The organism is Shinella sp. WSC3-e, assembly GCF_945994535.1.
Classification (GTDB): Bacteria; Pseudomonadota; Alphaproteobacteria; order Rhizobiales; family Rhizobiaceae; genus Shinella; species Shinella yambaruensis.
In genome coordinates this window covers 2,242,891-2,299,962 of sequence record NZ_OZ000530.1, presented here as the reverse complement: position 1 = coordinate 2,299,962, position 57,072 = coordinate 2,242,891, and the positions used below count along the sequence as shown (strand labels likewise).

The window sequence follows — 57,072 nt, the reverse complement described above, 5'->3', positions numbered from 1 at the left end:
TTTCGTAGTTCGCGCCACTGATCCCGGCATCGACAAAACTGTCGATCAACTGCCATCCTTTGGCTTCGATCATCGCTTTTCCAAGGTCAAGCTGTGTCTCGATGGAAGCAGGGTTCTGTTGATCGGTAGAATATCTCGCATATAGCAAAACGCGCTTCACCATCGATTTTTCCCGCCACCGTCCTTCAAAGCGGGGAGTGCGTACTTATAGATTTTCATTTCGATTTTCGACTTGATCATTCAGGGCGAATACCCACGCAATGATTAATGATGCCATTCAAATCCGAGGGGAAAACTACCTCCATCGTCTGGTCGCGGCAGGAAGCGATGCAGAGCAATAGAGGGTAGTTTCCCCCTGCGATTTTCGCATGTTGGATAACCTCTCCCAACGCATAGTCACGAAGCGGTACGCGCTGCCTTGGCCTCATGAAGACGCCGTTCATATACACATTTTCGGCGATTTTCATGACCAGTATTCTTACCAATACCAGCGCAATAGCTGCTCTGCAGACGCTCAGGTCCGTTTCATCCAGCCTCACCGGGATGCAGAACCAAGTCTCGTCCGGCTTGGGTGTCGCGGCAGCTTCCGACAATGCAGCATACTGGTCGATCTCGACAACTATGCGGTCCGACCAGATGGCTATGAGTGCCGTTCAGGACGCTATCGGCCTTAGAGCCGCCAAGGTGGATACCGCCTACGCCGCCATGGAATCGACCATTGACGTGCTGAAAGAGTTTCAGGCCAAATTGGTGGCCGCCAAGGAAGATGGTGTCGACCGAGCAAAAATTCAGACGGAGCTTGAAGCGCTGAAGGCGCAGACCGTCAGTATCTCCCAATCAGCGAGTTTCAACGGTGTGAATTGGCTGAACACGGCCTTCACGAACATTTACGACACCGCTGAGGCCCGGGAAAAACTGACGACTTCCTTCGTACGATCCAGCAGTGGAGCAGTCCACGTCAAAAGCACTGAAATCGACTTATCGAAAGTTGCACTGTTCAACAGCACCGGTGGCGGGCTACTGCAAGTAGATGATCGAAGCCCCGGCACCGTAGGCGGCATCCGCAACACGATCTACTCCATCGACCCCGTTGGAAGATCGGCGTGGGAGGATTACATCTTCGATGGTCCTCTGACCTTTACCGATAACAGCACAGCGATCACGTTCACACTCAATCTGGACGCTGATGACCCCGCAACGACAACGGGGCCCCAACCAGGAATGACGCAGACTTACACGATTGACCGGGACGCAATTGATGCAGTCAACCCCGGATGGAACGGTATTGTATCCAATCGATCCCAATGGCGCGCAGTGCTAAAATCCGTCATCGGCAGTGCGGTCGAAATTTATCAGGATGTCTCAAACCCGGCAAAATTTTCCATTGAAACCACCGAAACATCCGGCAGAGGCTCTTCATATTATATGAGCGGCGTAACCTCGACGCTACCGACAGGAGAGACTGGTGGCCTCCAAGACAGTGCCGCAATCTCGTACGGTACGCGAGCCTATACTTATAGCATCTGGGACACGGCATTCGAGCTTAAGCCTGATGTAGAGGCCTACATTACGATCATCGAGAACAACACGAACAAAACGCTCACCCTCACGCGCGACACCGTCATGGCAGCCCTTGGGACGACCTCAGGGGAGGTGACATCGATTGGCGACTATATCCAGGTACTCAACTACGCATTCATCGATCAGGGAATGGGGATCGAAGCAAAAGACCTCGGCATGAATCTCATCCGTTACGATCTCATCGAGACAATGCGGCCTGAGGCGGGTCGGAAAACGTCTCTTGGCGTAACGGGTGCAACAGACAACATTGGGAACGCTCCGACGTTCGGACTGCTCGATGTCGATGTGACGTCGAACTACAGCCTTGATGCGTATATTAGCGGTGTCGATGGCATGATGTCGCGAGTCATCAACGGAGCAGCTACCCTCGGGGCCGTCAAGAAACGGCTGGAAATACAGGAGAGCTACAACCAAACGATCATCGACTCCGTTCAGAAAGGCATTGGTCGCCTGGTTGATGCTGACATGAACGAAGCGTCCGTTAGGCTGAAGGCACTTGAAACCCAGCAGCAGCTGTCCATCCAAGCTCTCAGTATAGCAAACGAAAATCCATCGACGCTATTGCAGCTTTTTAGATAAGCGGCTTGGGAGGCGTCTCTCGACAAACCTCGTTTTTAAAGATGTATCGACGAACCGTTCGCGGGTGAACGCGATATTGATCGGCGATGGTGGCCATCGAGAGGCGGTCATTAAAATATGCTTTGTGAATTGCCTCGATCTGATTCAGGGTTAATGCTGGCCGACGGCCCAGATGTCGTCCTTTTGCTCGGGCAGCTGCAACGCCAGCTGCAGTCCGCTCCGAGATCAAGCAGCGCTCGAATTCGGAGATAGCGCCGAAAATATGGAATACCAGATTGCCAGTGGGGGTTCCGGTGTCGATAGCTTCTGTCAGCGACCGAAGTTGCACTCCCCGGTTACGTAAAGACGAAACGGTTTTCATCAGGTGAGCAAGCGATCTGCCGAGGCGATCCAGACGCCATACGACGAGCGTGTCGCCTGTTCTAAGTCGCCGTAAGGCTTTTGATAGTCCGGGGCGGTTAGTGCTAGCCCCGGAAACTCCTTGATCTTCAAAAATGACGTCGCAACCAGCTGCATGTAGAGCGTTCAACTGCAAATCCAGATGCTGGTCGACGGTGGATACCCGCGCATAGCCTATTCTCATGATCGTTCCGAGATTTCCTTGTCATCGGCGCGATTGACAAAACCAACCGATTTTGTCCGGCAAGATTTGCCGTCGTCCGACGAATGTGTTTGTTCAAGGTTCTCAAGGGATTACGCAATCTACGACATCAATCTTGGTGCGATGACAAAATCGGTTGGTTTTGTCCGTTGCGGGTAGAGGAGAAGCATCGCACCACACCAAGGAGTTTTGTCTGTGCACGGCGTGAAATCCTTCTCCGCCTCCGTGCACGACTTGATGGATGCCTGGATAATAAGCAAAGATGGGGCTGATGCTGCCGATATCTATCAGGCTGCTATGCGACCGTTGCAGCCGAATGTGATCCTGGCTGTAATCGATTGCAGATTTTCCAGTGTGGAAGCCTTCTCCGCAGAATTTGTCCGACGATACAGCGTGACAACGAAGGTGTTGGATATTCTTTCGCTACAAGAGCCCTTTGATTTCCGTAGCTTTCCAGACCAGGAATACCTGAAACATACCGCCATTCCTGTTTTGACCGAGGTCCTGACACAGAAGCGACCATCCCTTTCCAAAGGAAGCACCGTCTTGGGAAGTTGCAAGATTTTCTATGAACGTTTGCTCGTTCCCCAAAAATCTGAAACTGGTCGAAGCGAATGGTGCATCGTCTTCTCCAGGATCGACCTCCTGTTACCAGAAGTCTCTGGGTTTAAAACGGACGGTATCGACCTCAGCATTCTCCAGCTGCTGACAGAGGGTGCGGCGCAAAAAGAAATCGGGCTCAGGTTGGAACTGTCGCCTCGGACGATTGAGCATCGGATCGAGCGGCTTAAGGCGAGGATAGGGGCGAAAAATCTCCAGCACCTCGTGGCGCTGTGGATCGCGAGCAGGCTGTAAATCTATCTCGTGAGGAGCAAATGCGGCCACTTCGCAATACCCTTTAGATTCGGCCTACGACCGTAATTGGTGAAATCTGCCATGCCCTCTGCTTAGAGCAATAATTGGCTCTATCTTGACGTTCATCGGCTATGTTGGTTAGCCGTATTGGACATTTTGCGGCATATCTATTCGACATTTCGCGGGAATTCTAATAGGCATTTCGCGGATGATGCAGTAGACATTTCGCGGATGCTCTGATAGCCATTTCGCGGGAACGCTGATATCAATTTTGCGGGGAAAAATGACGCAAGGCCTTTATAATCGTCACCTGAAAACGGAACTCCTGGAGGCCATGGAAAATGCCAGAGTCGTGAACTTAATTGGTCCTCGGCAAACAGGTAAAACGACATTGGTTCGGGATATGCTGGGAACTGGCCGATTTATCACATTTGACGATGAAAGTATTCTCTCAGCGATTGAAGCTGACCCCCAGGGCCAGCTTCAATCGCTGATCGCTTCAGGAAAAGGAGGCCCCATAATTATTGACGAGGTTCAGCGCTCAAAAAAAATAGCGTTAACATTGAAGCGTATTGTCGATGAAAATCGGGACATGGGGCAATTCTTGCTTACCGGTTCATCCAACATATTTATCTCAGCGGAGATTATGGACTCTCTTGCAGGCCGTGTTCAGACTATAAAAATGCTTCCTCTGAGTGTAGCGGAAATCAAAGAAACGGGGCCATGCAACTTACTAGATTGGGCGAAAGCAAGCGGCGAAGCCGGATCACTCCCTGATTGCTCGCCGACAAGTAGGGATGAGCATATTGATCAGATCATGCGTGGCGGGTATCCAGAAATCCGACCTCTGGCTGAGCGTTCGCGTCAGCGACGGTACAGGGAATACATTGATACAATCGTAGACAGAGACGTCGCGGATGTGATGAAAATCCGCAGAACGGACTCTATGCGTAAATTAATCAATCAACTAGCTATTAGGACTGCAAACGAGCTAAATTTGGTGGAACTAGCGGAGAAGGTGCAGCTAAATCGCCAAACTGCATCTGAATACCTTGATATTTTGGAACGTCTTTCACTCGTTTCGAGATTGCCCGCTTGGTCATCAGGGGAAGTCGGGAGGGATATCAGGCATCCCAAGTTGCACCTGATTGATACCGGCATTGCTGCGGCGCTTCGTGGGCTAACAGCAAGCGATTTTAATCTCGGAAAGGATCAAACGCCTCTTGGCGCGTTGTTCGAAACCTACGTCTATACGGAATTACTAAAATCTCTGCCGCTTCAACGAGACGAATGGAGGCTTTTCCACTGGCGTGATCGCGAAGGGAGGGAAATTGATATTGTTGCCGAGAATGGGAACATGCTGGTGGGCTTTGAAATGAAGGCCTCTTCAACGGTTTCGTCGAGCGATTTCAAGAATTTTCACGCTTTTAAAGGAGGCGCGGGAAAAAAATGGGACTTCCTTGGGCTTGTGATTTACATGGGCGAGCGGCCTTTAGTTTTCGGCGATAGACTTTTTGCGCTACCAATATCTATCTTTTCATCCTTTCCCATATGAACCAATGTCAGCAACAAGGGGCCGTCGGTTGCAGCAGGGAACCGATAGCGAGGCATGTCTTCGCATGCCCGTCGCTGATCCGCAGATAGATAAACGGCGCAGTGCCATATCATCTTATTTACATTCAGAGGCGGTCGTCAGCTTTCGGCCAGCTTGGTATCGGCGACTACTGCGGGATAGATCGGAATCAATGTGAATGAACGATCCAGTATTGAAGGCAATCCAGGGCGCAATAGTCAGTATCGACCTCTCTGAACCGGCGACTGGTGCCAGGTTGGGACGGCTGAAGCTGCAGCCGAGTGTGGACATCAGGACCGCTATCTCCAACGGCAACGAGCCATTGTGGCTCCAGCGCAAGACCTCAGAAAGCTTTTGAACGTAGAGGTCAACCTGATCAGGAACGGACAACATTCAGCATGAACCTGACGTACGCAATCGGGGATATCCACGGCAGAGATGATCTCCTTCGTCCGCTCCTCGCAGCGATAAAAGAAGAAGCTACCGGTGGTACACCACGCTTCATATTCCTCGGCGATATCGTTGATCGTGGTCCAGACAGCAAAGAGTGCATGGAAATCGTCAACCAGGCGATACTGCTGCATCCAGAGTCTAAGCTCGTGCTGGGCAATCATGATGAACGCTTCTGGCACGCGATCAGCGGTATTCTGAGGCCAGACGAGCAGGCTGCTTGGCTCGAAGATTTTGGTGGCTGGCAAACCGTCGAGGCCTATTGTGGCGGTCACCGGCCATCAGTCCCTGAGTTTACCGTCCATTTTCAAGAATTTTACGATCATCACCTCGAAATGCTACAATCGGCGGTCGACAAAGTGGAGACCACCAACTTCTGCTTCGTGCATGCCGGTGTTCGACCTGGCATCAAATTTGCGGATCAAAATCCCCACGATCTCCGATGGATCAGGGATGGTTTCATCGAATTCAGCGGCGAGTTTGAGAAGACTGTCGTCCACGGTCACACAATCACCGATAGTGAACTTCCTGAGTTGCACGGGAACCGGATAGCAATAGACACCGGCTCCTACCGCACTGGTCGTATTTCTTCAGCTGTGTTCGTTGACGACGAACTCACAGGCTTCATCTGCGCCGAGAAGATAAACGGCACCCCAGTCATTCGGCGCTTTGACCGAAAGATGGAAACACAACACCACGAAGGTTCCAAGGTGACCGCCGTCTAAGGCTATGTCGCCCCGCTCGCTCACGAGGCTTTCGCGTCATCCGTCCAAAATCTCGCACTGAAATTATTCAGGTATCCGCTTTGATCAGGCACAGCCGTGAATGCTTCTGGAATCTGGTTTCCGTCGCCACCGCTCTCGAAATAGTCCCTCAGCGTGTAAAGGGCAGTTCTCATCAGATGCTGCCAGGTCGATGCCAGTTCATTCTGACGAATTTCCTCCTGCTTCGCCCTGCTCGGCTTTCGCTTGGGCTGTGGCTGCAGATAAGACGGTCGAGGAACGACCTTGTGGTGAAACGTGATGCTGCCAAAGTTCCAGTCGTCTTCGACCGCTTTCCGCCAGCGGTAAGAAATGGTCACTGACAGGTTGTTTGTGAAATGGTGCGGCCAGTGGACTCCGTCGTCGACGTACCAATACGGACGCTGACGTTCCTCTGTTTCCATCCGATGTTTCATTCGGCTGAAGGCAAAGGATAGATCGGAGCCCATACGCCTTGCGTAACTGTGGGTCTCGTCCCTCTTTTTTGCAGACTTCGCATCCCTGTAGGCGTTCAGTGCCTTCTCGAAATAGTGCAGCTTGCTCGCGACGTATTCACCGCAGTCGCGTAGCCTGAGCCGGTAGATGTCTCCAACTCTTTCTGAACGAATAGCTTCATCAATCAGTTTGGATAGCTCACGTTCATCGACGCCCTTGATCGCCTCGATTTCTCGTTGCTCCAAGTTAATTTCACCCATCGGCCACATCTCCTGCAATCGCTGCTGCGGTGGAGCTAATCACGAAAATTGAGCTTGACGCAATCATTTTCGTTCTTTATTTGTTCTCATCATGAAAAAGATCGCTCTGCACACCCTACGACTATCGCTCTGATCCGCCGCCTCTGCGGAGGCTGAGGTTATTTGCGTTTAGGGTTTTGCGTATGAGCAGTCATTTGTCGGCTCCACCGGAGCAGCCGGTGTCATCAGTGACACCATTTTTTCCCCTTCATACAGTTCGTTGCGATGGCCCTGCCGTTTTCCGCAACCAGTTAGCCCGAGACATCGGATGCCTGCTGGATGTGGATGACGATGTCATCTCTTGGACCTGTGGGACCGTCGAATTGGTTATGGACGGTGTCACTCATGTTCCAGACCTGGTTGCCGAAAGCCAAAGCGGGATCGTTCTAATCGATGCGGTCACGAAGGCCGGACCTTCAGCCATGACCACTGAAATGGCGGCGGCAGCCGGATACCAATATCGCCCGTTATCCAGACCGGAACTGCCCGCCATACGATTGCGGAACGCAAAGGATTTGCTGCGGTACGCGCGATATAGTGTGACCCTTGATGACCGTATTCGTGTCCTGGCTGCCCTGGATGAGTGCGGTACAATGACTTTGGCTGAATGCCTATCCGGCTTTCGCACGACGCAGCCCCTACCGGCTTTCGCGTCAATGGTCCTCCAGCGCTTCATCGCCATCGATCTTGATGATGCGCTTATCGGACCCGAATCCACCGTTCGCCGCTTTCGTGGCTAACCACTGGAAATTCGTATTGCGACACCGTCGCCGGAAACAATCCAATGTCGTTTATCAAAAAGAACATCAGTGTCACAAAATCAGTTCGGGACTACGCCCTGTTCTGCACATTCAAGCATGCACTGCGTCGTCATCCTGTCTTCGCATCGGGTCGTGCGGGGCTGGTGTTACTGAATGTGCCCGAGGGATACTCGCCGAAAGACTATGGCAACGCGGTAGTGGCCGAACTCTACCCGGATGATAATTTTCGCCGGGCTGACGCTGGTTTCATGTACATCGGCGTCAAAGACAAGCCCGACAAGGCGAAGGGTGACTATGAGGATGACTGCCAAAACAAAAAAAGGGCAGTTATTATCGTCGAACATGGCGCGTCTGTACCGCAAGAAGTAATTCTGGGTGCGGACGTCATTGTAGACATACTGCCGATCAATTTTCGCGACGTTCGGGCAGCGTGCCACGTCGTGCTGGGTATGAAACTCAGCGAGGAAGAGGCCAAACGCATCCTGGAATTCCCGCTCGACCAAGTTTGGGCAGCACTGCGACGCGGACGTCTGGTTTCCGAGGTGATGCGCCGCCTGTCCGAAGTTGTTGTCCAGCAGGACTTACCTGCACCGAAGAAGCCCGAAAGAGCAGTCCCCCCATTGTCAGAGATGCACGGCTACGGAGATGCCAAAGAATGGGGCATCAGCCTGGCAAGGGACATCAGCGATTGGCGAAATGGCCATATCGCGTGGGATGATATCGACAAAGGCGTCGTCCTGAGCGGGCCTCCGGGCGTCGGCAAGTCCATTTACGCGAAAGCTGTGGCAAAGGAATGTGAGGTTTCCTTGATCGCTACCTCCTTGGGCCAATGGCAGTCCCGAGGGCATTTGGGTGACCTTTTGCGGGCTATGCGTGCAGACTTTGCTGCCGCCAAAGCCGCCGCGCCAGCCATTCTGTTCATCGATGAAATTGACTCCATCGGAAATCGGGAAAAATTCACGCATGACCATAAGGATTATAGTGTTCAGGTGGTCAATGCCTTCCTGGAGTGCTTGGATGGCTTAGACTCTCGCGAGGGCGTCGTTGTCGTCGGTGCGACCAACAACATCACGAGAATTGACCCCGCAGTCCTGCGCGCAGGCCGTTTAGATCAGCACATCGAGATACCTTTGCCAGATGGGGCATCGCGTGTGGCAATCCTGAGCCAGCATATCGACGGCATCATAACGATTGAAGGGCTCCAACCATTGCGTGCTGCGACGATTGGAATGACCGGTGCCGACCTGGCCAAAGTCGCTCGGGACGCTCGACGCTTGGCGCGACGCGAAAAAAGAGCGCTGACTGTTGACGATTTACGGGCCGCATTGCCCGAAGTCATCAAGATCGAAGGTGACTATCGTCGCTCCATCGCTGTGCATGAAGCAGGGCACACCGTAGTCGGAAACGAGTTGAAACACGGAGCTTATCTGGGCAATCAGATTGTAGACCAGGTGGTCATGAATGGCGCAGATCAGAAAGGTGGAGCAGCCTACTTTGATGTGCCCACAGTGTCTCGACGTGACCGTGACTATTACCTCAGTCAGATCGCCATCATGCTCGCTGGACTGGCTGCCGAAGACGTTGTTTTGGGAAGCACAGGAGACGGTGCTGGCGCAGGCCCGAACTCTGATTTGGCACTCGCCACCAGGCTGGCCACACTTCTGGAAACGAAATTCGGCATGGGCGCGAGTTTCCGCCATAGCTCGGCAACCAGTGACGCCGAACTGGAAAAACTCCGCGTTAATGACCGGGAACTGGCGTTCCGTGTCGACTGCAAACTGGCCGCTCAATTCATTCGCGCCAAGGAAATCTTGGAAGGCAACCGGCCGCTGTTGGACGCTGTAGCTGATGCATTGGTGGAAAATGGATCGATCACGCCGAAACAATACGACGAATTGGTCCAGCAGCACCAGATGCTACAGGTGGCTCGGGTTGGTGGAATAAATGCGGTTAAAACAGATGTTTACGAAGTTGAGAAGTCCTTGAGCCAGGATGACCTGAGTGGAGCGGCGTAATCGCCGCCGGTCCAAAAGTTGCTACCAGCCTAAATCCGTCAACCAAAAGAGAACGATCTATGAAAGGAGGCCTTAGCCAAAATTAAGAAATGCAGATGACTCCTCGGTACCACGTCGCTTAGGCTCTCATCACGTTTGAATGGAGAACCAAACCGTGAAATCGGCAGCGCAAACACACCGAGGTCTATGGGCGTCTAGCCTGTAAGTGCGCTGAGTTCTTCTCGGCCGCTCACAGGCCGAACGTCCGCCAAAGCCAACTCTAACAGTGGAACGGTGGATATGAACGTGAAGAGTATGACATCGCCGATTTACCTGTGCTGCCTTGCGACCCTGTCGGGTTCCGAGGCAACGACTTGGCTCGTCCGCAAGCTCCTATCGCACATCGCGAACTGAATTCCGCAAACAGTCCGAAGTGTCCAAGGCTCAACCAGAAGGTTGCGCCAACGATGGAGCATGCCTTGAAGTATCCGGTGTCTCAATTTTTGCGTGGCGTAACGCCAGTCCAACCAACTGAGGTCGTGGCCCTCGGCATTACCCATGAGCTGATCCTGAAAATAGCTGACCTGCAGGCAGCCGCCAGCGCTGCCAAGAAGGGCTTGCCTGTGCCTTCCGGCAAGGGAGGTGCGCAATGAAAACTGGATTTGAACCTGGGAGCGAGCCGGTTTTCGAGCCCCCACGCCGGGTAATGCACAAAACGCTGCCAGGCATCTTTCCGAGCACGAAGGTCAAGGGCGGGTACGTGCGAACGAAATCGCCACTGATGATGGACGGACTTTACCATCTCGACACTAATCCGGATATCGTACGCATTCTGCCTTACCCGATCCGCATCGAATACCCATCCAACGTAAGCATCCGAGGAGCGCCGCCTTGAGCGGTTGAGATGAATCTGTCGTTTTGTCGCTATGGACAGGCATAAGGACAGTTTTCGGACACCGGTGAGCCGGCTTGAAATCATCGACACAAGGCGTCGGCGGCGCTTTACCGCCGAGGCCAAGTTCAAAATTCTCGAGGAAGGCTTTTCTGGCGATGGTCGCCAGGTCTCCGCGACGGCAGAGAAGCACGGGGTTTCGCGCTCACAATTGTACCGTTGGCGTCAGTTGGCGCAGTCCGGCAGCCTTTGCCGCAATCGGATCGAAGGCTTCGTGCCCGCAGTGATCACACCGGACGTGCCAGCTCCCGTTTCGGCCGCATCGGCTTCGGTAGTGGGTAGCGGTCGCATGGAGGTGCTGAGCACGAACGGTCGACGTGTCATTGTCGATCGAGAGGTCGACGTCGATGCGCTGCTGCGCATCCTGCGCGCGCTGGAGACGTTGCGATGATTCCGATCCCGACAGGCGTCCGGGTTTGGCTGGCGACGGGCTATACGGATATGCGATGTGGGTTCCCGTCGCTAGCGTTACGGGTGCAGGAAGTGCTGAAGCACGACCCGCTGGGCGGTCATCTGTTCTGCTTCAGGGGTAAACGCGGTGACCTGATCAAGGTCGTTTGGCACGATGGCCAGGGGGCCTGCCTGTTCACGAAAAAATTGGAACGAGGCAAGTTCATCTGGCCTTCTGCCGACGGTGGCGCGGTGCCGATCTCGACGGCGCAGCTTTCCTATCTGCTGTCAGGAATTGACTGGCGCGCGCCGCAGGAGACCTGGCGCCCCAGCCGGGTCTGACTGCATTCTTGCATTGAAAATGTTGAGAAATCTGATTCAATGTCGCTATGACATTGCCGCCGCTTACCCTGCCATCGGACCTTGCAAGTGCTCATGCGGCGCTGCTGGCCGAACGTGCTGCGCGACTGCAAGCTGAGGCGGAAGCGGCCAACGCAAAGGCCCGGCTATCGAGCATCGAGGCGCTAAACGCACATCTGCAATTGCTGCTTGGCAAACTTGAGCGCGAGAAGCACGGCCCGCGCCGTGAGCGCACGCAGCGGCTGATCGATCAGTTGGAATTGCAGCTCGAAGAGCTCGTGGCGTCGGCCGCCGAGGATGAACTGGGCGCCCAAGAGGCCGCGGCCAAAACGCAGTCCGTACGCGCCTTTGCCCGCAAGCGTCCGGTGCGCAAGCCGTGGCCTGAAGACGTCGAGCGCGAACGCATCGTTGTCGAAGCGCCGACGGCATGCGCCTGCTGTGGCGGCTCGCGGCTGTCGAAGCTGGGCGAGGATGTGACTGAAACGTTGGAGGAGATCCCACGCCGCTTCAAGGTTATCGAGACGGTGCGCGAGAAGTTTACCTGCCGCGATTGCGAGGCGATCAGTCAGGCTCCCGCACCGTTCCATGCCACTCCGCGCGGCTTTATCGGTCCTCAGTTGCTGGCGACGATCGTCTTCGACAAGTTCGGGCAGCACATCCCGCTGAACCGCCAGAGCACGCGGTTCAAATGTGAGGGTATCGATCTGTCGACCCAGACCCTGGCCGATCAGGTCGGTCACGCTACCTTCGCCCTCAAGCCGATATTTGATCTGATCGAGGCACATGTGTTCCAGGCCGAGCGGCTTCACGGTGACGACACGACGATCCCAATCCTGGCCAAGGGCCAATGCACGACCGGGCGAATATGGGTTTACGTGCGCGACGATCAGCCATTCGCCGGCCCTGCGCCGCCGGCGGCGGTCTTCTACGCCTCCTGCAATCGGCGCGGCGAGCACCCGCAAAGGCATCTGGCCGACTTCAGCGGCATTCTTCAGGCGGATTGCTACAACGGCTTCAATCCGCTGTTCGATCTGACGAAGAGGCAGATGCCGGCAACGCCCGCGTTCTGCTTCGCCCATGCGCGGCGGAAGTTCTTCGAACTGGCCGATGTCGCTCGCAATGCTCGGCGCGGCAAAGGTACCAAGCCGATCTCGCCGGTAGCCCTCGAGGCGGTGAAGCGCATCGATGCTCTGTTTGCCATCGAGCGCGACATCAACGGTCTGAGCGCGGCCGAGCGGCTTGCGGTCCGGCAGGAGAAGAGCAAGCCGCTACTTGGCGATATGGAGGAATGGTTACGCACCGAGCGGGCCAGCCTATCACGCTCATCGCCGGCGGCCGGACCGATCGACTATATGCTGTCGCGCTGGGCTGACTTTGCCCGCTATGCCGACGACGGCAGGATCTGCATGACGAACAATTGCGCGGAAAGAGCGTTGCGCGGCGTGGCTTGCGGAAGAAAGGCTTGGCTCTTCGCCGGTTCCGACCGCGGCGCAGATCGCGCTGCCATCATGCTCACCCTGATCATGACCGCACGGCTGAACGACGTAGACCCGAAGGCTTGGCTCGCCGATGTCCTTGCTCGCATCGCCGACCTGCCGGCCTCGCGTTTGCCGGAACTGCTTCCCTGGGAGTGGAAGCGGATACGCCAGGGCAAAAACTCCGCCCTCATGCTGGCAGCTTGACGATGGCCTCTTCTCTCGTCCGTCTGAAGGTCACCCTTGATCATGTCGAACCGACCGTGATGCGGCGCATTGTCGTGCCGTGGCGCATCCGGCTCAGCCGGCTGCATGAGGTATTGCAGGCTGCGATGGGGTGGACCAACACCCACCTCTACGAATTCCAGATCCGTGACGTTGGCTTTGGTTTGCCCGACCAGGAATGGGGGGATGGTCCACTCGATGCCCGCAAGATCTCGCTCCTGTCGGCAATCCAGGACACCGGTGCGAAATCCTTCAAATACCACTATGACTTCGGCGACGGCTGGACGCACAGCATCAAGATCGAGCGCACGTTCCCTGTCGTCGCGCTTGCAGATCCAATGCTGATCGAGGCAACGGGGCGCTGCCCGCCTGAAGACGTTGGCGGTCCGTGGGGATACCAGGAGTTCCGCGAGGCGCTCGCCGACCCCGCTCATGAACGGCACGCCGAACTTGTCGAATGGTCGGGCGCCAAAGACTTCGACCCAAACAATGCAGCCTTCGCTGATCTCAACAGAGCCGTGGAAAACCTGGCTGCGAAATGGGCGCGTCGATCACGCCGGAAAGCCTAACCGCAGCAACCTCATCACTATAGCCCGATTTGCCTAACTCGCGCGTGCTCATGCCGCGTGGCTGCTCGGATGCTTACCATCCAACCAGGATCAGGATGTCTTCTGCATGCGTGACCATACCTTTCAGATGGGTGTGGAACTGCGCAACGGAGAACGCATCTACATCGACTACGAGCCGTTCAATATCCAATTGGAACGACCGTGGATCGCGGATCGCACCGCAAATCTGGTGCACGTGACGCGCAACGAGCTGGGTGCAAGCTATGTCTTGCTCGACGAGCGAACGATCTACATTCAGCCGCGCTTTTCCAACCTGAAAATGATGTGGGCACATCTGCATGTTTCCGACGATGAGGCGCTCATGGCTGTTCGTCGGGCCGTTCAAATCGTTGACCTGCCAACGACCATCTCTGCGGTCCGTCGGCAGGTCAAAGTGTCTGGCATCAAATTCGAGGTCCTGGACTCTCTCGGTCACGTTGTGAGCCAGCGCCCACTCGACGAGGTGGATCGTGTGTTCACCGCCATCATGCAGATGATCAGCAAGGGCGAAATCGACATCGATTATTCAAAGCCTTTCAACGATGCATCCCTGTTGTTTGAACGTCGTTAGGAGCGCCACATGTCGATCCGTGAACATCCTGGTGCATTCCTGAATCCAGAATCCCTGCCGGTCATCATGACCGCAGACGAACTCGACTTGCCGTTGCCTGAGAACGGCAAGTTTCAGCAAAAATATGATGTGGCGGCAGGTACCCGATATAACATCTGGTCGAGAGACCGGATGCGCATCGGATACTACATGGTGCAGTCCTGCTTGAAAGATGACCGTTTTGGCGTCGTGATCACGATGAACAACATCGTCACCCAGAGCACCGTGCATCTGACTACGTCGCAGCTCGTCTTTTTGGAAACCCATCGGCGGCTGCGGCAGGAAAACGGCAAAAGGCTGAACAAAAATGCACCGGGTGCTGCCTTCCGTTACACCGATGCCCAGCTGACAAAGGGCAAATTCTACCTGAGCTACGTAGATGCTATCTTGCGCGCAGCAGAGCGTGAAGGGGTTGAGCCAAAACGAGGTCTCATCGAACGTGTCTCGAAAGCTCATGCATTGGAGCGGGGAGAAGCACGACCACCGTGCTACAATACGCTCAGGGAAAAAGTCGAACAATACTTACACGAGTCGTCCGACATTGTTGGTAAGTTGGCTCCTGGCATAAGCTCTGGAAATCGGCGCGACCATTTTGGCATGCACGTCGAGAACCTGATGGCCGATGCGGTCGAAAAGGCGTGTCGTCTCGACAAGGGCGACTGGCGGGACGTCAAGAAATTCTTTCTGGCATCGTTGCATGAGCGCCCAAACCGCCACCTGCTGGAGAAGCTGTGCAACGAGAAAGGCGTGCTGATCGAACCAAGCGATCACACTCTTCAGCGCCGCTTGGGTGCCATCGATAAGTTTCAGAAGGCGCTGTGGCGACGCGGTGTGGACTACGCTCGCAAGAAGTTCAACATCTATATCACGCAGGCACTGCCCGATCATCCACTCGACATTGTGGACGTCGATTTTACGCCCATCGACATCATCGTGGTCGATGATGAGCGACCGATTATTTATGGGCGTCCCCATCTCATCGCTTTTCGCGACCGAAAGACCGGCTCGTTCCTTGGGTATTCCGTCAGCTTTAAGGGTGCTTCGTTCGAGCATTTCCTGGAAGGTCTGGTGCACGCCATCAGCCCGAAGGATATGTCGCAGTATCCCGGCTTAGAATGGAAGCAGTACGGTACCTTCCGAAGGCTTGGCGTCGATAATGACATGGCGCTGATCAACGACCATGTGCGTGAATCGTTGGCGCAATTGGGAATCCAGCTGATCGAGTACCGACCAGGTCATCCGTGGGAAAAAGGCGCTGTCGAGCGGCTGTTTCAGACCATGAACCAGGACATCATCCACAATCTGCCCAGATCGACCAAAGGGAGTCCGAAAGAACGTGACTCGTTCGCTGACAAGAATGCCGACCTCCCCATGCTCACGCTGTCCGAGCTGAACGATTTCATCATCCGGTACATCTGCAGCGACTATCATGTGAACCCGCATAAGGGTCTTGGAATGCTCAGAACCCTGGACGGGATTCCGAACCAGCTCTGGGATGACGGAATTCGCCATTCCCACGCAAGGCGTCCTATCGATCCTGATGTGATTACCCGAATGATCGGTAACACAAAGGACGTGAGCGTCCGCGACGGCTGTGTGTGGTGGGATAATCTTATCTACTGCCATCCCGACCTGATTGTCGTTCAAGCTGACGCACAAAACAGGACGGCGGTGCCTGGAGTTCAGTCCACCAAGTACAAGGCTTGGCGAAACCCTAGCAATCTGGACCACATTTTCCTGCTCAACCACCACACTGGGCAGATCATAGAGGTGCCGGTGCAGGAGGCTGACGCTTGGTACGCGAAGGGGCTGCGGCTCTACCAGCATCAGAAGGTTATGGACTATCTGAAAGAGCAGAAACGCGACGCTCGCGATTTTAGAAGCGCCTACAACGACTTCACCAACAGGCTGGAAGAGATCAACAAGATCAGAGTGAACTGGCGGTCTAGTAAGCAACTGGCAAAATTCCACGCAAGGGCCACCAACAAGTATCGGCGTACGCGCGTTGTCGAAATCGATCACAACGCCCCTTCGGGTTCGGTGCCAATGAGCCTTTCTGCTGTTGCGACCCATATTCCGGCCGCAAAGCCGGTCTCACCAGCTCCGCGTCCCATGACGTCTCCCGCTCCCGACGTAGTGCCAGCGCGCCAGGAGGACGGGCGCAAATACTCGTTCGACCTGAGCCAGGACGACGACGACATCTCCAATTTGTTCAAGCGTAAGGATGATAAAGCATGATTTATCCGGATTTCCACACTACCGCGTTCGAGACCGACGAAGATCGACGGGCGGCTGCAACTCTGCCTGCGGCCACCCGGCAGGCGATGATCAAGAACGTGCTCTATCCGTATGAGAAATTCGTCGAAATCAGCGACAAGATCATGAAGTTTCATCTTCCCGTAGATGGCGGGGAGCCGGATACGGGATGGATCGCAGGGCTGCTGGGTGAATACCGGTCAGGCAAAACGTTCATCCTGCAGCACTTTGCGCGGCAATTTCCGCCTCGTTTGACCGACAATGGCTTCGAGCACGACGTCGTCTACGTCCAGGCCCGTCAAGACTGGGATTCCCTGGAACTCGGGAAACAGATTTATATGATGACCGGCGTTCCTGCCGTTCCCCGGCTCACCATTGCATCGATGAACTCGAAAGCTGCGAGGCGTCTGATCGAATGCAAGACGAAGCTGCTGATCATTGACGACGCACATTGCCTGTTTGGGGCGGCTGGCAAGCGACGAGCAGTGTATGCCTCACTCATCAAATATCTGGTCGATCAGGCAAACGCCTGCAACGTGCTGTTGGCTGGTCCTGCTAGCATCGAGGGTCCGATGGAAGCCGATCTTCAGATGAAGGGACGCGGTGGATTTCCGCGATACCGCGTGGAGGGCTTCGACCCCAAAACACCCGAGGGGCGTAACAAGTTTCGCATCTTTCTGCATGGTGTGGATCAGCGTCTGCCATTCCGGCAGCTGTCCGACCTTGCCGCTAAACGTTATCTGCCGGACCTCCTGGAGATGACTGACGGCTCATTGGGATTGGCGATGAATATCGTCGTTGCAGCGGGATATGAGGCCATCAACGACGATTCTGCTTGCATCATGCCCCATCACCTCCGTTCTGCGGCCGAAGATCGGTTGCCGAGTGGGAAGACTTTCCAGCCATTTGCGGAGGTCCAGGCCCAATGACGATTGCCTTCGATTTGCGAACCGCACCATTCAGCAGGTGGGATGTCATCAATCAGGTGGCGGAACCTGCTCACGGATACTATGCGCGTTTGGTTTCAGCGGAAGGGCATACGAGCGTGACGTCGTACAGCGATTGGATCGATGTGCGGGCTCGCAATATTAGCCCTGAGCACCTGTTGGACGTTATCGAGAAACTTCCTCTGTCGGCTGACCGTTTGAGCAGGTTACGTCGTGCGACACCAAGGCGTCACGGTGCAAAAGTGATGCTGTGTGATGAGGTATTTCGTTACAGCGATTTTTCCTACACCAGGCGTCGCTGGTGTCCCGGTTGTCTTCACGAGCGGCCTTTTCATCGGATATGGTGGGATATCCAAGCGATCAGACGATGTCCTTTCCACGGGACGGCCTTGGTCGACACGTGCGCCGATGGCAAAACGCTGCATTGGTGGTGGCCAAATTTCGATATCTCACCCGATGGCGAGGTTCTCGGTCGCCCTATGGCTCTGCATGCTTCGGGCGCAACGCTGGAAACCTACCTCCTTGGTCGCCTGGGCTTTGCCGACAGGCTGATTGCACCGCTTATTGATACCTGCGACGCCGGTACAGTCATCGAGGTCTGCGATATCATCGGGAGGTTGCTCTGCAATCCTTGGTCGTCTGAGCTGCCCGAAATGCAGTTAGATGCGACGGAAGTTGGCTTCCAAGCTTTGAGCGGTGACGGCCCTCATCTGGTGGAAACACTGCGAGCCTGGATTCGTGCGCGAGTGCCAGATGCCATGAAGACACGTGGGTGGACCATTGTGTTTGAATGGGTCAGAATTCAGCAAAATGCCTTGGAGGACAGAAAGATCGCCGGGGTCATAAAGACCGCAATTCGTAAGGCTCTCGCGCTCGAAGCTCGTGGAGCCGTGGACCCGATCCCATCCGATGATTTCTTGAAGGAAGAGATCGGGTTGACGGAGTTGGCTGCCAGGATCGGAGTCAACCGGAAAGGTCTGCCTGCCGTGGCTGATGCACTTGGGCTTATGCCAGAGCGGGAATGGTACCGCGCCCCGGTCAAATTCGATCCTGTAGAGGCTGACACCATCGAACATCATGTTCGTCGAATGATGACCCGTGTCGAGGCAGCTACGGCTTTGGGTATGGCTTCACAGGACATTCAGCCACTCGTTGATGCAGGCTTTCTCCGGTCGTTCGGCAATGTTATCGGAGACGGACCGGTCGGCCACCGTTTCCTGGTCCGCGACATTCAGAAGCTCTTGGACTTCACAGGTCGTTTGCCGCAAATGAGGCATGCAAAATCGCGCTCACTGACTACCTTCGCACGGAACGAGGGATTGCGAATGGGCGATGCCGCAGTGAAAGTGATAAGCGGCAAATTAGACTGCATTCGAGGCGACAATGGGAAGGCAGGCTTCCGGGCCCTGCGTGTGATATTGGCCGCCACTTCCAAGCCCTCAACGACTTAATCCCGGTGCCAATGGTCGAGGTTGTGGATACCTCGGTAGAAATCGAACTACCGCTACAACTTCTATGGACAACTGGCGCAGAAGATGGAACAATGTTGCTAATTTGTTCCAGAGAGCCATACTTGCCCAACTCCGTGAAAAAAGCTCAATCCAAGTCGATTGCCACTAAGGAAGCCCGCGCTTCGATTCCCACCAAAGTGCAAAACTTCCTTTGGGCAAGGTCAGGGGGGGCGTTGCGAATACCGTGGGTGCAACGATCTGCTGATTGGCGATTTGGTGTCCAATACTCCAAATGCCAATAAGGGCTACCACGCGCACATTATCGCCGACAGCCCTGGCGGCCCAAGGGGGCACGAAACGCTTTCAAAGAAGCTCGCAAGCGATCCGGATAACATCATGCTCCTTTGCGACGTCCACCATCGGGTGATCGACAGGGAAAAGAAGGCCGAGCATCCCGCTGAACTTCTCCGGGAGATGAAGCGTGAACATGAAGATCGTATTGAAGCAGTAACAGCAATTGCCCGACATCGGGGGACGCACGCCCTACGGTATACTGCTAAAATAGCAACCAACGAGGCTCTCGTTACCGCGTCCGATTTGCAAATCGCCATCGTGGAAGAAGGCCGTTTCCCTGTTCGTGGGGGGAACATTGATCTTGAACTAATCGGGCTGGATTACAGCGAAGACGAGCCAGAATACTGGGCCATTCATCTTAGAAACCTCCGAAGTGGCTTTAAAGAAAAGGTCAGTGGTCGGACAGAACGCGGCGAGCTACAACACCTCACCGTCGCTGCTTTGGCTCCGATACCTTTACTTATCGAGCTTGGCCGCCTTCTGTCCGACATCCGTGCCGTAGATGTCAGGCAACTACTGAGAAATCCAAAGGGCTTGAAGTGGGACAACAATTCACCGCCTTTAACTTTCGATGTCTGTCCAGCTGTTCCTTCCAGGGCGAACATTGTGGCATTGAAGGTCGAGATCAGCTCAGACATCGCAGATGAACGCGTCATACGCATTCTAGGCGATGCTGTTCCAATATGGTCAATAAGATCGTCATTTCGGGGAAACGATGTTCTGCGCCGATCTGATGATCTTGTCGCGTTCGCCCGTGATTTTCGATCCACGTTGGACCAAATCCGACATGCTCACGGTCCCGATGTAGAGGTGCACCTTTTCCCTTCCGTTCCAGCGTCAACGGCTGTCGAAATCGGCCGAGGATGGCAGCCGAAGGCTCATCCCACTCTTCGCGTCTACGATGAGAATCGCCGATTGGGCGGATTTCACTTAGTCCACAGCCTGGATCATACTCAAGCGTGAGATTGCGATTGCATGAAGCACATAGATCAATTCGCTAATTTCCTTAGAGATGAAGTTAATCTCAACAAGACGAGAATTGAGAATCTTGAAAGTAAAGCCGCCGCAATCGAGAATTTTGTCTTGGAGAACTGGAAGGTTCCGGTCGGGGAGTTTGAAAAGCAAGGCTCATGGGCACATCGGACAATTATCAAGCCGCCTGGCAACAAGGGGTTTGACGCTGATCTATTAACCTTTGTTGCTCCCTATGAAAGTTTCGAGCCCACCGAATACATCGATTCATTGTAAGCTATTTTCAAGGCGTCCGGGGTTTATGAGTCGAAGGTTTCTCGTAAGACTAGGTGTGTGACCATTGAGTACGCCAACGACTTCACTTTGGATGTCGTGCCCTGCGTGCAAAAGGCGGGCGGGTACTTCGGACAAGACATCTGTAATCGCAGAGACAACGTATTCGAACCGACCGATGGCAAGGGTTTTGCCAACTGGTGGCATACTCGCTGTTCCTATGCGAACGGCGATAGCTTGCAGGAGGCCACGCGCTTGTTGAAATACATGCGCGATATCAAACTGAATTTCTCTGTGAAGTCAGTTCTGTTGACGACCTTGATAGGCCAGCAAGTCAGCGCTCTCGACCGGGCACTTGATGTCCTCTGTGATGTTCCAACTACGCTTAAGGTCAGAATCGGTAGGCTTGACGACTATTTGCAAAAGCAGACGACGATGCCCACGATTGCAAATCCTGTCTTGCCTGACGAATTTTTGACGCGGAACTGGGACGAAGAGAAATATCAAAACTTCCGGAACAAGATTAACAAATATCGAGGCTGGATTGATGACGCTTACGCCGAACCTGATGAGAAAGAGTCCCTCTTAAAGTGGCGCGACATATTCGGCGACACGTTTGGCGCAGACATCGTTGTCGAGGAGGCGAGACAGGTTAGTGCTCGCTATATGAGCAATATATCTACACGAATCGTCGGAAACGCGTTTCAAGTTGGACGCGCGCTTGCCACTGATCTCCTACGGACCATACCGTCAAACGTACCTTGGATGAGGAGAGCCCGTTGGCCAATGGTACGGGCGTCGACAGTTCTAATACGTGCTGGACTTTACAACAGCCGCAATGGGCCAAGGGACAGCAATCTTGAGAGCGGGCAAGTCGTCCATCGATCTAAGGAAATTCTGTTCGAGGCAGTAAACTCCATGGGTCTCCCGTTCCCGTCGAGCGATTTCAAGGTCATGTGGCGGGTGGTCAATACCGACCCGGATGGGGTTCGTTCCGCCAGCGAGCTTCGCGGTGGCTTTTACAAGTCCGACGCTGGTGATGGAAAGCACTGGGAGACGACCCAATACCGTGGTGTTCATTGGGTGGAAGCATTCCTAATCCGAAAGCGAGATGGAGTATGCTGCGGCCAAAGCGGGCGGTTTTTCGTCGTCATAGAGTAGGAATATTCGTTTTGAAGTTAGTTGAAGCGGAAGTCGATATTGATAGGGCAGCGGAAATAGTTCGAATTTCGGTCGACGAGATCGAAAAACTTATCAATGAAGGTGTGATCATTTGCGATAAGGGAAGCAGATCGCCCCTAAAATTTTCGGAAGTTTGCACACTACTGGCGGTGACGAGTTTTCGGCGAGCCAATCATTCTTCGAATACTTCATCAGCTGATGATGCTGCCGCGATAAGCAGGCTGCCCATGATGGCATTTGCTTCGCATCTCGCAGAAGCCCGGTACGGAACGCAAGGCCTTCTGGTGCGAACTACGCACCCCTCACACGTTCCAGAGCGATACGTAATCATGAGTGAAAGCAATGTTTGTCGTGTGGGCACGCTTGAACACTATGAACGGATACGCTCAGAGGCGGCGGACGAGCAACACGCATCAATTTTCGTTTTCGACACCAAAGCCGCCGCTGAGTATGTGATCAATACAATGAGGATGTGCCCCTTCAGATGGGTTGAATAAAGGGGCCATCGCCTCCTTGCAGGTGTTCGGTGGACTCACAAAAAGACCGGCGATCTGTTGGGGATTCCGGTCAACTGTGAACCAGCTGACCCAAGCAAGTCATTGTCGCTGTGGAACACTGCTTCCGTATGCATCGGTCACCAACTGAAAGATCATGATGGACCCGATCCTCTCTCTAGCTCATTCAATTCAAACGTCTCCTGGCGTGTACGCAGTCCTACTTGGTTCCGGTATCTCTCGAAGTGCGGGAATTCCGACTGGGTGGGAGGTCACCCTTGACCTGGTCGAACGCATTGCTGCTCTGTCAGCCGAAGACACCCTGGGTGATCCGGCACGTTGGTATCAGGATAAATTTGGGAAAGAGCCCGGCTATTCAGAACTGCTGGACGTGCTTGCGAAGACGCCAGCGGAGCGTCGCGCAATTTTGCATGAGTTCTTTGAGCCTACGGACGAAGAACGCGATGATGGCATCAAGATGCCAACAGCAGCACATCGCGCCATTGCTGAGCTGGCGCGCGATGGCTTCATCAAGGTGATCGTCACCACAAATTTTGACCGCCTAATGGAAGTTGCGCTTACGGATGTCGGTATCGTTCCGACCGTCATATCCACGGCTGATGCGACCAAAGGCGCTGCCCCTCTAGTGCACCAGAGGTGCGTAATCGTGAAAATCCATGGTGACTACCTGGATGACCGCATTAAGAACACGGAAGACGAACTTGCATCATACGATCCGGCGATGGATGCTTATCTTGACCGAATTCTAGATGAGTTCGGATTGATCGTGTGCGGCTGGTCCGGGGAATGGGATCAGGCTCTCAGGGCAGCATTTGAACGGTGTTCGTCTCGTCGCTACGCCACTTTTTGGGCAACTCGCGGGAAACTTGGCGCACGAGCTGAGAAGCTGCTCACCCTACGAAGTGGTCATCTGATCGAGATCGATGGTGCGGACAAATTTTTCGTACAGCTACAGGAAATGGTCGAAGGCCTGAAGGAATCCAAAGCGGCTCACCCTCTTTCCATTAATGCTCAGGTTTCAGCCATCAAAAAATTCGTCGCATCTCCCCAATACCGGGTCCGGTTTCACGATCTCCTAATTGACGAAGCAAATCGTGTAAGAGCGTTTCTGGACTCCGCTTACACTGCTGGAGCGAGGCCGGTCGACACGGCGGCTATCAAGGCGCGTTTCGAAGCATATGACGCCTCTACGGATGGGCTACAACATATGTTGTTTGCGGCAGCTCAGTGGGCTGAAGCCTACAATTTTGAATCTATCCGGCAATCCATCACCAAACTGGTTCCGTCCAATCGACGCGACGGTGTGGTTCTATGGCTGGAAATGAACAAATACCCTGGCGCGGTTTGCTTCTACGCTGCATCCTATGGGGCGATGGCGAGAGGCAACTGGCCACTTTTCAAGTACCTCGTTGAGGGACGATTGACGCACAGAGGCAACGAGGAAAGTGTACTTGAGCATCTAGGAGCGATTGCTGTCGTGGATTCTGACACAGCGAATGCCCTACATTCACAAAAGCGCTATACGCCCATTAGCGACCACTTTATGAGTCTCTTCGGCAAGCTTTCCAAAGCAGAGGATATCGAGCGGGATTTCGAGCGCTTGGAGGTTCTTTTAGCCCTCCATTATATTGAGGCATCCAAAACAGGTGGTCGCTACACTTTGCGTGGTCGCTTCGTCTGGAACCATTCCGGCCAGTCCATTCAGAATGTTCTACAGGAGATAGAAAGAGACGGAGATGAGTGGCCCCCGCTCAAAGCTGGCTTGTTCGGAGGCACGAAGGCCAGTGCCGTCTCGTTGATCGAAAATCTCGTTGAGAACGTGAAGAAGATGGCCAATCACTATTGGTGACTGGCCTCGTGTCCAAGAATGCTCCCTGGCATCATACACAGGGTATTGCATGTGTAAGTTGTGGCGCAATGCCTCTTAAATTGTTGCTCAAACGTATGTGGCGACGGCCCCCTGTTTGCTCAGGGGTACGAGGCGACGTGCTCAACTGTTTGTGGCGACGGCTCCTGAAAGTGCAATGAAAACAGGGGAGGGGTGTTCAAACGTATGTGGCGAGCGGCATTCTGCCTTGGCGGTTACATAGGCCTCTTCATCGATTTCAATGACCGTGGGGCACGTACGCCGGATGGCCGATCTCAAAAGCGCTGGCAGCTCGCCAGGACTTCTCAGGCGCTCGGCCTTACAGCCGAAGCCGCGGGCGATGGCCAGGAAATCCGGCGTATAGATGTCGACGCCGATCGGCGCGATGCCGCGTGCTTCCATGTAGGTCTTGATCTCGCCGTAGCCGCTGTTGTTCCACAGCAGCACGATGAGCGGCAGGGCGGCCTCGCGGGCGGCGGCGAGTTCGGGCAGGGTAAACTGGATGCCGCCGTCGCCGGCAAGGCAGACGGTTGGCCGGCCGGTGCCGATCAGCGCTCCCGCGGCGGCGGGCAGTGCATAGCCGAGCGTGCCGTAGCCGGTTGCCGAGCAGAACCACGACCGCGGCCTGTTCGCGGCAAAGTCGATGCAGCCGGCATAGACGGGCTGCGCGGAGTCGCCGACAATAATGACGTCGGGCAGGGCTTCGCGTACGATCTCCATGAGATCGACGCCGGCGCGCAGAACCGGATTGAGCATTTCTCGAACAGCCTCTCTGGCGGCCCTTGCACGTGCAGCCCCGTCGTTCGCCGCGCGCGGCGGGATCCTCGCGGTCAGCGCGTCGAGCGCAAGGGCGCAGTCGGCTACCAGCGCGATATCGGCCGGCCGGCCGCGCATGGCCTGCTCGGGATCGATGTCGATGCGGATCAGTTTCCCGGTGATGCGCGCGCCGCCCGTCTCATAGAAATCGTAGTCGGTCGGCCCAAACTCGGTGCCCGCCGCAATCACCAGGTCGGCCGCCTCGATGAGGTTGGCCGTCGCCGCCATGGCGGGGCTGCACGAAACGCCAAGGGGATGGCCCGGTGGCAGAACGCCGCGGCCATTGACGGTCATGATCACCGGGGCGTCGAGCGTTTCGGCCAGCCGGAGCAAGGGGGACGCGGCATCGGCGGCACCGCCGCCGGCCAGGATGACCGGGCGCACGGCCTGCGAACACAGGGCGGCGGCGGCCGTTATTGCCTGCGCTTCCGGCGCGGGGCGGCTGGGGGGCGGCCGCTTCTGCGGAGAGGGCAGTACGGAGGCATCCAGCGTCAGCAGATCGACAGGCAACTCGATATGCACCGGGCGCGGACGGGCCGAAGCGAAGACGGCAAAGGCGCGGGCGATGACCTGAGGCAGCTCCTCCGCCCGCAGCACGGTGTGGCTGAAGGCGGTGAACTGGCGAGCGAGCTGGCGCTGGTCGGGCAGTTCGTGCAGATGTCCTTCGCCCGACCCCATGCGGCCAGGCGGGTTGACGCTGGTGATGACCAGCATCGGCACGGAATCTCCGTAGGCCTGCGCCATGGCGGTGGCGATGTTGGTGAGGCCGGGGCCGGAAATTACGAAGCACACGCCAGGCCTGCCGGTGGCACGGGCATAGCCGTCGGCCATGAACCCGGCCCCCTGTTCGTGACGCGGGGTCACGTGGCGGATGCCGCTGCCCGGCAGCCCGCGATACATTTCAACCGTATGGACGCCGGGGATGCCGAAAACGGTATCCACCCCATATGCGGCAAGCAGTTCGACCAGATAGGTTCCGACGGTCTTCATCTCAGGCAGATCCCTTCTTCCCGGAGCGGGCAAGCGCACCGCAACCGTTCAATTGCGCGAGCACCCCTTCAAACGGCAGATCCCGGCCGAAGCCGACGAGCACGAGCAGGCTTTGTCCGTCGAAGCCCTCGGGCAGATGCGACGCCGGTTCGAAGGAGACCCGCGCGCCGACCACGTGAACGGCGAACAGTCGGCCATCGCTTGCCTGCACGAAACCCTTGGCCCGGTAGATACGGGCAGGCAGCGCAGCGAGCACCCCATGCAGGCGCTTGGCGTCGATGGGGCCGTCATGCCGCCACGTAACGCTTTCGGCCTGCTCGTGAACCGGCACGGCCGCGAAGGGCGAGCTAGCGCCGCGGGAGGGAAAACCGCCGGCGAAAAGGAGGTCGAACGGCACGCGCGCGTTCGTCGTCTCGATGGTCCGCGTGTCGGGAAAGGCCCAGCGCGCATGCCAGGCGTCAAGGATGTCGCGTGATACGAGATCGGTCTTGTTGAGGATCAGGAGATCGGCCGATCCGACCTGCGCTTCCGCAAGACCGGGCGCCGCGGCGATGGCGCCGTCGAAGCCGGCGGCATCGACCAGCACGACGATTGCATCGCCCCTCAGCCGCCCGGCAAAGCGGGCATAGCGTACCGTGTCCATGATCCGCGCGGGATCGGCGACGCCGCTTGCCTCGATGACGATATGGTCGATGTCGATGCGGGCGCTCAGCAGCTCTTCGAGCTGCTCGACGAGGCCCTGGTTCATCCCGCAGCAAACGCAGCCATTGGAGAGGCTGTAGAGGCCGCCTTCCGTTGAGGTGATGAGCGCGGCGTCGATGTTGATCGCGCCGAAATCGTTGACCATCACGGCGATCTTCAGTTCGTGGTCGCCGCCAAGAATATGGTTGACGAGCGTTGTCTTGCCCGCGCCGAGAAAGCCGCCGATCACGGTGACCGGTATTGGTCCGGCCTGCCTGGTCACCATAGTTTCGGGGCCTCGCCGTGCCAGATGGCTTCGGAAGCCGCGTCCAACCGGTCGTGCACGAGCTGCCCCTGCATGAAGGTGAGGTCCACCCTGGTGGAGTGGATGTTGCCCTGCGGCTCGATCTCGAAGAGGTTGCGGTCGAGCACGATGATGTCGGCGGACTTGCCGATCTCCAGCGTGCCGGCCTCGTGCTCGATGCCCATCGACCAGGCGCCGTTTCTGGTCATCACGTCGATGGCCTGGGTGAGGGAGATCGGCTCGCCGAACCGGCCCTCGGTTTCCCCCCAGGGATTGGCCCGGGTCACCATGGTTTCCAGCGCGATCCAGGGGTCGAGCGGACTGACGGGCCAGTCGGTGCCGACGACGGCGACGCCGCCGGCCTCCAGCACGCCCTTGATGTTGTAGGCGCGCGACAGCCGCTCGGGACCGTAGCCGGAGCGGGCGCCGGAGACGAATTTCGAGGGATACCATGAGACCGGCGAGAATTCGGCGGTGACGTTCAACTCGCGAAAACGCTTGAGGTTGCCGCCGTGCAGGATGGTGGAGTGCGCGCATTGATGGCGCACGCCCAGGCCGCCCGGGCGCCGGCGTGCCGCCTCGACGGCGTCCAGAAACGTGTCGGAGGCCGCATCGCCCGTGCAATGGGCGATTACGCGGATGCCTTGCCGGTCCATGTCCCAGACCATGTCGGCGAGATGTTCGGGCGTCAGGTTGAGCTTGCCGCGCCAGGCGCTGTTCGCGCCGTCCCAGGGCGTCATGAGATAGGACGAGCGCGGTTCGACGGTGCCGTCGAAGTGGAATTTCACGGCATTGGCGTTGAGCCGGGCCGAGCGGTAGTAGTGACGTTCGCCGGCGAGCAGCTCCCAGCGGCGGCGCACGGGGAAAATATCGTCCTGCCAGCTGATCGCGGCCTCGACCCTGAGCGTCAGTTCGCCGGCCTGGTCGAGGGTTTGCAGCGCCTCCAGCCGGTTCTCGCAGACATGCACGTATTTGGTGGCGACCACGCCGCGCGCGGACTGGTAGCGTACGCCGTCGCGATAGGCGGCGCGCAGCACCGGGACGGGCGTCGGCGGCATCGCGGCATGAATCAGGGCGTAGGCACCGTCGATGAGCAGGCCCGTCGGTTCGTGGCTGATCGGATCGCGTTCGAGATAGCCGTTGGGAGGGTCGGGTGTCTCAGCGCCGATGCCGGCACGGCGAAGCGCCTCGCTGTTGACCATCATGGTGCCCCACATGCGGTCGAGCAGGGCGACGGGGCGATCGGGCAGCACGTTGTCCAGCCAGTCCCGGCCGGGCACGAGGCCGGCCTGCCGGAAGGTGTAGCGGACGAAATATTGCCCGTAGATCCATTCGCGGTCCGGGTGCCTGGCCGCATAGGCCAGCACGGCGTCGCGCACCTGATCGGGCGTCGGATCGACGATGCCGATGTCCAGATCCTCGGCGTAGCGCGGTGCGAGCGCCAGGTCGGGATGGGTGTGCATGTCGTAGAGACCCGGCATGGCAAACCGGCCGCCGAGGTCCTTTATCCTGGTCTGCGGCCCGATGAGGTACTCCACGTCCGCGCGCTCGCCACGCGCAACGATGCGCCCGCCCGAAACGGCCAGGGACTGGCACCACGGCAATCCGGGATCGCCGGTATAGATACGGCCATTGGTCAGGACGAGGTCGGCGTGAGCGTCGCGGGCTGCGTGGCTGGGGCGATGGTCGTAGAGAGAGCGCATGATCGTCTACCTATGGAGAGGGGCGGCATCAATAGCCGGCGGTCGGGATCCACCATTCGCGGCCGCGCACCGTTGTGACATATTCGGGCCAGCGCAGGCCGATCGGCGCCTCGTAGTCGGCAAGCGGCGGAATCCATCCGGTGCCGCCGACACCGCCGCCGGTGCGCTCCTCGAATTCCCTGCGGGCAGCGGCCCGCACCCCGGCGTTCTGCAGCAGCTCCAGCATCGAATGAGCGATGGTCTTCGATGCGCAGATCACCATCGGATCGATGGTTTCCGGAATGCCGCCCAGTGCGTTCATCACCCAGTCGGGATAGGAGAAACCGGCGGGCCCGCTCAGCATGGGACGGGCGATGTAAAGGCGCGCCGTCGGCGCGTGCCAGCACATGTCGGTATAGTCGTCCGAGGTGTAGTTGACCTGCGAGGGCGGCAGGTCCTGCCGCAGGATGCGCTCGGCCTCCTGCGGGCTGATCAGCCTCTCGCAATCGGGCAGGAAGGGGTTCGACATCGGCTCCAGGCCGACACTGGACTGGATCTCGCGGGCGATCTCCTTCGCGCGGGCGCCCCATTTCGGCGCGCCGACGGCGGCGAGTTTGCCATAGACCAGATCGGCCATCACATGGTTGGCAAGGCCGGGGCGCGATTTCGAGACCCAGATCTTTTCGACGCGGCAATGGGTCAGCCGGGCGGCAGCCTCGGCGTTGCGGTCGAGGATCAGGGTCGCCTGTTCGGCCAGCTCCACGGTCGGCACGCGGATGATGTACTGGATTTCGGAAAGCCGCGCCGGCAGGTTGTCGGCGGTCGCCTGTCCCGCCGTCAGGATCGCCTCGCTGATCGACCAGCCGCCCATATGCGGCAGCATGGAATCGCGCAGCGCCTTGGAGGCGTTGTACATGGTGAAAAGCGCATCGTTGGCGCCGGGCGCACGCACGGCGCTGTGCGCCTGCGGGATCGGCAGGCCGTCGGCCCGTTTCAGCCATGTTTCCGGCTCGTCGCAGACGAAGCGGTACACCATCGCATAGGCCGCGCCGCAATGGGTGTCCCAGTTCACCGTGTTGCACAGCGGCAGCATGTAGCAGGGGTGGAAACTGATCATCGCGTCGAGGCCGTCATAATAGCCCTTGGCGGCGTGGATCGGCTTGGAGCCGCGCACCTTTTCGGCGGGCTCGCCGAAGAACTTCAGCGTGCCGGGAAGACCATGTGCCTGCATCGCTGCCTTGGTGGCGAGAAGGCCGCCGAAGGCGCTCATGCCAAGCGCCGAATGCGGATCGGTATGGCCGCCGGCATGCTCGTTGAGACCGGGGCGGGGGCCTTTCTGCGTGCTTGCGGCCTGGCAGTTGCCCGGCACGGCGTCATATTCGGCATAGCTGGCGATGACCGGGCCACCCTTGCCGTTTGTCCAGGAGGCGGCGAAGGCCGTCGGCATGCCGCCCGAGCCCTCCTCGACCGTGAATCCCTCGCTGCGCAGGCGCTCCACATACCAGGCGGCGGATTCGTACTCGCGCCAGGCCGTCTCTCCCTTGTGCCAGATAGTGCTCGTCCATTCCGACAGGGCGCCGGCGTGCGCATCGACCCAGTTCGTTGCGGTCTCCTCGGCAATGTTTGCGGTCATGTCGTGTCAAGCCCTCGCGTGTTGCACCTGCCATCAGAGGAAAGCAGTGAAAGGCTTGCGCAAAAAGTGATATGTTTTATCGTTTCGTGCAAATTCTGTTCACTTGACGGGGCGTTATGCGGATTCCATCGACACAGGCGCTGCGGGCGCTCGAAAGTTTCGCGCGCCACGGCAGCGTATGGCGGGCGGCGGACGAACTGCACCTGACCCGCAGCGCCGTCAGCCACCAGTTGCGGCTGCTGGAGCGCGATCTCGGCTTCGACCTGCTGGAGCGCGTCGGCAAGGGTGTCGCGCTGACCGCGCGCGGCCGGCGCTATGCCCATGACGTGCACAAGGCGTTGACGATGCTCGGTGATGCCGGGGCGCAATACCGGGACGGCGGCATCGGCGGTTCGTTCCGTATCAGTTGCACGCCGGGCTTCGCCTCGCTGTGGCTATGTACCCATATCGCGGAATTCCAGGAGATGTACCGGGATGTCTCCCTTTCCATTCTCACGCCGCGGCGCCTCGACGATGTGAGCAATCCCGATGTCGACGCGTTCATCGCCTTCGGTGACGGCAACTGGCCGAACCGCAGCGTGGAGCTTCTGTGCGATGTGCGCTTCACCCCGCTTTGCAGCCCGAGCCTGCTCAACCGGCTTGGCGGGTTCGCAAAGCCTGCCGACGTGTTGCGCACGAACCTGCTCCATCTTAACGACTTCGAGGACTGGTCGCGGTGGCTTTCGCTCAGCAAGGTCGAAAACGCCGATCCGGCGAGCGGTATCTTCTTTTCCGACATGAACCTGGTTTTCTCGGCCGCCATAGCGGGGCAGGGCATTGCCATGGGCGATGAGCTCACCGGACAGAAGGCGTTGAGCGAAGGCAGGCTGGTGCGCCCCTTCGACATCGCGGTTCGCGCCTCACGCTCCTACTATCTGGTCGTCGATCCCGCCAAGTCGGATCATCCGGTCCTTCCGGCCTTCCGGGACTGGCTGCGATCCAGCCTGGCCAATGCGGCGGCCGACGCGCAAAGCGTGCGGGTATAGTCGATCCGGATAGGTGAATGGAATTTGCCAATAATGCGAAAATAATTCGGTTGCCGTGAGCCGATTGCGCGCATACGCTTTCCTCGACAGGTGAGGGAGAGCCTATGCAGCAGTCGGGACGTGCAGCGGAACTCAAGGCGGTCGGCATTGGAAAGAGCTACGGCGCGTTCCACGCGCTGAAGAATCTTTCACTCGATGTCGGCCGCGGCGAATTTCTCACGTTGCTCGGCCCGTCCGGTTCCGGCAAGACGACCTTCCTCATGATCCTTGCCGGCTTCGAACGTGCGAGCCGCGGGCAGCTGTTCAGCGACGGCATCGACATCACCGACCAGCCGGCCGAACGCCGCTCCTCCGGCATGGTTTTCCAGGGTTATGCCCTCTTTCCGCATATGAGCGTCGCCGCCAACATCGCCTTTCCGCTGCGCGTGCGCCGCAAATCCGAGGCGGAGATCAAGCGCCGCGTCGGTGAAATGGTCGAGCGTGTCGGCTTGCAGGGCCACGAGCACAAACTGCCGGCGAAACTCTCCGGTGGCCAGCAGCAGCGCGTCGCACTGGCGCGCGCGCTCGCCTTTGAGCCCGGGGTTCTTCTTCTCGACGAGCCGTTTTCGGCTCTCGACAAGAGCCTGCGCGGCCAGATGCAGGCGGAAATGAAGCGCCTGCACGAGGAGACGGGAACGACCTTCGTCTTCGTCACCCATGACCAGAGCGAGGCGCTGGCGCTCTCCTCGCGCGTCGCCATCTTCAATCATGGCGAGCTTCTCCAGGTCGGCACGCCGCAGGAGGTCTACGAGCGCCCCGGCAACCGCTTCGTCGCGGAGTTCCTGGGCGAGATCAACATGCTGCCGCTGCGCGACATCCGTCCGGACGAGGGCGGGGCGAGGGGCCTGTGCGAGGATCGCGAGGTCGCCCTGCGCTTTGCTCCCGGCGAAGCGCGCGGCGACGCCATCCTCGCGGTGCGCCCGGAGCACATGTCGATCGCACGGGAGCCGGCGATCGCCGAAAACAGCATCCCCGTCACGGCGGTATCCTCGACCTATCTCGGCTCCGCGGTGCGCCTCGACCTGATTACGCGCAGCGGGAGCAGGGCCAGCGTCTCTGTCCCGATGGAAGCCGCGCGCTTCGCGCTCGAGGAGGGCAACACGGTCTGGCTGACATGGCCCGCCGAGAGGGGACTTATCCTGCCGGAGACGGTTTGAGAGATTTTACAAGCAGAAGACTGATCCATTGAAGTCCGAAGATCCAAGAAAACAGGGGAACGACAATGAATGAAGCCTTTCAGAAAGACTGCCTCGAAATCCTCGCAGACAAGGTCAAGCGCGGCGAAATGAGCCGCCGGCGCTTTACGCAGCTGGCCGCCATGCTTCTTGCCGGCGCGCCGCTGGCGTTCAGGGCGGGCGGCGCGCTGGCGCAGGAAAAGCAGCTCGTGTTCGTGAACTGGGGCGGCGATGCCGTCACCGCCTATGACAAGGCCTATGGCCAGCCTTTCCAGCAGGAGGCCGGCGTCACCGTCAAGCAGGATGGTTCGGGCCCGACCGAAGGGGCCATCACCGCCCAGTTCAAAAGCGGCGCGCCGAGCTGGGACATCGTTGACGCCGACCCGTTCTCGGCGATCACGCTCGGCAAGCAGGACATGATGGAGAAAATCGACTACGCCGTCGTCGACAAGGGCAAGATGCGCCCCGGTTTCGGCTGGGACTATGCGGCTTCGAGCTACTTCTTCTCCTATGTCATCGCCTATGACTCGGAAAAATACGGCGACAATCCGCCCAAGAGCATGGCCGACTTCTTCGACGTGACGACGTTCCCGGGCAAGCGTTCGCTCTACAAATGGGGCAGCGCCATGTGGGAGGCCGCCCTCCTCGGTGACGGCGTGGCACCGGAACAACTCTATCCGCTGGACCTGAAGCGCGCGCACGACAAGATCGCCGCCTTCAAGGAGAACGTCATAGCCTATTGGGGCGGCGGCTCGGAAAGCCAGTCGCTGCTTCTCGACGGTGAAGCCTCGATGGCCCTGGTCTGGTCGACGCGCGCCTCGTTGATCGAGCAGGATTCGGGCGGCCGCATCAAGTTCATCTGGGATCAGGGCCTGCTGTCCCCGGGTGCCATGGCCGTCATCAAGGGCAATCCCGGCGGCCGCGACACGGCGATGAAGTTCATCGCCAGCGCGCAGGACCCGCAGAAGCAGCTCGTCATGTTCGACATGCTGGGGCAGGGTCCGGCGAACCCCGCTGCCGATGCGCTGATCCCCGAGGAGAAGAAGCGCCTCAATCCGGTCGATCCTGCAAATATGAGCAAGCAGATACCGCTCGATATGGAATGGTACGCCGAGAACTACGGGCCGGCGCTCGACGAATATACCAAGATCATCTCCGCCTGAGCCGCCTTATGTTCGCGCGCTCCCACAATCTCGGCGCGGCGCTCCTCCTGGCGCCGCTGCTCCTGCTCCTCGTGCTGGCCTACGGCATCCCGTTTCTTGGTGTGATGAAATGGAGCGTTATGCTGCCCGAGCCGGGGCTCGGGCAGTATCATGTGCTGCTCACCGACCCGCTGGTGCAATCGGTGTTCGTGCGTACAGCGCGCATCTGTGCGCTGGTGACGGTGACGGCAGTCGCTGCCGCCTATGCGATCGCCTATGTCTGGGTGCGCGGCACGCCGGGCCAGCGGCTTGCGGCGGAATATTGCATCCTCGTGCCGTTCTGGATCTCGGTCTTGACCCGTGCCTTCGGCTGGGTGGCGCTTTTGTCCAATCAGGGGCTCATCAATACCTGGCTGCGTGCGACCGGCATCCTCGATGAACCTCTCGCGCTCGTTCGCAACGAGTTCGGCGTCGTCGTCGGCATGACGCATTTCCTCATTCCCTTCGCGGTGTTTCCCATCGCCTCGGCCATGCGCGCGCTGGACGAGCGCGTCCTGCTTGCCGCGCGCGGCCTGGGGGCAAGCCGCACCCGCATCTTCTGGTCGATATTCGTGCCGATGACGATGTCGGGCATCATCGGGGCCGCGCTGATCGTCTTCGTCTTCGCGCTCGGCTTCTTCATAACGCCGGCAATCCTCGGCGGTGGTCGCAGCGTCATGGTGGCGGAGCTGGTCTACCTTCGCATCTTCCAGAGTCCCGACTGGGGTCTCGGCGCTGCGATCAGCATCACGCTTGTCCTGATCGTCGGCCTGTTGACAACAGCCCTGTTCCGCTTCCTGCGGCCCTCCCAAATGGCAGGTTGACATGAGCGGCTACCGTCCCGGTCCCATCGCCCTGTTCCTCGCCTTTCTGGTGGCGATCTTCCTGCTGATGCCGCTGCTTGCGGTCGTGCCGGTGTCCTTTACTCCGTCGCGCATGCTTTCGATGCCGACGGGAGAGCTGTCGATCAGGCACTATCGTGCGCTTGTCGACGACCCGCGCTGGCTGGACAGTATCCTGCTCAGCTTGCGCATCGGCATCGTCTCCAGCACGCTCGCGACGCTCCTGGCGCTCGTCTTCGGCCTCGGCATATGGATGTTCCGGCCGCGCTACACGGCGGTTCTGGTCGGTTTCGTCTTGTTGCCGATGATCGTTCCGCCGGTGGTTTCGGCGATCACCCTCTACTTCCTGCTCACGTCCATGTCGGGCATCGGGAGCGTCGTCGGCTACGACACGTGGCTCGGCGTGGCACTCGCGCATGTCGTCGTGACGGTACCGTTCGCCGTGGTGCTGATCCTCGTGTCGTTGAGCCAGGTCGACCGGCGCATCGATCTGGCCGCGCGCGGTCTCGGCGCGTCCACCTGGGAGCGGGCGACACAGGTCATCATACCCAACATCAAGTTCGGCATAGCGACGGCGTGGCTCCTGTCCTTCGTGCTGTCCTGGGAAGAGATCGGCGTCACGCTGTTCATCACCAGCGTCAACGCCATCACCCTCCCGCGGCTGATGTGGATGGGCCTGCGCGACAATATCGACCCCTCGATCGCGGCGATCTCGGTCATCCTGATCCTGATCACCGTGACGGTGATGACCGCTCGCGTGGTCTATCGCCGGGCGAGGGGAGCCGCGTGAAGCCGTCCTGCAACCCGTAACATGAGGACAACGATGAGCGTGCGGAGCGATCTTCTCTCCGAGTTGCGTGGCGCCCTGCCGGATGCGACGATTTGGGGGCGGGACGAGCTCGCCGTCCGCGATCCGGGATTCGACGGTCGCAATTTTGGAGCGGCCGCATTGGTCCGCCCGGCGGATGTCGATAGCGTGTCGGCGCTGGTGCGCTTCTGTCTCGAAAGAGGGATCCCCTTGGTTCCGCAGGGCGGCCGAACGGGGCTCGCCGGTGGCGCGGCGACGGTTTCCGGGCAGATCATCTGCGATCTCGGCGCGATGAACCGGGTCGAAGAGATCGATCGTTTGGGCCGGGTCGCGATCGTTCAAGCCGGAGCGCCTCTGGCCGTGCTTCAGGAGGCCGCAGCCGTCCATGGCCTCGATCCCGGCATCGACCTTGCATCGCGAGGCAGCTGCACCATCGGGGGCATGATCTCCACGAATGCCGGCGGCATAATGGCGTTTCGAAACGGCACGATGCGCCATCGTCTTCTCGGCCTCGAGGCGGTATTGCCGGACGGCCGCGTGTTCAGCGACCTGACGCGCGTTCTAAAGACCAGCGCAGGCTATGACCTCAAGCACCTGTTCGTCGGCGCCGAGGGCACGTTGGGCATCGTTACCCGCGCCGTGCTTCGGCTTGAGCCGCTCGGTGGCGCATCGGCCACGGCGCTCATCGGGACCAATGATGCGGCCAGCGCCCAACGGGTCGTCAGCCATTTGCTTGCCATGCCCGGCGCCAACCTGCGGGCTGCGGAAATCATGTGGCGTGACTTTGCCGTCGCAATGGCAGGGATGCTCGGATTGGATTCGGGACGGTTGCCGCTCGGTTCGCCGTGCCTGCTTGCCGTGGAGCTTGGCGCGGCAACCGTCGAGGAGGCGACCGGCGCGCTGGAGGAAGGGCTTTCGAGCATCTGGGAGGAGGCCGGCATTCTCGACGGGCTGGTGGCGGCTTCCATGGAGCAGGCAAGGATCATTTGGCGGCTGCGCGAAGAGACGGAACAGATCGAGCGCATGCACAGCCATCCGCCATCCTTTGACGTGTCTGTTCCCGCAGCTGCAATCGATGGCTATGTCGCGCGGATCACGGACGGTCTCCTGGGGATCGACAAGGGTTATGCGCCTTATGTCTTCGGCCATCTCGCTGACGGCAACCTGCACATTTCCGTCAACACCGACAGTCCGTCGCCCGAACGTTATAGGGCGATCGAGGACGTGCTCTATACGGGCCTTGGAGAGATCGGCGGATCGTTCTCGGCTGAGCACGGGGTCGGCCTCGACAAGCGTAGCGCGTATGAACGTTACGCCGATCCAGTGAAGCAGGATCTCGCGCGGGCGATCAAGGCATGTCTGGACCGGAAATGGGTATTGAACCCCGGTAAGATCGTCACGCCGGTTTAAGGTCGGCGGACGGTTGCGTCATGCTTCCAAGGACAGCCCGGATATCGAGCGGCCTCCCTAGCCGTCATTGCCGGCATAGCGGTTCATGCCGATGGCCTTTGACGTGGAACGCCGGTGGATTTCGGCCATTGTGGGGTGGAAGGCTGCGTTCAGCTTCTCCAGCTCCGCATGCGCGGCCAGATGCGCGGGGACACGCTCACGGATCTCCGCCAGTATCGCGGCCTCGTCGATCGTCTGAAGGCGGCCGTTCCGGACGACGACCTCTCCCGCGACCATCACCGTCTCGATCGACGAACCGTTCTCGGCATAGACGAGATGCTTTGCAATGTCGTTGAGCGGGGTGAAGCTGAGGGTGGTGAGGTCGAGGATCAGAAGATCGGCGGCCTTTCCGACCTCCAGCGAACCGGTGACGTCTTCCAGCATGGCGCTGCGGGCGCCGCCGATCGTCGCCATGGCGAGGATTTCGTCGGCGCGGATCCATCTGTCGTGGTCGGGGCCGGAAACGCTGTGGACCAGGCCGGCGACCCGCATGACGTCGAAGATGCGGGCGGTGTCGTTCGACGAGACGCCGTCCGTGCCGAGGCCGACCGTCACGCCGGCGTCGAGCAGCTGCCGGATCGGCGCGATGCCGGCCCCGAGCTTCTGGTTGGAGACGGCGTTGTGGGCGACCGAGCATCCGGCCTCGCCCATCATCGCGACATCGTCCTCGCTCACCCAGACGGCGTGGGCGATGGTGGTGTTGCGCGACAGTGCCCCGAGATCGCGCATATAGGCGATCAGGCTCTTGCCGAAGAATGCCTGGCCGGTCACGGCCTGCGTCTTGGTTTCGAGAATATGCGTGTGCAGCGGCACGCCCATCTCGACGGCCAGGGCATGGCAGGCCTGAAGCATGTCCGGCGTGCAGCGTTGCGGCGCCGACGGTGCGATCATGAAACTGAGCCGTCCGGCCCGGCCGTGCAGCGCCGCGAAGGCCGAGCGGCAGTAGTCGATATAGGCCGCGGCGGACATGGGCGGACCGAAATCGAGCTTCTCCTGAAGGTGGAGCGGCATCACCTGCCTGGCGTAGGGCAGGGCGTCCAGCGTGTGGACGTTCATGACGGCGCTGGAGACATTGGCACGGATGCCCGCGTCCGCATAGGCGCTGAACACGGCGGAGAGCCGGGAGAGGTCGTGCGCGGGCGGATCGAAGAAATCGTCGCACATCGTCGTGACGCCGTTGCGCAGCGATTCCATCGCCAGCAGGAGGCTGCGCAGGTAGAGAAGCCGTTCGTCGATGACCGGTCCCATCAGCAGCGGATAGGCGTAGAGGAGCCAGATTTCGAGAGGCATGCCTTCAAACCGCCCCCGAAAGAAGGTCTCGCTCGAATGGGTGTGGGCGTTGACGAGGCCCGGCATCACCAGCCGGTCCCGGCCATCGATAATTGTGGCATCCGGGCGCGCTGCGAGGTTCGTCCCGATAGCGGCGATGCGGCCTCCCTCGATCAGGATGTCACCGTTGAACGGCTTGCTTCCGTTCGCGGCATCCATCGTCAGCAGGGTCGCGTTCTTGATCAATGTCTGGGGCATGGGTTTCTCCTGCTCCTGTCGCGCTGCGTCGCGGGCCGGTGTCATTGGTCGCGCAGTTCGCCGAAGGCGTTGTTTGCCCTGGTGCCGCCGCGCAACTGCGTGCTCAGCCAGATGCCGAGGACGGTCGCGATGTAGGGCAGGGCCAGCAGCAGATCGTGCGGGATGCGATCGCCGAAGGTAAGCTGCGCCCTGATGCCGAGCGCGCCGACGACGGCAAAGAACACCGCGGCAAGGGTTGCCCCAATGGGATGGCCGGCGCCGAAGATGACGGCGGCAAAGCCCATGAACCCCCGGCCGGCCGTCATGTTCTGGGCGAAGATCTGGAGGCTTCCGGTGGCGAGCTCGGCGCCGGCAAGCGCGCAGAGCACGCCGCCGATCATCAGCGCGACAAGGCGCATCGCAGACGGGTTGACGCCAACGCCGCGCGCGGCGAAGGGGTGCTCGCCCGACGCCGCAAGGCGCAGGCCGAAACGGGTTCGCCGCAACAGCACCCACATCGCGAACACGATCGCCGGCATGATGAAGACCAGGATGGAGAGCGAGCCGAAGGCTCCGAATGCCGGGCCGATGCGCGGCAGGCCGAAGGGCGCGCTGACCGCCGCCTGTGTCCCGAATATCGACTGGACGGCGAGCGCCGTGCCGCCAAGCCCGAGGCCCGAAAGCCCGAGGCCGGCGATGATCTGGTTGGCTTTGAGCTTCTCCACCACGAACCAGAACAGGATCGAGCCGAGGACGCAGGCCACGATCGCTCCGAGAAGGGCGAGCCAGATCGATTGCGTGAGCACGATGCCGAGAACCGTTGCGCAGGCGCCGGTGATCATCAGCCCCTCCAGGCCGAGATGCCAGATGCCGGCGCGCTGGGCGATGACGCCGGCAAGGGCCACATAGATCAGCGGCGTGCCGGAGCGCAGGATGGCGATTACGAAGTCTTCCATATCCGTCCCCCGAGTTTCGCGATCCGGTCGACGAGACTGGACTTTGCGGTGATGAAGAGCGCGATGGCCGCATTGATGATGTCGATCGCCGAGGACGGCAGGCCGGCCATGATCGGCAGGTAGAGGGCGGCCGAGGCGAGGCCGCCGAAGAACAGCGAGACGAAGGCCGTCCCGACGACGGAGAAATTGGCGACGAGCGCGATGAGGATGGCCGTGAAGCCGTGACCCGGCAGGAAACCGCCGGTCAGCCGCCCGTTGGGGCCCATGAACTCGATGGTGCCGGCAAGACCGGCAAGGGCGCCGCTGAGGAGGAAGCTCGCAAGCCCGATGCGCCAGGTCCTTGCCCCCTGCCATTCGACCATCGTCGGGTTTCGGCCGGCAAGGCCCGACAAGACCCCGAAGGCCGTGCGGTTGACGAGAAGCCACAGGACCACGCCGACCACCACGGCAATGCCGATGATCGTCGGGGACAGGCCGAGCGAGTCGCTGATGCGGTAGGCGCCGTCGAGCGGCCGGCTGGAGGCCTGCTGCCCCGTGCCCGACGGGTCCTTCAGCGGCCCGGCCGTCACGTAGAGAAGCACCAGGCCGGCGATGAAGTTGCCCATCAGCGTGGTGATCACCTCGTCGGCGCCCGACTTCAGCCGGAGCAGGCCAGGCCAAAGCGCCCAAAGCGCGCCGCCCGTCATGCCGGCAAGAAAGCAGGCCGGTATCACGACGGGAGCCGGTGCGCCGTTCAGCCATTCCGCCATGAAGGCGGCAGCGATGGCGCCCATGTAGAACTGGCCCTGGGCGCCGATATTGAAATAGCCCGCCCGGAAGGAAACGGCCACGCCGACCGCCGTGATGAACAGCGGCAGGCCCCAGCGAAGCGCCTGCTGCAGGGCGCCGGTCCGCAGGAAGGCGCCATCGGCGATCGCGTGGAACATCAACGGCGCCGAGTAGCCGGCCGCCTGGAAGATCATGCCGCAAAGCGCAAGGCCGATCAGGATGAAGATCAGGGCACGGAAAACCGAGACAAGACGATCGATCATCTCAGCACTCCTGTCATGGCCGCGCCGACGGCGGCGATATCATAGGGGGGACGGAACTGCGCGACGATGCGTCCGGACAGCATGACGATCACCCGATCGGAGATGTCGAAGATCTCGTCGAGATCGGAGGAGATGAACAGCAGGCCGCAGCCGCGCGAGCGCGCGCTGCGCATCGATTCCCATACGAAGGACGTCGCCCCGATGTCGAGGCCGCGCGTCGGCTGGGCGGCAAGGATGAGGCGGGCGCTTTCGTCCATTTCGCGCGACAGGATGACCTTCTGCGCGTTTCCGCCGGAGAGCGAGCCGGCCCGCTGGCCGACCTCGGAATAGCGCACGTCCCATTGCTTGAGCGCCGTATCGCACTGCCTTCGTATGGCGGCGGGGCTGATGGCGGAAAGGAGCGGCATCTGGAGAAGGCTGCGGGCCGACCAGTTCTCCCAGAGCGAGCTTGTCAGGCTCAGCCCTTCGACATTGCGCTCGAAGGGGATGACGCGCAGCCCGGCCGCGCGCCGGGCCGCAAGCGGGGCGCGGGTCACGTCGCCGTCGCCGATGGCGATCTCGCCCTCGACGAGGTCCGCCAGCGCCGAGATCGCCCGCACAAGCGTCCGTTGCCCATTGCCTTCGACGCCCGCCACCCCGATGATTTCTCCCGGGCGGATGTCGAGGTCGACCTTTTCGAGCGCCGGGCCCTCGGGATCGGGCCGCGTGGAAACGGCACGCATCCTGAGGATGGGCGTGGCCTCGGCGGGGGCGTCGTGCTGCCCGGCATGTGTCACCGCCGCAGTGCCGGTCAGCGCGGCCTTGTCCTCGGAATTCAGGACGCGCGCGCCGGCCGGGCCGATGATGAGTTCCGCCAGGCGATCCGCGTCTATGCCGGCACAGGCCAGCGGTCCATCGACAAGCCGCCCGCCGCGCAGGACCGTCACCGTGTCGGCGATGGCCAGGACTTCCCGGATCTTGTGCAGGATCAGGATGACCGTGACGCCGCGCTCCTTCAATCGGCGGACGCGCTCGAAGAGCTTTTCCGCGCCTTCCGGCGAGAGCACCGCCGTCGGCTCGTCGAGGATGAGCAGCTTGGCATCCGAGACGAGCGCGCGGGCGATTTCCACGCCCTGCTGCGTTTCCACCGGCAGGTCGCGGATGCGCTGCCGGGCCTGGACCTTGACATCGAGCGCGTCGAAATGGGGTTGCCACCGTTTTTCCAGGCGGCTCTTGCTGAACATCCCTCCGCCCGCGGCGCCGAACTGCATCGCCTCGGCAACGGTGAAGGAGGGCGGCAGGGCGAAACTCTGGTGGACGAGCTCGACGCCCGCCATGCGGGCATCGTTGACATTGCCGCCCGGAAGGGACCGCCCGTCGATCGCAAGTTCGCCGGATGCCGGGCGCACGAGACCGGCCAGGACGCGGGCAAAGGTCGTCTTGCCCGCGCCGTTCTGCCCGACCACGGCGTGGATCATGCCACGTTCGAAGACGGCTCCGACACCGCAGAGCGCGACGACGGGGCCGTAGCGCACCGTCACATCGCGGCATTCAAATATGGGGGATCTGTCTTCTTTCATCGCAGCATGATCCGATGGAAGGTCAGAGGTTCGTATTGAACGGCACCTTGAGCGACCCGTCCAGGATCGCCGCCCGCGCCGCGGCTATTTCGGGCTCGACTTCCTTTGCCCTGGCGATGATGTCCGCCGGCCCCTGTTCGGCGAAGAGGGGAGAGCGAATGAAGTCGATCACGCCCGTTCCGAGGCCGGTATGCTCATGCGTGCCACCGGCAAAACCGCTGCCGAGCGCTTTCGTGACTTCGTTGTAGAGCGAGGTGCCGAAGTCCAGGCCGACGATCGAAATGACGGACCTGGGTCCCTGCGGGAACTGTGCCGGATCGAGCACGCTGACCAGCCGGCCTTCCACCTCGTTCGCCGCGGCGATGATGCCGAAGTCGGTCGCGGCCGCGTCGGTCTGGATGTAGTCGATGCCGCTCGAATACATCTGGGTCGCGATCTCCTGTCCCTTGGCCGGGTCCTGGAAGGAGCCGGCGAAGGCGACCGTTACCGACACGTCCGGACGCACCGATTCCGCGCCTGCCTTGAACGCGTTGTAGTCGGCATTGATCGGCGGAATGGAGACGCCGCCGATGAAGCCCAGCTTGCCCGACTTGCTGACGCGCGCAGCGAAGATGCCGGAGAGATAGCAACCGAGATAGTAGTCGTAGGCGACCGTCACGACGTTCGGGATCGCCGGCTCGAAGGGGTCGGCGAAAAGCTGGATCCACTTTGTGTCGGGGTAAGACGGCGCAAGCGCCTTGAAGGGTTCCGCGACCTCGTTGAAGGTCGATACGATAACCGCCGCGCCGGCATCGCCCAGCGTGCGGAAGATGGTCTCGTAGGTCGCCGGGTCCTGGGCGTAGACCGCGCGATATTCGAAGCCCTGTTCCCCGGAGAGCTGCTTGAGCTTGGCGATCATCGAGTCCACCGGGCCGGCATCGCCTGCCGCCTGCGTGTGCACCAGCGCCACGAGGCCGCCCGATGCATGCGCCGCGGCCGTCAAAAGACCGCCCGCCATGGTGAAGGCGGCCAATCCCGCCGACGTCCTGAGGAAGGAGCGGCGGCCGATCGTGTGGCGCAGCACGTTGATTTCATTCGAGGTTCTGTTCGTCATTTTCCCATTCCCTTGCTCTGGAGGTTCGATGTCTGCGTCTTCTTGTCGTTGGGCAGGCGCAGCGCGCCGGCCGATTTCTTTCGGGATGCGGGATACCGCTTCCCGCTTCAGGCGCCCGGCGAGAATGGCGCCGGGTTCATGATCATCACGTCCTGGCGCTGGATCGCATCGAGGGACCAGACCCCGGAAATGAACGCCTGCCATTCGGGATCGGCGTACATGGCGGTCCGCCGCGCCTCGCGGTCCGCGAGGTTGTCGTAGCCCCACATCAGCACCGTCGTGTGCAGGGCGCCGACCTCGCTGACATAGAGCCCGAGAAACGTGTTCAGGTGCCGTTTCTGGATCGGCAGGCCCTCGGCCTCGTATTTCTTCAGCCAGCCGTCGACGGTTCCCGGCCGGAATGTGTAGGTGCGATGCTCGACGATCATCTGGATGTCTCCTTGAGAATGAAATCGGCGGCTCTTTCCCCGATCATGATCGCCGGGGCATTGGTGTTGCCGCTGGAAATGATCGGCATGATCGAGGCGTCGGCGACGCGCAGCCCCTTGATGCCGTGAACGTTCAGGCGGGAATCGACCACGGCCATCGGATCGCTGCCCATCTTGCAGGTGCCGACGGGATGGAACGTCGTCATGGCATTGGCGCGCAGCCACGTGACCATTTCGGCATCGCTTTCGACGGCCGGCCCCGGCGCGAGTTCCTGGCCGCGATACTTGTCGAAAGCCTTCTGGCTGATGATCTCGCGCGTGATGCGGATGGCGTTGATCATCGTGCGGATGTCGAACTCGGTCTGCAGGTAGTTCGCGGTGATACGCGGGCGATCCATCGGGTCGGCCGAACGCAGCGTGATCTCGCCCCGGCTTTCGGGATTGACCGGGCCGACACGCAGCGAGAAGCCGTGATTGGCTTCCACCCGCTCCTTCCTGAACGGGTTCGGGAAATGCAGGTTTGCCGTCTTTTCGAGCGCCGGCATGAAGTGAAGCTGGATGTCCGGCGCCGCAAGGTCGGTGCGCGACTTGACGAAGGCCCCGGCCTCGTAGGGGAAGGTCGTGGCGATGCCTTCCCCGAACAGCATGCCCTGGACAACGGACCAGGTGAGCTTGTCGGCCCTGAGGTCCGAATAGAGCGTGACCGGTTCGCGGCACTCATAGGCCATGACGCAGTCGACATGGTCCTGAAGGTTCTTGCCGACGCCGGGAAGGTCCCGGACGACACGGATATCGTGTTCCGCAAGCTCGCCGGCCGCGCCGATCCCCGAAAGCATGAGAATCTGCGGCGAGTTGACCACGCCGGCCGAGAGGATCACGTCGCGGTCCGCATAGACTTTCGACGTGTTGCCCCTTCGACTGAACTCGACGCCAACCGCGCGGCCGTTCTCGACGAGCACGCGCCTCGTATGGGCACGGGTCAGGATCGTCAGGTTCGGGCGGTCTCTTGCGGGCCTCAGGAAGGCATAGGCCGTGGAGCAGCGCTTGCCCTTGGTGATGGTGAAGTCGTAGCGGCCGAAACCTTCCTGCTCCTCGCCGTTGAAGTCGTCATTGAGCGGATATCCGGCCTCTCCGCCTGCCTGGTTGAAGACATCGAGAAGCCCGTTCCACCCGCGCGCCCGGCAGACGGTAAGTTCGCCCTCGGTGTTGTGGAAGGCACCGTTGCGCTGGACGTGGGCCTCGGACCGCAGGAAGGCCGGCAGGACCTCGTCATAGGACCAGCCGGCAGCACCCATCTGCGCCCATCGGTCATAGTCGTGACGGTTGCCGCGCACATAGATCATGCCGTTGATGGTGGACGTGCCGCCGAGCACCTTGCCGCGCGGCCAGTAGAGCGAGCGCCCGTTCAGGTGCGGCTCCGGCTCCGTATGATAATGCCAGTTGTAGATGCCCGAATGGAACAGCTTGCCCATCAGCATGGGCAGGCGGAACAGCGGATTGAGGTCCTTGCCGCCGGCTTCCAGCAAAAGCACCTTGTTGGCGGGATCGGCGGACAGGCGGTTGGCCAGCACGCAGCCGGCCGAGCCGGCGCCGATGATGATGAAATCGTATGTCTTCGTTGCCGCCATGGTCACCACGCGATGGGACGAGCGCCCATCTCCTCCAGGTAGTCGTTGCAGAGAATGAAAGGGTTGGGCCTTGAAAGGACGGCGTCGGCGCGGGCAGGGTGGTCGCGCAGGATGCAGCGGAAGGGGCTGCCGATCCGTTCGTCGATGCCGGCCTCGGCGAACGCCTCCGCCGCCGCGTCACCGAAGCCCATGAACACGAGCGGTTTTCCCCGCGCCACGAGCCTGCGCAGGGTCTCCAGGATGATCGGGCGCCAGAGTCGCAAATGGCCTCTGGACTGGTGCGCATCGATCTCGACCTTGAAGCGGGTGAGTGTGAGCGAGGCGTTGAGGAGCAGAACGCCTTCGCCGACCCAGCGATCCGCTATGCGGGACGGGGCTTCCAGCGCGACGGTGCCGTTCTCGATGGCGGCAAGCGTCCCCGGCCAATCGGCGAAACTGCGGGCGTAGGAGAGGTCCCCGGTCCGGGCTGCCACGATCAGCTGGGTCCAGACACGGATGCTCTTCGAGAACATCTTGTCCATCTCGCGCCACTCGGCGAGGTTTCCCGCCTCGAAGGCCCGGCCGGTTGCAAAGCCGGGTTCGGGATAGGGGTCCTGGCCGAGGATGACGCAGCGAACGTCCTCAGGAGCGATCCCGTCGAAGGCCCGCAGGCAGTGGGCGCCGGCGGGCATTCCCGGAAAGTGCTTTCCGCGGCGGACGGGAAAGATCGGCTCCCAGACCTCAAGCTCGAGCTCGGGCGCCACCGCATAGAAATCAGGGCCTGCATGCCCGATGAGCGCGCGCCAGGTCTCGTCCAGGTCGGTCGACCAGTCGGCCATGAATTTGGTCATGGCGGCCCGTAGCGACATGGCCATGCGCACCCTCCTCAAGGCAGTCGAATTGCGGCGGCTCCTCCAGAACCTGACCGTTTTGTCAGCTTTTCATGAAGAAAGTTGACCATCTTGTCAACTTCCTTTTTATTGGTGCTTCGAATCCGGGAGAGCCAGAACGCCCGCCCGGCAAGCTCCACCAGGAAGAATTGACCGTTGGAACGAGCGGCGGTTACAAATAAAATCTAAATAAATTAACGGGATAGACGATGACAGAGGAACCGAAAACCAACAATGTGGCCTCTGGTCGAGGGGTTCCTTCGCACGCTGTTTCGGATGAGCGGATCAGGGCACGGAACGTGCTCAAGATCCTGACCGCAGCCGTCGAGGTCTTTTCGAGGAAGGGACTGGATGGTGCCCGGATCGTCGAGATCGCAAAGGCATCGGGGCTGCCGAAGGGCAATGTCTACTACTACTTCTCGTCGAAGGAGGAGATCTACAACGCCACGATCGACCGCCTGATCCATAGTTGGGACGAAGCGTTCCGTCATATATCCGCAGACCGCGAGCCCGCGGAGGCAATCGAGGCCTATGTTCGGGCCAAGCTGGAGCATGCCCGCGGGAACGCGGCCGAAACGCGCTTGTTCGCCAACGAAATCCTGCAGGGGGCGGAGCACCTTTCGCTTGAAGCGCGCGAGCATATGCGCAAGGTCACCGCTGAAAAGGCCGGTGTACTCGATGGCTGGGCGGAGGCGGGAAAGATCGTCAGGGTGGATGCACGGCACCTTTTCATCCTGCTGTGGTCGGCTACCCAGTTCTACGTCGAGTTCGAGGCGCTCGCTTGCGACGCGCTGGACGTCCGGCAGCTTCGAACCGCCGATTACGATCTGGCAGCGAAAACGATCACGAACACTGTCCTGAACGGGCTCCTTGTCCGTCCGGAGTGACGGGCAAGAAGTAAATCGCCCTCCTCATCTCGGCGATCGCGTTCCGGCGGCCGATCAATTTCCACAAGACGCTCTCGTCCATCACCCTCCTGCCCAGCGCGGCTCCCGAAGTCGTCGCCGGCTTCATGTGGATTTCCATGCGCGCCTGCGGTGCCGCCGAGAATATTCAGGCACGCAAGGGGAATGAAGAGCGGCTCGCCCTATGGCGAGGCACGACGCGTTGGCGGACATCGGCAACCGCGCCCTGCTGCGCACCCGCCTGGAGGGAGCCGTCGCGCGGGAAAACCTGCGTGATCGTTTTTGATCACTATCTACTGAATGATCTCCATCCGTAGCCGGCCCCGCCCGTCTTGTCGTTGATATCCAGCGATGCCTTCGTGATTGTAATCGGAGAGGAGATCAAATGATCAAAGAGCAGCGACATGCGCGGATTCTTTCCCTGCTGCGCCAACAGGGCGTGGTGAGCATGGAGGAATTGCAACGCTTCATGCCCGGCGTCGCTGCCGTGACGATCCGGCGCGACCTTGTCCATCTGGACGAGCTCGGTGCGCTCCGGCGACGCCACGGCGGGGCGGTGATGCCGGACGATGCGCTCGTGCGCGCCAAGGGGGCGCTGCCGGGCGCGGAGACGAACCCGCTCGCTTCCGATCTCGATTCGCTCAATGCCGTCATCCTGCCGCCGATCACCGGCCGGGGAAGCGAGGTGCTCAGGCGGGAAATCGTGCGCCGTGGCATCCCCTTCATCGCGGAAAGCGCATCCCAGCCGGGCGGGGCCTATCTCGGCCCGGACAATTTTGCCGCAGGGGTGGAGCTCGGCCGGCTGGCGGCCCGCGAAGTCGGCGACAGGCCGCTCTCGATGCTCGTGATCGGCGTCGCCGAACTGCCCAACACGCGCGAGCGCGTGGCGGGTTTTGAGGCTGGCCTGGCCGAGGCGGGCGTCAAGCCGGTGGCCGTTCATCGGGTCAACGGGCAGGGCAGCTACCGGATCGGCCTGCGCGTCGCCCACGATGCCTTCGCGGCGGACGAGACGATCAACCTGGTCTTCGCGGTGAACGATCATGCCGCCATAGCGGGGATCGAGGCGGCGGAGCGCCTGGACAGGAAGGTCGCCGTCTATTCGATGGGGGGCGAAAGCGCCGCGTTCATGGCGCGGCTTCTTGAACGCGGTCCGCTTCGGGCCGTCGGGGCCCTGTTCCCGGAGGTCGTCGGTCGCCTTGCCATCGACATGGCCGTTCTCGGCATTCTCGGACAGAGCCCGCCGGATACCGTCACGCCGCATGCCATCGTCACGCCGCAAACCCTGCCCGACTATTTCGAGACGGGCGCCCAGGGCTGGCGCCTGAGGGAGGACGTCCTGGAACGGCTGGGCGACATTCGCCTCAGCTTCCAGGCGAAGCTTCTCCGCACGCGCCGGATCGGCTTCCTGCCGCATTATCCGGCGCACGACTGGTATCGCAGCATGGCGGCGGCCATGCTGGTGCGCTGCGCGCTCTATGGCGCCACGCTCGTCGTGTCGCCGCCGCATCACGGCATTTCCGCGGAGATCGCCCGGCTGCGCCGCGAAATCGCGCAAAGCGCGGCCCAGCTCGTTCGCCCGGGAATGGTCGTCGCCCTGAACGAGGGGCAGGCGAACACGTTCCTTGCAGAGGAACTGCGCAGCCTGGCGGTGCGCAAGCCGGAGCAGCTCCAGGGCGTTACGGTCGTGACGAACGCGTTCGACGTGCTGCATGCGCTGGAGGACGTTTCCGCGGTCAAGGTGATCCTGACCGCCGGGGAATACCAGAAGGCGGACCGCTGCCTCGTCGGCCCCAGCCTCGGGGCGATCTTCGAGCGGGTGCGCCCGCATCTTGCCTTCATTGCGGTCGACGGCGTGACGCCCGGCTTCGGCCTTTCCTCGCTCGACGAGCGCCGGGCGCTGGCGGCGCTGCGGTTCATCAATGCGGCGGAGGTTGGCATCGTGCTCGCCGACAGCGTCGCGCTCGGCTCGGACGCCAACCATCGCATCGCCGGCATCTCGCAGATCCGCTCCGTGCTCACCGACGACGGCGCCTTGCCCGAGGATCGCCAGCGCTTCCGTTCGGTCGGCATCGACGTGCTGATCGCGGGCGAAATCCATCCCGAGCCGACGGCAGAGGCGGACGGGAACTACAGAATTCAGTCCTGAGACAATCCAATCGCGAGGGAGGAAACCATGACGCGATCACTGATGACGACCGTATTTCTTGGAACGGCCCTGCTTTCGGCAAGCCCGGTGCTTGCCCAGCAGGTGACGCTTCAGTTCTGGGACAACCAGCAGACCGAAAGCGGCCTCTCCGATGTGCAGAAGGCGGCGGTCGAGCGGTTCATGACGGAAAACCCCGATATCAGGATCGAGGTCACGACCGTTCCCTATCCGGAATACCAGCAGCGGCTGCTGACGGCGGTGCAGGGCGGCAATGCGCCCGACATCGCGACGCTCGACCAGATCTGGGTCGGCGCCTTCGCCAAGGCGGGTGCGGTCTCCGATCTGACGGAAGAGGCCGCCGCGGCCGGTCTTTCCCGTGACGGCTTCTTCGGCGGCGCCTGGGATTCGGCCGTGCTGGACGGCAAGCTCTACGGCATTCCGTTCAATGTCGATGTCTGGCAGTTCAGCTACTACAACAAGGCACTGCTCGATGCGGCCAAGGTCGATCCGGCCAGCCTCGGCACCTTCGAGGGCCTGAAGGCGGCGGCCGAGAAGCTTACGGCCGATGGCAAGTTCGGTGTCGGCCTGTTCGGCCACAAGGGCGAGGACACGGTCGTCGTCGGCGATTCCTTCATCTTCTCGAATGGCGGCCGGATCCTCAACGACGACGGAAGCTGCGCCCTGACCGAGGCGCCCGCCGTCGAGGCGCTCGCCTATCTCCAGGAGCTTTCGAAGTTCGCGCCCGGCGGCATCCTGAACGCTTCGTCGGGCGACATGCGCGAATTGTTCCTGAACGGCTCGCTGGCCATCGAGTTCTGGCCCGCGCTGGAGCAGCCGACCCTGCAGAAGAGCAGCCTCAGCTGGGGCTTCGTGAACGGCACGGCGCCCGAGGGCAAGACCCCGGTCGGCACCTTCGGCGGCTGGAACCTCGCCGTCTTCGAAACCTCCGCGCACAAGGACGCGGCCTGGAAATTCATCCAGTTCATGGTGCGCGAGGATGTCAACGGCGACGTCGTCGACCTCATCCCGGCCAACAAGAAGGCTGCCGAAGCCTTCCTGGCGAAGAACCGCCAGGAGCCGCAGACGATCATGACGCATCTCGACAATGCCAAGGCCCGGCCGCTCTCGCCGCGCTATCTCGAACTTGCGGATGCGCAGGTCGCCATGTTCCAGGACATCTATGCGGGCGGCAAGCCGGCCGATGCGGCGGCGAAGGCCTGCGACGCCATCAACGCCCTCGACTAATCCATCTTCCGCCGCATCCCGGAAACGGGGTGCGGCACAGGACAAGGCTTTTCCGATGCGCCAAGACCGCCGGCTTTACTGGCTGCTTCTTGCACCCGCCCTGCTTTTGATGGCGGTCATGCTGTACTATCCGATGGTCGGTACGGTCTATGAGAGCTTTCACGAGACGAGCTTTCTGAACCCGGATCCGAAGTTCGCGGGCCTCGCGCTCTACCGGCGCGTGCTCGCGGACGGCACCTTTGCGGAAGTGCTCGTCAATTCGATCGTCTGGACGCTCGGCGTGGTGCTGCTCCAGAACGTCTTCGGCTTCCTCGCCGCGCTGCTGCTGAACCAGAACCTGCCGATGCAGGGCGCCTTGCGCGCCATCGTGCTCCTGCCCTTCATCCTGCCGGGCGTCGTTGCCGCGATCCTGTGGCGCTTCATGTACGATCCGCAGCTCGGCCTCGTGAACTCGCTGCTTCTTTCGGCAGGGCTTATCGAGAACAGCGTCGCCTGGCTCGCCGACAGCCGCATGGCCATGGCCTCCGTGATCGTCGCGGCCGTCTGGAAGGGGTTTCCCTTCTCCATGCTGATCTATCTGGCGGCGCTCCAGAACGTCGACAGGAGCCAGATCGAGGCGGCGATGCTCGACGGGGCGGGACCGGTCCGCCGCCTGCTCGACGTCACGCTGCCGGCGATCCGGGACGTCATCGTGGTCAACATCGTGCTGACGCTGATCCTCACCTTCAACTATTTCGACATCATCTGGGTGCTGACCAAGGGCGGTCCGCAATCGGCGACCCACATCTTCCCGACCAAGATCTTCGAAACGGGCTTCGGCCAGTTCCGCTTCGGCGAGGCGGCGACCTACGGCGTGTTCTCGATCCTCGTGCTGTCCGTGCTCGTGGCGCTCTACGCCATCGTCCAGGGCGGGGCCAGCCGGCGGAGGGCCGCAGCATGAACCAGACCCGCGCGACGCGCCTCGGACTGATGCTGCTCCAGCTCCTGCTGGCGACCGTCGTCCTCCTGCCGTTCTTCTGGATGATCTCCGTCAGCCTCAAGCCGCCGACGGAACCCTTCGCGATCCCGGCGCGGCTCTGGCCCGACGACCCGACGATCGGCAACTACATCACGGCGTTCCGGCCCGAATTCCGGACCTACTTCCTCAACTCGCTCGTCGTGTCGCTTTCGACGGTCGCCATCACGGTCAGCCTCGGCCTTTTCGCCGCCTACAGCTTCACCCGCGGGCAGCTTGCCGCCATCTCGGCGCTGATCGGGCTGGTGGTCCTGGCCCAGATGTTTCCCCACTCGGCGATCATCATCCCGATCTACAAGATGATGCGCGGCGCCAATCTGCTCAACACCTACTGGTCGCTGATCCTTGCCTATGTGTCGGTGACGCTGCCGGTGGCGATCTGGATGCTGCGGGGGTTCCTGCTGAAGCTTCCGGCGGCGCTGGAGGAATCGGCGGCCGTGGACGGCGCGACGCCGATGCGGGTGTTCTGGGACATCGTCGTGCCGCTCTCCCGGCCGGGCCTCATCGCGACCTCGGTGTATGTGCTGATCGTGACCTGGCAGGAGTTCCTCTTCGCGCTTTCCTTCACCTCGACGAAGGAGATGCGCACCCTGCCGGTCGGCCTCAACGACTTCATCGGCCAGTACGGTATCCGCTACGGCGAGCTCATGGCCTCCTCGGTCATGGTCTCGTTGCCCGTCATGGCCGTCTTCTTCTTCCTGCAACGCTACTTCGTCGCCGGCATCACCGCCGGTGCCGTGAAAGGTTAGGCCATGGCGCTGATCGAACCGACGGATCTTTCTCCCGGCATCCGCCAGCTTCTCTTCAACCGGCCGGAAAAGCTGAACGCGCTCTCGACGCCGCTGATGCGGGAATTCGAGACCGCACTGGATGCCGCCGCCGCCGATCCCGGCGTGCGCGTCATCGTGCTGCGCGGGGCGGGCGGCAAGGCCTTCGTCGCGGGCGCCGACATTGCCGAATACCAGGGCAACAAGCGGGCGGAATTCACCGCCTACCAGTTCAACTCCCGCCGCGTCTTCGACCGGCTCGAACGCATCGGCAAGCCGGTCATCTGCGCGGTCGACGGCTTTGCGCTCGGCGGCGGGTTCGAGATCGCACTCTGCTGCGACATCCTCATCCTCTCCGAGACGGCGCAGCTCGGCCTGCCGGAAGGCCGGCTCGGCCTCTGCCCGGGCGGCGGGGGCACGCAGCGGCTGCTCCGGGCGATCGGCAAATATGCGGCCTCCGACCTTCTTCTCGCAGGCTGGCGGCTTTCGGCGCAGCGCGCCTTGGAGCTCGGCATCGCCGCCGACGTGGTTCCCGCTGCGGGCATGGACGAGGCCATCCTGCGGCGCGCGCGCGCCTGCCTCAAGGTCGCCCCGCTGGCGGCGGCCGAGATGAAGCGGCTGCTGCGCGAAGGGCAGGATGCCGGCATCGAGGCGGCCAAGAGCCTCGAGCAGGAAGTGCTGTTCCGCCTCTATTCGACGGCCGACGGCCAGGAGGGGATCGATGCCTTCCTGGAAAAGCGCGATCCCCAGTTCAGGATGGAATAATCATGGAATTCAAGGGCAAGGTCATTGTCGTGACGGGCGGCGCCAAGGGCATCGGCCGCTCCTGCGTGGAGATTTTCGCGGCGCGGGGCGGGCAGGTCGTCTTTTCCGACATCGACGAGGCGAGCGGCGCGGCGCTGGCGGACAGGCTCGGGAACGACGTTGCGTTCCTCAGCGGCGACGTCCGCCGTCTTGCGGACATGGAGGCGATGGCGCGGCTTGCCGAAACGCGCTTCGGCGGCCTCGACATCATCGTGAACAATGCCGCCGTCGCCCTCAACGGCGTGATCGACGAGATCGACGAGGAACGCTGGACGACGGTGATCGACACCAACCTGACCGGCTTCTGGCGCACGATGAAGGCCTGCGTGCCCCTGCTCCGCAGGCGCGGCGGCGGGGCCGTGGTCAACCTCTCCTCGGTCCAGGGGCTGATCGGCTTTCAGGGCTGGCCGGCCTATGCCGCCGCCAAGGGGGCGATCATCGCGCTGACCCGCCAATGCGCGATCGACCTCGCCAAGGCGGGCATCCGTGTCAACGCGGTCGCGCCCGGCACCATCATGACGCCGATGAACGAGAAGATCTTCGAGGAGACCGAGGACGCGCAGGCCCTGATCGACAGCTGGAACCGGGCGCATCCGATCGGCCGCTTCGGCCAGCCGGTGGAGGTCGCCGAACTCGTCGCCTTCCTGGCGTCGGACAAGGCGAGCTTCATCACCGGCGAGATCGTGCGCTGCGACGGCGGCCTCGCCATCCGGGGCGAATGATGCGGGATCTCGTGTCCATCGGCACGGCATGCGGTGCGCTGCAGTTCGACCCCGCGGTCGGCAACATTCCGCGGCTGTCCTTCCACTGGGCCGGCCGGTCGTTCGAGCCGCTCTATGCCGCGCCCTGGCGGGAGGAGCCGGCGACGCGGGCGCTTTCCGGCCTTTCGCCCGCCGAACGCCGGCTCGCCGGAGACTTCTTCTGCGCCCCGTTCGCGGCCGCCGCCGATCCGGACGTTCCCGCCCATGGCTGGACCGCCAACAGCCCGTGGCGTGTGGAGGCGCACGAACCCCATGCCATCCGCTCCGTTCTCGCGCGCGACGTATCCGGCGCGCGGATCACGAAGCGTCTCGAAATCGCCAAGGACGCGCCGCTGCTCTACCAGGAGCATGGGATCGACGGGGGAGAGGGCGTGCTGCCCGTCGCCCATCATCCGGTGCTGCACCTGTCGGGCCGAGGCCGCTTCTTCACTTCGCGCAAGCGCGCCGCGCTCACCCTTGCCGAGGTTTTCGAACCGGGCCGTTCGTGCCTTGCCTATCCGACGCGCGGCACGGACCTTCGCCGGATGGCCGGCGCCGAGGGCAGGACCGTCGATCTCTCGCACTGGCCGATCGGCCGGCGCAACGAGGACTTCGTCACCCTCGTCGAGGCGCCGGATGCGGCGCTCGGCTGGTCCGCGGTGATCCGCGAGGATGAGGACGACATCGTCTTCTTCCTCAAGGACCCGTGCGTCCTGCCGGTCACCATGCTGTGGTTTTCGAACGGCGGGCGCGACCATGCGCCATGGAATGGCCGTGTCGTCGGCGTGACGGGCATCGAGGACGGCTGCTGCGCCGGGCCTGCCGGCGAAGCGGCGGCCGCGGCCGCCAATCCGGTCGCCGCCGAGGGCGTGGCGACGGGCCTGCCGCTTGCCGCGGGGCGCAGCCATGTCGTCCGCCATGTGATGGGCGCGTTGCCCCGTCCGGAGGGGTGGGCCGATATCGCGAACATTTCCGTCGAGGGGGATCGGCTCACGATCTCGGACAGTGCCGGGCGGCGGATCGAGCTGCCCTGGCGCCGCGACTTCCTGAAAGGACACGAGTGACATGGCCGCAATCGAATTGCGCAAGCTGACCAAGAGTTTCGGCGCCTATACCGCCCTTGCGGGGCTGGATCTTTCCATCGGGGACGGGGAGTTCCTCGTCCTGCTCGGCCCCTCGGGCTGCGGCAAGTCGACGACGATGCGCATCGTCGCGGGGCTGGAGGAACCGACCTCGGGCGAGATCCGCATCGGCGGCCGTCGGGTCAACGACATGCCGGCACGCGACCGCGACCTTGCCATGGTCTTCCAGAACTACGCGCTCTACCCGCACATGACCGTCGGCGAGAACATCGCCTATCCGCTGAAGATCCGAAAGGTCGCGCGGCCCGAGCGGGAGGCGCTGGTGCGCGCCGCCGCCGAGCGGGTGGACATGGGCCATCTCCTGACCCGGCGCCCCGCCGAACTGTCCGGCGGCCAGCGCCAGCGCGTGGCGCTGGCGCGCGCCATCGTGCGCCGCCCGCAGGTCTTCCTGATGGACGAGCCGCTCTCCAATCTCGACGCGAAGCTGCGCACGGTGATGCGGGGCGAGCTGAAGAACCTTCAGCGCGACCTCGGCGTCACAACCATCTACGTGACCCACGACCAGGTCGAGGCCATGACGCTGGCCGACCGGATCGTCGTGCTCAACAAGGCGACGATCCAGCAGATCGGCACGCCGGCCGAGATCTATGCGCGCCCGGCCAATACCTTCGTCGCCGGTTTCATCGGCTCGCCGCCGATGAACCTCCTGCCGGGCCGGCTTCTGGACGGCTGGTTCTCCAGCGAGGGCGGGCGTTTCCCGCTGGCGCATGCGGCTGGCGATGTCCTGCTGGGCGTGCGGCCCGAGCATGTGCGCATCGCGCCGGAGGGCGACGGCCATTTCTCCGGCACGGTCTTCTCGTCCGAACTGCTCGGCGACTGCACGATCCTGACGGTGAAGGCCGGCGATGCCCTGATCGCCGCAAAGCTTGCGCCGGAGGCGGGGCTGGAGCGCGGCGCGCCGGTCACCCTGAACTTCGAGCCCGGGCGCATGCATCTCTTCGACGCGGCGACCGGCCTGCGCCGGGAGGAGGTATGATGCCGGCGCCTCTCCTCGCGCAGGATCGCCTGCGGGTGTTCTTCGACGGGATCTGGAGCGAGCCGCGGCTCAGCCATCCCGAAGGCGTTGCCATCGGCCCGGACGGCTGGGTCTGGTGCGGCAATCAGGACGGCGAGATCTGCCGCATCGCCCCGGACGGCAGCCGCATCGAGCGGGTCGCGGGGACGGGCGGCTTCATCCTCGGCCTTGCCTTCGATGGCGACAGGGCGCTCTATGCCTGCGACCTCAAGCACGCCGCCGTCTTCCGGCTGGACCTTGCCGCCGGCTCCCTCCAGCGGCTTGCCGCACCGGGTCTGCGCATTCCCAACTATCCGGTGGTCGATCGGCGGCGGGGCCGCCTTCTCGTCTCGGACAGCCATGATCCCGGCCGGCCGGGGCCGGGCATCTGGTCCTTCGATCTTGCGGGTAGGCCCGGAAGCCTCTGGTGCGACGCCGGTTTCACCTTCGCCAACGGGCTGGCCATACGGCCGGGGGAGGAGGCGCTCTATGTCTGCGAGACCTTCGCCCGGCGCGTGTCGCGCATCGCGATCGCGGCGGATGGCGGCGCGGGCGCGATCACTCCGTTCGCCACGGACCTGCCGGGCTATCCGGACGGGCTTGCCTTCGACGGGGCCGGCAATCTGCTGGTCGCGCTCTACGAGCCTTCCCGTATCCTGCGCGTCGATGCGCACGGCGCCGTCGCCACGCTGGCGGAGGATCCGACGGCCCATGTGCTCTGCCATCCCACCAACATTGCCTTCGACGGCACGCGGCTTTTCGCGGCCAATCTCGGCCGCTGGCATATCGCGGCGATCGACTGCGATATCGGGGCGCCGCCGCTGTGGAGGGCCACGGCATGACCTTTATCGGCCTCACATGGGACCATCCCCGCGGCTACGACGCCCTGGCCGAAACCGCGCGCCGGGTGAATGCGGGCCTTGCGCAGCCGCTGATCCACTGGAACAGGCAGCCGCTCGAAGGCTTCGAAAGCGCGCCCATCCGCGCGCTCGCCGAACGCAACGACCTCCTGGTCATGGACCACCCGCATATCGGGGAGGCGGTCGCGGAGGACTGTTTCATCCCGCTCGAAGAGCTCTATTCCGCCGAACAGCTTGCGAGCTGGCGGCGGGACAGCATAGGCCCTTCCGCCGAGAGCTACCGCTGGGACGGCAGGACCTGGGCGCTGCCGCTGGACGTCGCCACCCAGGTCATGGCCCGCCGCGCGGACCTCCTTGCCGAACCGCCCCGTGACTGGGACGAGGTTTCGGCACTGGCGGCGCGCCTGCCGGTGGCGCAGTCGCTCGCCGGGCC

General features: G+C 61.0%; 53 protein-coding genes and 1 pseudogene (2 of these 54 cut by a window edge). 38 read left to right on the top strand and 16 right to left on the bottom strand.

Annotation, left to right across the window (positions count from 1 at the left end; translation table 11 throughout):
- Window positions 1-163: the beginning of a recombinase family protein gene (locus AABF56_RS11325; RefSeq protein WP_272805995.1), read on the bottom strand. The gene continues 764 nt to the left of window position 1, outside the view; 163 of the gene's 927 nt are visible here — the first part of the coding sequence; the start codon lies at window positions 161-163; the stop codon falls past the left edge of the window.
- Between the two features lie 73 nt (window positions 164-236).
- Entirely contained in the window at window positions 237-467 is a 231-nt protein-coding gene (locus AABF56_RS11320) for a hypothetical protein (RefSeq protein WP_272805994.1), read from the bottom strand.
- Here AABF56_RS11320 and AABF56_RS11315 point away from each other — a divergent pair.
- Window positions 466-2,160 (top strand): flagellin N-terminal helical domain-containing protein, encoded by a 1,695-nt coding sequence (locus AABF56_RS11315; RefSeq protein WP_272805993.1) that lies wholly within the window; start codon window positions 466-468, stop codon window positions 2,158-2,160. The genes AABF56_RS11320 and AABF56_RS11315 overlap by 2 nt on opposite strands.
- Here the strand turns inward: AABF56_RS11315 and AABF56_RS11310 are convergent.
- Window positions 2,153-2,743 (bottom strand): recombinase family protein, encoded by a 591-nt coding sequence (locus tag AABF56_RS11310; protein ID WP_272805992.1) that lies wholly within the window; start codon window positions 2,741-2,743, stop codon window positions 2,153-2,155. The genes AABF56_RS11315 and AABF56_RS11310 overlap by 8 nt on opposite strands.
- A 213-nt stretch (window positions 2,744-2,956) precedes the next feature.
- On the opposite strand from AABF56_RS11310, the gene AABF56_RS11305 reads away from it, so the two are divergent.
- The 4 genes from AABF56_RS11305 to AABF56_RS11290 all read left to right on the top strand — a co-directional run bounded on the left by AABF56_RS11305 (window position 2,957) and on the right by AABF56_RS11290 (window position 6,364).
- Window positions 2,957-3,616: a response regulator transcription factor gene (locus AABF56_RS11305; RefSeq protein ID WP_272805991.1), complete on the top strand. Its 660-nt coding sequence runs from the start codon at window positions 2,957-2,959 to the stop codon at window positions 3,614-3,616.
- A 283-nt stretch (window positions 3,617-3,899) separates the two neighbouring features.
- The gene (locus AABF56_RS11300; RefSeq protein WP_272805990.1) at window positions 3,900-5,171 is read left to right on the top strand and encodes an ATP-binding protein; all 1,272 of its coding nucleotides are present in this window, start codon (window positions 3,900-3,902) and stop codon (window positions 5,169-5,171) included.
- 196 nt (window positions 5,172-5,367) lie between these two features.
- Window positions 5,368-5,547, top strand: a complete 180-nt coding sequence (locus tag AABF56_RS11295) for a hypothetical protein (RefSeq protein WP_272805989.1) — start codon at window positions 5,368-5,370, stop codon at window positions 5,545-5,547.
- A 40-nt stretch (window positions 5,548-5,587) separates the two neighbouring features.
- Window positions 5,588-6,364, top strand: a complete 777-nt coding sequence (locus AABF56_RS11290; RefSeq protein ID WP_272805988.1) for a metallophosphoesterase — start codon at window positions 5,588-5,590, stop codon at window positions 6,362-6,364.
- 20 nt (window positions 6,365-6,384) lie between these two features.
- Here AABF56_RS11290 and AABF56_RS11285 read toward each other — a convergent pair whose 3' ends face one another.
- A complete protein-coding gene (locus AABF56_RS11285; RefSeq protein ID WP_272805987.1) occupies window positions 6,385-7,095 on the bottom strand; it encodes a hypothetical protein in 711 nt (236 codons plus the stop codon).
- A gap of 182 nt (window positions 7,096-7,277) precedes the next feature.
- On the opposite strand from AABF56_RS11285, the gene AABF56_RS11280 reads away from it, so the two are divergent.
- The 16 genes and pseudogenes from AABF56_RS11280 (at window position 7,278) to AABF56_RS11205 (ending at window position 24,308) form a co-directional block, all read left to right on the top strand.
- Window positions 7,278-7,874: a hypothetical protein gene (locus AABF56_RS11280; protein ID WP_272805986.1), complete on the top strand. Its 597-nt coding sequence runs from the start codon at window positions 7,278-7,280 to the stop codon at window positions 7,872-7,874.
- 44 nt (window positions 7,875-7,918) lie between these two features.
- Complete coding sequence (locus AABF56_RS11275; RefSeq protein WP_272805985.1) at window positions 7,919-9,910, top strand: AAA family ATPase; 1,992 nt, start codon at window positions 7,919-7,921, stop codon at window positions 9,908-9,910.
- A gap of 458 nt (window positions 9,911-10,368) precedes the next feature.
- Window positions 10,369-10,542 (top strand): hypothetical protein, encoded by a 174-nt coding sequence (locus AABF56_RS11270; RefSeq protein WP_272805984.1) that lies wholly within the window; start codon window positions 10,369-10,371, stop codon window positions 10,540-10,542.
- A gap of 273 nt (window positions 10,543-10,815) precedes the next feature.
- Entirely contained in the window at window positions 10,816-11,232 is a 417-nt protein-coding gene (tnpA, locus tag AABF56_RS11265) for an IS66-like element accessory protein TnpA (protein ID WP_272791938.1), read from the top strand.
- Window positions 11,229-11,573, top strand: a complete 345-nt coding sequence (gene tnpB / locus AABF56_RS11260) for an IS66 family insertion sequence element accessory protein TnpB (RefSeq protein ID WP_050747117.1) — start codon at window positions 11,229-11,231, stop codon at window positions 11,571-11,573. Before tnpA ends, tnpB begins: the two co-directional genes overlap by 4 nt.
- A 47-nt stretch (window positions 11,574-11,620) precedes the next feature.
- Window positions 11,621-13,273: an IS66 family transposase gene (gene tnpC, locus AABF56_RS11255; RefSeq protein WP_272791937.1), complete on the top strand. Its 1,653-nt coding sequence runs from the start codon at window positions 11,621-11,623 to the stop codon at window positions 13,271-13,273.
- 2 nt (window positions 13,274-13,275) lie between these two features.
- Window positions 13,276-13,860, top strand: a complete 585-nt coding sequence (locus AABF56_RS11250) for a plasmid pRiA4b ORF-3 family protein (protein WP_050747119.1) — start codon at window positions 13,276-13,278, stop codon at window positions 13,858-13,860.
- Between the two features lie 106 nt (window positions 13,861-13,966).
- Window positions 13,967-14,470, top strand: a complete 504-nt coding sequence (locus AABF56_RS11245) for a hypothetical protein (RefSeq protein ID WP_338341909.1) — start codon at window positions 13,967-13,969, stop codon at window positions 14,468-14,470.
- Window positions 14,471-14,479: 9 nt separating this feature from the next.
- Entirely contained in the window at window positions 14,480-16,747 is a 2,268-nt protein-coding gene (locus AABF56_RS11240) for a hypothetical protein (RefSeq protein WP_272805982.1), read from the top strand.
- Entirely contained in the window at window positions 16,744-17,694 is a 951-nt protein-coding gene (locus AABF56_RS11235; RefSeq protein ID WP_272805981.1) for a TniB family NTP-binding protein, read from the top strand. The genes AABF56_RS11240 and AABF56_RS11235 overlap by 4 nt, the downstream gene beginning before the upstream one ends.
- Complete coding sequence (locus tag AABF56_RS11230) at window positions 17,691-19,163, top strand: TniQ family protein (protein WP_272805980.1); 1,473 nt, start codon at window positions 17,691-17,693, stop codon at window positions 19,161-19,163. The genes AABF56_RS11235 and AABF56_RS11230 overlap by 4 nt, the downstream gene beginning before the upstream one ends.
- A 276-nt stretch (window positions 19,164-19,439) precedes the next feature.
- A complete protein-coding gene (locus AABF56_RS11225) occupies window positions 19,440-20,480 on the top strand; it encodes an SAVED domain-containing protein (protein WP_272805979.1) in 1,041 nt (346 codons plus the stop codon).
- Window positions 20,481-20,492: 12 nt separating this feature from the next.
- Window positions 20,493-20,957: pseudogene (locus tag AABF56_RS11220) on the top strand (SMODS domain-containing nucleotidyltransferase); the annotation flags it as partial.
- A 72-nt stretch (window positions 20,958-21,029) separates the two neighbouring features.
- On the top strand, window positions 21,030-21,923 hold the full coding sequence (locus AABF56_RS11215) for a nucleotide-binding domain-containing protein (RefSeq protein ID WP_336314396.1): 894 nt from the start codon (window positions 21,030-21,032) through the stop codon (window positions 21,921-21,923).
- Window positions 21,924-21,934: 11 nt separating this feature from the next.
- Window positions 21,935-22,441, top strand: coding sequence for a hypothetical protein (locus AABF56_RS11210; RefSeq protein ID WP_272805978.1), 507 nt, complete (start codon window positions 21,935-21,937; stop codon window positions 22,439-22,441).
- 154 nt (window positions 22,442-22,595) lie between these two features.
- Window positions 22,596-24,308, top strand: coding sequence for an SIR2 family protein (locus tag AABF56_RS11205; protein WP_272805977.1), 1,713 nt, complete (start codon window positions 22,596-22,598; stop codon window positions 24,306-24,308).
- 141 nt (window positions 24,309-24,449) lie between these two features.
- Here AABF56_RS11205 and AABF56_RS11200 read toward each other — a convergent pair whose 3' ends face one another.
- The 4 genes from AABF56_RS11200 to AABF56_RS11185 are packed head-to-tail and all read right to left on the bottom strand — an operon-like array spanning window position 24,450 to window position 30,432.
- Complete coding sequence (locus tag AABF56_RS11200) at window positions 24,450-26,132, bottom strand: 5-guanidino-2-oxopentanoate decarboxylase (protein ID WP_272805976.1); 1,683 nt, start codon at window positions 26,130-26,132, stop codon at window positions 24,450-24,452.
- A 1-nt stretch (window position 26,133) separates the two neighbouring features.
- Window positions 26,134-27,099, bottom strand: a complete 966-nt coding sequence (locus AABF56_RS11195; RefSeq protein WP_272805975.1) for a CobW family GTP-binding protein — start codon at window positions 27,097-27,099, stop codon at window positions 26,134-26,136.
- Window positions 27,093-28,820 (bottom strand): amidohydrolase, encoded by a 1,728-nt coding sequence (locus AABF56_RS11190; protein ID WP_272805974.1) that lies wholly within the window; start codon window positions 28,818-28,820, stop codon window positions 27,093-27,095. Before AABF56_RS11190 ends, AABF56_RS11195 begins: the two co-directional genes overlap by 7 nt.
- 28 nt (window positions 28,821-28,848) lie before the next feature.
- Window positions 28,849-30,432 (bottom strand): amidohydrolase, encoded by a 1,584-nt coding sequence (locus tag AABF56_RS11185; RefSeq protein ID WP_272805973.1) that lies wholly within the window; start codon window positions 30,430-30,432, stop codon window positions 28,849-28,851.
- A 116-nt stretch (window positions 30,433-30,548) separates the two neighbouring features.
- Between AABF56_RS11185 and AABF56_RS11180 the strand changes: the two genes are divergently transcribed.
- The 6 genes from AABF56_RS11180 (at window position 30,549) to AABF56_RS11155 (ending at window position 36,912) form a co-directional block, all read left to right on the top strand.
- A complete protein-coding gene (locus AABF56_RS11180; protein ID WP_244766932.1) occupies window positions 30,549-31,457 on the top strand; it encodes a LysR substrate-binding domain-containing protein in 909 nt (302 codons plus the stop codon).
- A 104-nt stretch (window positions 31,458-31,561) separates the two neighbouring features.
- A complete protein-coding gene (locus AABF56_RS11175; RefSeq protein ID WP_272805972.1) occupies window positions 31,562-32,653 on the top strand; it encodes an ABC transporter ATP-binding protein in 1,092 nt (363 codons plus the stop codon).
- 65 nt (window positions 32,654-32,718) lie between these two features.
- Entirely contained in the window at window positions 32,719-33,834 is a 1,116-nt protein-coding gene (locus AABF56_RS11170; RefSeq protein WP_244766930.1) for an ABC transporter substrate-binding protein, read from the top strand.
- An 8-nt stretch (window positions 33,835-33,842) separates the two neighbouring features.
- Window positions 33,843-34,676: an ABC transporter permease gene (locus AABF56_RS11165; protein ID WP_272805971.1), complete on the top strand. Its 834-nt coding sequence runs from the start codon at window positions 33,843-33,845 to the stop codon at window positions 34,674-34,676.
- Window position 34,677: 1 nt separating this feature from the next.
- On the top strand, window positions 34,678-35,484 hold the full coding sequence (locus AABF56_RS11160) for an ABC transporter permease (protein WP_244766928.1): 807 nt from the start codon (window positions 34,678-34,680) through the stop codon (window positions 35,482-35,484).
- 33 nt (window positions 35,485-35,517) lie between these two features.
- Window positions 35,518-36,912, top strand: a complete 1,395-nt coding sequence (locus tag AABF56_RS11155) for an FAD-binding oxidoreductase (RefSeq protein WP_272805970.1) — start codon at window positions 35,518-35,520, stop codon at window positions 36,910-36,912.
- A gap of 57 nt (window positions 36,913-36,969) precedes the next feature.
- Here the strand turns inward: AABF56_RS11155 and AABF56_RS11150 are convergent, their stop codons facing one another.
- The 8 genes from AABF56_RS11150 to AABF56_RS11115 form a co-directional block, all read right to left on the bottom strand.
- On the bottom strand, window positions 36,970-38,478 hold the full coding sequence (locus AABF56_RS11150) for an amidohydrolase family protein (RefSeq protein WP_272805969.1): 1,509 nt from the start codon (window positions 38,476-38,478) through the stop codon (window positions 36,970-36,972).
- Window positions 38,479-38,519: 41 nt separating this feature from the next.
- Window positions 38,520-39,413 carry an ABC transporter permease gene (locus AABF56_RS11145; RefSeq protein ID WP_272805968.1) on the bottom strand — a complete coding sequence of 298 codons (894 nt, stop codon included), beginning with the start codon at window positions 39,411-39,413 and terminating at the stop codon, window positions 38,520-38,522.
- On the bottom strand, window positions 39,398-40,444 hold the full coding sequence (locus tag AABF56_RS11140; RefSeq protein WP_272805967.1) for an ABC transporter permease: 1,047 nt from the start codon (window positions 40,442-40,444) through the stop codon (window positions 39,398-39,400). Before AABF56_RS11140 ends, AABF56_RS11145 begins: the two co-directional genes overlap by 16 nt.
- Complete coding sequence (locus tag AABF56_RS11135; RefSeq protein ID WP_272805966.1) at window positions 40,441-42,003, bottom strand: ABC transporter ATP-binding protein; 1,563 nt, start codon at window positions 42,001-42,003, stop codon at window positions 40,441-40,443. The genes AABF56_RS11140 and AABF56_RS11135 overlap by 4 nt, the downstream gene beginning before the upstream one ends.
- A 22-nt stretch (window positions 42,004-42,025) precedes the next feature.
- Window positions 42,026-43,051, bottom strand: a complete 1,026-nt coding sequence (locus AABF56_RS11130; RefSeq protein WP_443021156.1) for a BMP family ABC transporter substrate-binding protein — start codon at window positions 43,049-43,051, stop codon at window positions 42,026-42,028.
- 152 nt (window positions 43,052-43,203) lie between these two features.
- A complete protein-coding gene (locus AABF56_RS11125) occupies window positions 43,204-43,524 on the bottom strand; it encodes an NIPSNAP family protein (protein WP_272805964.1) in 321 nt (106 codons plus the stop codon).
- Window positions 43,521-45,152, bottom strand: coding sequence for a GMC family oxidoreductase (locus AABF56_RS11120; protein WP_272805963.1), 1,632 nt, complete (start codon window positions 45,150-45,152; stop codon window positions 43,521-43,523). Before AABF56_RS11120 ends, AABF56_RS11125 begins: the two co-directional genes overlap by 4 nt.
- 2 nt (window positions 45,153-45,154) lie before the next feature.
- The gene (locus AABF56_RS11115) at window positions 45,155-46,006 is read right to left on the bottom strand and encodes a uracil-DNA glycosylase (protein ID WP_272805962.1); all 852 of its coding nucleotides are present in this window, start codon (window positions 46,004-46,006) and stop codon (window positions 45,155-45,157) included.
- A 224-nt stretch (window positions 46,007-46,230) separates the two neighbouring features.
- Between AABF56_RS11115 and AABF56_RS11110 the strand changes: the two genes are divergently transcribed.
- From AABF56_RS11110 to AABF56_RS11060, 11 genes are all read left to right on the top strand, one after another.
- Window positions 46,231-46,908 carry a TetR/AcrR family transcriptional regulator gene (locus AABF56_RS11110; RefSeq protein ID WP_272805961.1) on the top strand — a complete coding sequence of 226 codons (678 nt, stop codon included), beginning with the start codon at window positions 46,231-46,233 and terminating at the stop codon, window positions 46,906-46,908.
- A gap of 403 nt (window positions 46,909-47,311) precedes the next feature.
- On the top strand, window positions 47,312-49,072 hold the full coding sequence (locus AABF56_RS11105; RefSeq protein ID WP_272805960.1) for a substrate-binding domain-containing protein: 1,761 nt from the start codon (window positions 47,312-47,314) through the stop codon (window positions 49,070-49,072).
- Window positions 49,073-49,099: 27 nt separating this feature from the next.
- Entirely contained in the window at window positions 49,100-50,317 is a 1,218-nt protein-coding gene (locus tag AABF56_RS11100; RefSeq protein ID WP_272805959.1) for an ABC transporter substrate-binding protein, read from the top strand.
- Between the two features lie 55 nt (window positions 50,318-50,372).
- The gene (locus AABF56_RS11095; RefSeq protein WP_244766915.1) at window positions 50,373-51,257 is read left to right on the top strand and encodes a carbohydrate ABC transporter permease; all 885 of its coding nucleotides are present in this window, start codon (window positions 50,373-50,375) and stop codon (window positions 51,255-51,257) included.
- Window positions 51,254-52,081 (top strand): carbohydrate ABC transporter permease, encoded by an 828-nt coding sequence (locus tag AABF56_RS11090; protein ID WP_244766914.1) that lies wholly within the window; start codon window positions 51,254-51,256, stop codon window positions 52,079-52,081. The genes AABF56_RS11095 and AABF56_RS11090 overlap by 4 nt, the downstream gene beginning before the upstream one ends.
- Window positions 52,082-52,084: 3 nt before the next feature.
- Window positions 52,085-52,864 (top strand): enoyl-CoA hydratase/isomerase family protein, encoded by a 780-nt coding sequence (locus AABF56_RS11085; protein WP_272805958.1) that lies wholly within the window; start codon window positions 52,085-52,087, stop codon window positions 52,862-52,864.
- A gap of 2 nt (window positions 52,865-52,866) precedes the next feature.
- Window positions 52,867-53,625 carry an SDR family NAD(P)-dependent oxidoreductase gene (locus AABF56_RS11080; RefSeq protein ID WP_272805957.1) on the top strand — a complete coding sequence of 253 codons (759 nt, stop codon included), beginning with the start codon at window positions 52,867-52,869 and terminating at the stop codon, window positions 53,623-53,625.
- Window positions 53,625-54,707, top strand: coding sequence for a hypothetical protein (locus AABF56_RS11075; protein WP_272805956.1), 1,083 nt, complete (start codon window positions 53,625-53,627; stop codon window positions 54,705-54,707). Before AABF56_RS11080 ends, AABF56_RS11075 begins: the two co-directional genes overlap by 1 nt.
- Before the next feature lies 1 nt (window position 54,708).
- Entirely contained in the window at window positions 54,709-55,761 is a 1,053-nt protein-coding gene (locus AABF56_RS11070) for an ABC transporter ATP-binding protein (protein WP_272805955.1), read from the top strand.
- Window positions 55,761-56,621, top strand: coding sequence for an SMP-30/gluconolactonase/LRE family protein (locus AABF56_RS11065; RefSeq protein ID WP_272805954.1), 861 nt, complete (start codon window positions 55,761-55,763; stop codon window positions 56,619-56,621). Before AABF56_RS11070 ends, AABF56_RS11065 begins: the two co-directional genes overlap by 1 nt.
- A protein-coding gene (locus tag AABF56_RS11060) for an extracellular solute-binding protein (RefSeq protein WP_272805953.1) crosses the window boundary here: on the top strand, window positions 56,618-57,072 show its beginning. It continues 691 nt past the right edge of the window; the window shows 455 of its 1,146 coding nt (coding positions 1-455); its start codon is at window positions 56,618-56,620; its stop codon lies beyond the right edge, outside the window. Before AABF56_RS11065 ends, AABF56_RS11060 begins: the two co-directional genes overlap by 4 nt.

What these genes read in the sequence shown, in the direction of transcription:
- AABF56_RS11315 (WP_272805993.1), top strand. Translation starts at nt 466, where the DNA reads ATGACCAGTATTCTTACCAATACCAGCGCAATAGCTGCTCTGCAGACG.
- AABF56_RS11320 (WP_272805994.1), bottom strand. Translation starts at nt 467, where the DNA reads ATGAAAATCGCCGAAAATGTGTATATGAACGGCGTCTTCATGAGGCCA.
- AABF56_RS11310 (WP_272805992.1), bottom strand. Translation starts at nt 2,743, where the DNA reads ATGAGAATAGGCTATGCGCGGGTATCCACCGTCGACCAGCATCTGGAT.
- AABF56_RS11300 (WP_272805990.1), top strand. Translation starts at nt 3,900, where the DNA reads ATGACGCAAGGCCTTTATAATCGTCACCTGAAAACGGAACTCCTGGAG.
- AABF56_RS11295 (WP_272805989.1), top strand. Translation starts at nt 5,368, where the DNA reads ATGAACGATCCAGTATTGAAGGCAATCCAGGGCGCAATAGTCAGTATC.
- AABF56_RS11290 (WP_272805988.1), top strand. Translation starts at nt 5,588, where the DNA reads ATGAACCTGACGTACGCAATCGGGGATATCCACGGCAGAGATGATCTC.
- AABF56_RS11285 (WP_272805987.1), bottom strand. Translation starts at nt 7,095, where the DNA reads ATGGGTGAAATTAACTTGGAGCAACGAGAAATCGAGGCGATCAAGGGC.
- AABF56_RS11280 (WP_272805986.1), top strand. Translation starts at nt 7,278, where the DNA reads ATGAGCAGTCATTTGTCGGCTCCACCGGAGCAGCCGGTGTCATCAGTG.
- AABF56_RS11275 (WP_272805985.1), top strand. Translation starts at nt 7,919, where the DNA reads ATGTCGTTTATCAAAAAGAACATCAGTGTCACAAAATCAGTTCGGGAC.
- tnpA (WP_272791938.1), top strand. Translation starts at nt 10,816, where the DNA reads ATGGACAGGCATAAGGACAGTTTTCGGACACCGGTGAGCCGGCTTGAA.
- tnpB (WP_050747117.1), top strand. Translation starts at nt 11,229, where the DNA reads ATGATTCCGATCCCGACAGGCGTCCGGGTTTGGCTGGCGACGGGCTAT.
- tnpC (WP_272791937.1), top strand. Translation starts at nt 11,621, where the DNA reads ATGACATTGCCGCCGCTTACCCTGCCATCGGACCTTGCAAGTGCTCAT.
- AABF56_RS11250 (WP_050747119.1), top strand. Translation starts at nt 13,276, where the DNA reads ATGGCCTCTTCTCTCGTCCGTCTGAAGGTCACCCTTGATCATGTCGAA.
- AABF56_RS11245 (WP_338341909.1), top strand. Translation starts at nt 13,967, where the DNA reads ATGCGTGACCATACCTTTCAGATGGGTGTGGAACTGCGCAACGGAGAA.
- AABF56_RS11240 (WP_272805982.1), top strand. Translation starts at nt 14,480, where the DNA reads ATGTCGATCCGTGAACATCCTGGTGCATTCCTGAATCCAGAATCCCTG.
- AABF56_RS11235 (WP_272805981.1), top strand. Translation starts at nt 16,744, where the DNA reads ATGATTTATCCGGATTTCCACACTACCGCGTTCGAGACCGACGAAGAT.
- AABF56_RS11230 (WP_272805980.1), top strand. Translation starts at nt 17,691, where the DNA reads ATGACGATTGCCTTCGATTTGCGAACCGCACCATTCAGCAGGTGGGAT.
- AABF56_RS11215 (WP_336314396.1), top strand. Translation starts at nt 21,030, where the DNA reads ATGCGCGATATCAAACTGAATTTCTCTGTGAAGTCAGTTCTGTTGACG.
- AABF56_RS11205 (WP_272805977.1), top strand. Translation starts at nt 22,596, where the DNA reads ATGATGGACCCGATCCTCTCTCTAGCTCATTCAATTCAAACGTCTCCT.
- AABF56_RS11200 (WP_272805976.1), bottom strand. Translation starts at nt 26,132, where the DNA reads ATGAAGACCGTCGGAACCTATCTGGTCGAACTGCTTGCCGCATATGGG.
- AABF56_RS11195 (WP_272805975.1), bottom strand. Translation starts at nt 27,099, where the DNA reads ATGGTGACCAGGCAGGCCGGACCAATACCGGTCACCGTGATCGGCGGC.
- AABF56_RS11190 (WP_272805974.1), bottom strand. Translation starts at nt 28,820, where the DNA reads ATGCGCTCTCTCTACGACCATCGCCCCAGCCACGCAGCCCGCGACGCT.
- AABF56_RS11185 (WP_272805973.1), bottom strand. Translation starts at nt 30,432, where the DNA reads ATGACCGCAAACATTGCCGAGGAGACCGCAACGAACTGGGTCGATGCG.
- AABF56_RS11180 (WP_244766932.1), top strand. Translation starts at nt 30,549, where the DNA reads ATGCGGATTCCATCGACACAGGCGCTGCGGGCGCTCGAAAGTTTCGCG.
- AABF56_RS11175 (WP_272805972.1), top strand. Translation starts at nt 31,562, where the DNA reads ATGCAGCAGTCGGGACGTGCAGCGGAACTCAAGGCGGTCGGCATTGGA.
- AABF56_RS11170 (WP_244766930.1), top strand. Translation starts at nt 32,719, where the DNA reads ATGAATGAAGCCTTTCAGAAAGACTGCCTCGAAATCCTCGCAGACAAG.
- AABF56_RS11165 (WP_272805971.1), top strand. Translation starts at nt 33,843, where the DNA reads ATGTTCGCGCGCTCCCACAATCTCGGCGCGGCGCTCCTCCTGGCGCCG.
- AABF56_RS11160 (WP_244766928.1), top strand. Translation starts at nt 34,678, where the DNA reads ATGAGCGGCTACCGTCCCGGTCCCATCGCCCTGTTCCTCGCCTTTCTG.
- AABF56_RS11155 (WP_272805970.1), top strand. Translation starts at nt 35,518, where the DNA reads ATGAGCGTGCGGAGCGATCTTCTCTCCGAGTTGCGTGGCGCCCTGCCG.
- AABF56_RS11150 (WP_272805969.1), bottom strand. Translation starts at nt 38,478, where the DNA reads ATGCCCCAGACATTGATCAAGAACGCGACCCTGCTGACGATGGATGCC.
- AABF56_RS11145 (WP_272805968.1), bottom strand. Translation starts at nt 39,413, where the DNA reads ATGGAAGACTTCGTAATCGCCATCCTGCGCTCCGGCACGCCGCTGATC.
- AABF56_RS11140 (WP_272805967.1), bottom strand. Translation starts at nt 40,444, where the DNA reads ATGATCGATCGTCTTGTCTCGGTTTTCCGTGCCCTGATCTTCATCCTG.
- AABF56_RS11135 (WP_272805966.1), bottom strand. Translation starts at nt 42,003, where the DNA reads ATGAAAGAAGACAGATCCCCCATATTTGAATGCCGCGATGTGACGGTG.
- AABF56_RS11125 (WP_272805964.1), bottom strand. Translation starts at nt 43,524, where the DNA reads ATGATCGTCGAGCATCGCACCTACACATTCCGGCCGGGAACCGTCGAC.
- AABF56_RS11120 (WP_272805963.1), bottom strand. Translation starts at nt 45,152, where the DNA reads ATGGCGGCAACGAAGACATACGATTTCATCATCATCGGCGCCGGCTCG.
- AABF56_RS11115 (WP_272805962.1), bottom strand. Translation starts at nt 46,006, where the DNA reads ATGGCCATGTCGCTACGGGCCGCCATGACCAAATTCATGGCCGACTGG.
- AABF56_RS11110 (WP_272805961.1), top strand. Translation starts at nt 46,231, where the DNA reads ATGACAGAGGAACCGAAAACCAACAATGTGGCCTCTGGTCGAGGGGTT.
- AABF56_RS11105 (WP_272805960.1), top strand. Translation starts at nt 47,312, where the DNA reads ATGATCAAAGAGCAGCGACATGCGCGGATTCTTTCCCTGCTGCGCCAA.
- AABF56_RS11100 (WP_272805959.1), top strand. Translation starts at nt 49,100, where the DNA reads ATGACGCGATCACTGATGACGACCGTATTTCTTGGAACGGCCCTGCTT.
- AABF56_RS11095 (WP_244766915.1), top strand. Translation starts at nt 50,373, where the DNA reads ATGCGCCAAGACCGCCGGCTTTACTGGCTGCTTCTTGCACCCGCCCTG.
- AABF56_RS11090 (WP_244766914.1), top strand. Translation starts at nt 51,254, where the DNA reads ATGAACCAGACCCGCGCGACGCGCCTCGGACTGATGCTGCTCCAGCTC.
- AABF56_RS11085 (WP_272805958.1), top strand. Translation starts at nt 52,085, where the DNA reads ATGGCGCTGATCGAACCGACGGATCTTTCTCCCGGCATCCGCCAGCTT.
- AABF56_RS11080 (WP_272805957.1), top strand. Translation starts at nt 52,867, where the DNA reads ATGGAATTCAAGGGCAAGGTCATTGTCGTGACGGGCGGCGCCAAGGGC.
- AABF56_RS11075 (WP_272805956.1), top strand. Translation starts at nt 53,625, where the DNA reads ATGCGGGATCTCGTGTCCATCGGCACGGCATGCGGTGCGCTGCAGTTC.
- AABF56_RS11070 (WP_272805955.1), top strand. Translation starts at nt 54,709, where the DNA reads ATGGCCGCAATCGAATTGCGCAAGCTGACCAAGAGTTTCGGCGCCTAT.
- AABF56_RS11065 (WP_272805954.1), top strand. Translation starts at nt 55,761, where the DNA reads ATGCCGGCGCCTCTCCTCGCGCAGGATCGCCTGCGGGTGTTCTTCGAC.